35 protein-coding genes (1 of these 35 running past the window's edge) are annotated in these 57,671 nt (G+C 39.4%); 26 read left to right on the forward strand and 9 right to left on the reverse strand.

What is annotated here, in order from left to right; translation table 11 throughout:
- The first annotated feature begins 308 nt into the window (after nucleotides 1–308).
- From F6K40_RS11590 to F6K40_RS11605, 4 genes are all read left to right on the forward strand, one after another.
- Complete coding sequence (locus F6K40_RS11590; protein ID WP_293135754.1) at nucleotides 309–1,286, forward strand: HupE/UreJ family protein; 978 nt, start codon at nucleotides 309–311, stop codon at nucleotides 1,284–1,286.
- Nucleotides 1,287–1,578: 292 nt separating this feature from the next.
- On the forward strand, nucleotides 1,579–1,836 hold the full coding sequence (locus F6K40_RS11595; protein ID WP_293135757.1) for a type II toxin-antitoxin system Phd/YefM family antitoxin: 258 nt from the start codon (nucleotides 1,579–1,581) through the stop codon (nucleotides 1,834–1,836).
- Nucleotides 1,833–2,174: a type II toxin-antitoxin system VapC family toxin gene (locus F6K40_RS11600; protein ID WP_293135760.1), complete on the forward strand. Its 342-nt coding sequence runs from the start codon at nucleotides 1,833–1,835 to the stop codon at nucleotides 2,172–2,174. The genes F6K40_RS11595 and F6K40_RS11600 overlap by 4 nt, the downstream gene beginning before the upstream one ends.
- A 571-nt stretch (nucleotides 2,175–2,745) precedes the next feature.
- A complete protein-coding gene (locus F6K40_RS11605; protein ID WP_293135763.1) occupies nucleotides 2,746–4,929 on the forward strand; it encodes a DUF3604 domain-containing protein in 2,184 nt (727 codons plus the stop codon).
- Between the two features lie 11 nt (nucleotides 4,930–4,940).
- On the opposite strand, the gene F6K40_RS11610 is transcribed toward F6K40_RS11605, so the two are convergent.
- Entirely contained in the window at nucleotides 4,941–5,063 is a 123-nt protein-coding gene (locus F6K40_RS11610; protein ID WP_293135766.1) for a hypothetical protein, read from the reverse strand.
- Between the two features lie 93 nt (nucleotides 5,064–5,156).
- Here F6K40_RS11610 and F6K40_RS11615 point away from each other — a divergent pair, with 93 nt between their 5' ends.
- Complete coding sequence (locus F6K40_RS11615; protein WP_293135769.1) at nucleotides 5,157–12,632, forward strand: translocation/assembly module TamB domain-containing protein; 7,476 nt, start codon at nucleotides 5,157–5,159, stop codon at nucleotides 12,630–12,632.
- 297 nt (nucleotides 12,633–12,929) lie between these two features.
- Here the strand turns inward: F6K40_RS11615 and F6K40_RS11620 are convergent, their stop codons facing one another.
- Nucleotides 12,930–13,841, reverse strand: a complete 912-nt coding sequence (locus F6K40_RS11620) for a Uma2 family endonuclease (RefSeq protein WP_293135772.1) — start codon at nucleotides 13,839–13,841, stop codon at nucleotides 12,930–12,932.
- 61 nt (nucleotides 13,842–13,902) lie between these two features.
- Here F6K40_RS11620 and F6K40_RS11625 point away from each other — a divergent pair, with 61 nt between their 5' ends.
- The 21 genes from F6K40_RS11625 (at nucleotide 13,903) to F6K40_RS11725 (ending at nucleotide 44,591) form a co-directional block, all read left to right on the forward strand.
- The gene (locus tag F6K40_RS11625) at nucleotides 13,903–14,046 is read left to right on the forward strand and encodes a hypothetical protein (RefSeq protein WP_293135775.1); all 144 of its coding nucleotides are present in this window, start codon (nucleotides 13,903–13,905) and stop codon (nucleotides 14,044–14,046) included.
- 53 nt (nucleotides 14,047–14,099) lie between these two features.
- Nucleotides 14,100–14,996: a class I SAM-dependent methyltransferase gene (locus F6K40_RS11630; RefSeq protein WP_293135778.1), complete on the forward strand. Its 897-nt coding sequence runs from the start codon at nucleotides 14,100–14,102 to the stop codon at nucleotides 14,994–14,996.
- 503 nt (nucleotides 14,997–15,499) lie between these two features.
- On the forward strand, nucleotides 15,500–15,769 hold the full coding sequence (locus F6K40_RS11635) for a hypothetical protein (RefSeq protein ID WP_293135781.1): 270 nt from the start codon (nucleotides 15,500–15,502) through the stop codon (nucleotides 15,767–15,769).
- Between the two features lie 13 nt (nucleotides 15,770–15,782).
- Complete coding sequence (locus F6K40_RS11640; protein WP_293135784.1) at nucleotides 15,783–16,973, forward strand: FAD-dependent oxidoreductase; 1,191 nt, start codon at nucleotides 15,783–15,785, stop codon at nucleotides 16,971–16,973.
- 32 nt (nucleotides 16,974–17,005) lie between these two features.
- Nucleotides 17,006–18,205: an FAD-dependent oxidoreductase gene (locus F6K40_RS11645; RefSeq protein WP_293135787.1), complete on the forward strand. Its 1,200-nt coding sequence runs from the start codon at nucleotides 17,006–17,008 to the stop codon at nucleotides 18,203–18,205.
- A 33-nt stretch (nucleotides 18,206–18,238) separates the two neighbouring features.
- Nucleotides 18,239–19,432, forward strand: a complete 1,194-nt coding sequence (locus F6K40_RS11650; RefSeq protein WP_293135790.1) for an FAD-dependent oxidoreductase — start codon at nucleotides 18,239–18,241, stop codon at nucleotides 19,430–19,432.
- Between the two features lie 354 nt (nucleotides 19,433–19,786).
- Nucleotides 19,787–21,721, forward strand: a complete 1,935-nt coding sequence (locus F6K40_RS11655; protein WP_293135793.1) for a mechanosensitive ion channel domain-containing protein — start codon at nucleotides 19,787–19,789, stop codon at nucleotides 21,719–21,721.
- A gap of 508 nt (nucleotides 21,722–22,229) precedes the next feature.
- Nucleotides 22,230–23,408 carry an FAD-dependent oxidoreductase gene (locus F6K40_RS11660; RefSeq protein WP_293135796.1) on the forward strand — a complete coding sequence of 393 codons (1,179 nt, stop codon included), beginning with the start codon at nucleotides 22,230–22,232 and terminating at the stop codon, nucleotides 23,406–23,408.
- A 449-nt stretch (nucleotides 23,409–23,857) separates the two neighbouring features.
- Nucleotides 23,858–24,838 (forward strand): alpha/beta hydrolase family protein, encoded by a 981-nt coding sequence (locus F6K40_RS11665; protein ID WP_293135799.1) that lies wholly within the window; start codon nucleotides 23,858–23,860, stop codon nucleotides 24,836–24,838.
- A gap of 8 nt (nucleotides 24,839–24,846) precedes the next feature.
- The gene (locus F6K40_RS11670; protein ID WP_293135802.1) at nucleotides 24,847–25,896 is read left to right on the forward strand and encodes a glycoside hydrolase family protein; all 1,050 of its coding nucleotides are present in this window, start codon (nucleotides 24,847–24,849) and stop codon (nucleotides 25,894–25,896) included.
- 48 nt (nucleotides 25,897–25,944) lie between these two features.
- A complete protein-coding gene (locus tag F6K40_RS11675) occupies nucleotides 25,945–26,733 on the forward strand; it encodes a DUF3598 family protein (protein WP_293135805.1) in 789 nt (262 codons plus the stop codon).
- A 498-nt stretch (nucleotides 26,734–27,231) separates the two neighbouring features.
- On the forward strand, nucleotides 27,232–27,828 hold the full coding sequence (locus tag F6K40_RS11680; protein WP_293135808.1) for a serine/threonine protein kinase: 597 nt from the start codon (nucleotides 27,232–27,234) through the stop codon (nucleotides 27,826–27,828).
- A gap of 101 nt (nucleotides 27,829–27,929) precedes the next feature.
- Entirely contained in the window at nucleotides 27,930–28,802 is an 873-nt protein-coding gene (locus F6K40_RS11685) for an ARC6/PARC6 family protein (protein ID WP_293135811.1), read from the forward strand.
- A 581-nt stretch (nucleotides 28,803–29,383) separates the two neighbouring features.
- Nucleotides 29,384–30,679 (forward strand): glutathione S-transferase family protein, encoded by a 1,296-nt coding sequence (locus F6K40_RS11690; protein WP_293135814.1) that lies wholly within the window; start codon nucleotides 29,384–29,386, stop codon nucleotides 30,677–30,679.
- Between the two features lie 391 nt (nucleotides 30,680–31,070).
- Nucleotides 31,071–31,748 (forward strand): response regulator transcription factor, encoded by a 678-nt coding sequence (locus tag F6K40_RS11695; RefSeq protein ID WP_293135817.1) that lies wholly within the window; start codon nucleotides 31,071–31,073, stop codon nucleotides 31,746–31,748.
- Entirely contained in the window at nucleotides 31,741–33,237 is a 1,497-nt protein-coding gene (locus F6K40_RS11700; protein WP_293135820.1) for a sensor histidine kinase, read from the forward strand. Before F6K40_RS11695 ends, F6K40_RS11700 begins: the two co-directional genes overlap by 8 nt.
- 514 nt (nucleotides 33,238–33,751) lie before the next feature.
- Entirely contained in the window at nucleotides 33,752–34,366 is a 615-nt protein-coding gene (locus tag F6K40_RS11705; protein ID WP_293135823.1) for a hypothetical protein, read from the forward strand.
- 104 nt (nucleotides 34,367–34,470) lie between these two features.
- Complete coding sequence (locus F6K40_RS11710; RefSeq protein ID WP_293135825.1) at nucleotides 34,471–34,941, forward strand: hypothetical protein; 471 nt, start codon at nucleotides 34,471–34,473, stop codon at nucleotides 34,939–34,941.
- 481 nt (nucleotides 34,942–35,422) lie between these two features.
- Nucleotides 35,423–35,659 carry a hypothetical protein gene (locus F6K40_RS11715; RefSeq protein WP_293135828.1) on the forward strand — a complete coding sequence of 79 codons (237 nt, stop codon included), beginning with the start codon at nucleotides 35,423–35,425 and terminating at the stop codon, nucleotides 35,657–35,659.
- A 759-nt stretch (nucleotides 35,660–36,418) separates the two neighbouring features.
- Nucleotides 36,419–42,385 carry a trifunctional serine/threonine-protein kinase/ATP-binding protein/sensor histidine kinase gene (locus tag F6K40_RS11720; protein ID WP_293135854.1) on the forward strand — a complete coding sequence of 1,989 codons (5,967 nt, stop codon included), beginning with the start codon at nucleotides 36,419–36,421 and terminating at the stop codon, nucleotides 42,383–42,385.
- A gap of 421 nt (nucleotides 42,386–42,806) precedes the next feature.
- On the forward strand, nucleotides 42,807–44,591 hold the full coding sequence (locus F6K40_RS11725; protein ID WP_293135831.1) for a putative bifunctional diguanylate cyclase/phosphodiesterase: 1,785 nt from the start codon (nucleotides 42,807–42,809) through the stop codon (nucleotides 44,589–44,591).
- 501 nt (nucleotides 44,592–45,092) lie between these two features.
- Here F6K40_RS11725 and F6K40_RS11730 read toward each other — a convergent pair.
- From F6K40_RS11730 to F6K40_RS11760, 7 genes are all read right to left on the reverse strand, one after another.
- A complete protein-coding gene (locus tag F6K40_RS11730) occupies nucleotides 45,093–46,367 on the reverse strand; it encodes a flotillin family protein (RefSeq protein ID WP_293135833.1) in 1,275 nt (424 codons plus the stop codon).
- Nucleotides 46,368–46,871: 504 nt separating this feature from the next.
- A complete protein-coding gene (locus F6K40_RS11735; protein ID WP_293135836.1) occupies nucleotides 46,872–48,263 on the reverse strand; it encodes a flotillin family protein in 1,392 nt (463 codons plus the stop codon).
- Nucleotides 48,264–48,434: 171 nt separating this feature from the next.
- Nucleotides 48,435–48,776 carry an NfeD-like protein gene (locus F6K40_RS11740; protein WP_293135839.1) on the reverse strand — a complete coding sequence of 114 codons (342 nt, stop codon included), beginning with the start codon at nucleotides 48,774–48,776 and terminating at the stop codon, nucleotides 48,435–48,437.
- 27 nt (nucleotides 48,777–48,803) lie between these two features.
- Entirely contained in the window at nucleotides 48,804–49,415 is a 612-nt protein-coding gene (locus F6K40_RS11745) for an NfeD family protein (protein WP_293135842.1), read from the reverse strand.
- Between the two features lie 892 nt (nucleotides 49,416–50,307).
- Complete coding sequence (locus F6K40_RS11750; protein WP_293135845.1) at nucleotides 50,308–50,838, reverse strand: phytanoyl-CoA dioxygenase family protein; 531 nt, start codon at nucleotides 50,836–50,838, stop codon at nucleotides 50,308–50,310.
- Between the two features lie 272 nt (nucleotides 50,839–51,110).
- Nucleotides 51,111–52,151 carry an SDR family NAD(P)-dependent oxidoreductase gene (locus tag F6K40_RS11755; RefSeq protein WP_293135848.1) on the reverse strand — a complete coding sequence of 347 codons (1,041 nt, stop codon included), beginning with the start codon at nucleotides 52,149–52,151 and terminating at the stop codon, nucleotides 51,111–51,113.
- Between the two features lie 368 nt (nucleotides 52,152–52,519).
- Nucleotides 52,520–57,671, reverse strand: partial view of an AAA family ATPase gene (locus F6K40_RS11760; RefSeq protein ID WP_293135851.1) — the 3' portion only. 152 nt of this gene lie beyond the right edge of the window; only the last 5,152 of its 5,304 coding nucleotides appear in the window; its start codon lies beyond the right edge, outside the window; the stop codon is at nucleotides 52,520–52,522.

Here is a 57,671-nt window from a genome sequence, read left to right on the forward strand (position 1 = left end):
AAGGGGGAGAAATAGCCCCCTCTCCTTGCAGGAGAGGGGCAGGGGGAGAGGTCTTCGATAGTTTCCCGAGCCACAATTTGAGTATTGAAGGGGGAGAAATAGCCCCCTCTCCTTGCAGGAGAGGGGCAGGGGGAGAGGTCTTCGATAGTTTCCCGAGCCACAATTTGAGTATTGAAGGGGGAGAAAGACCCCCCTCTCCTTGCAGGAGAAGGGCAGGGGGAGAGGTCTTCAATAGTTTCCCGAGCCACGATTTTAGTCTGGACGTGCTACTACGTTGTCTTTGTCTAATTCTCCTAGTTGTTATAACTTTGGGATTTTCTCCTACTCCGGCTTTTGCTCACGGCTTTCAAACCGCCTACCTGGAATTACGAGAACAACCCTCTGGTCAAATTGACGCACTTTGGAAAACACCTCCAGCTTTTGGTTCTGGGGATGATGGATATGGACCTCCGATCGCCATTCGCCCTGTTTTTCCGAAACACTGTTCTGTAGCTATTACTCCAGGAGCGATCGCTACTTCTGTTTCCCAATGGACATTAGATTGTGGCGACAAAGGATTGGCTGAATCAACTATTACGTTTCCTGGATTGATTAATAATTTTGTGGAAGTGCTGTTGCGAGTGGAATGGGCGGATGGGCATTCCCAAACTACTATGTTGCCGACGGGGCAAGAAACTTTTGTGATTCCAGAAAAAACGACGGTGTTTGCTGTTGGGCAGACTTACCTGAAACTGGGTGTAGAGCATATTTTCAGCGGTATTGACCATTTGTTGTTTGTTTTGGGGCTGGTGTTAATCGTCGGCCCTTCTTGGCGTTTGGTGAAGACGATTACTGCTTTTACTTTGGCTCACAGTGTTACTCTGGGGGCGGCGACGTTGGGGTTTGTGAATGTCCCTCAAGCTCCTGTGGAAGCGGTGATTGCTCTGAGTATTTTGTTTTTGGCTTCAGAATTGGCTCATAGTCGGATGGGAAAAACGGGACTAACTGAGCAATATCCCTGGTTGGTGGCTCTGACGTTTGGGTTACTGCATGGCTTTGGCTTTGCAGGAGCTTTGACTGAGGTAGGTTTGCCGCCCCAGGATATTCCTCCGGCTTTGTTGTTTTTCAATGTTGGGGTGGAGTTGGGGCAACTGGCTTTTGTGTTGGCGGTGGTTGCGGTGATGGAGAGTCTGAAACGTTTGGGTTCCGAGAACTATCCGCGCTGGTTGGGATGGCTGCCTACTTATGGTATTGGGACGATGGCATCTTTCTGGTGTATTCAGCGAGTTATGGCGTTTTGGAGCTAACTGATAGAAACTCTATCTCAACATCTATAGTTGATTGAAGCGGAGCTTAAATCCTCGTTACAAAAAACTTCTGAATTCTGACTTCCTTAAGCTCCTGGCATCTTAACAATGGCTTGGTAGTTTCCACCTCCATTGACTGAGTGTAAGTCCAGTATTTCCCAACACACAACCAAAAGCTAACCAGTGGACTTCTTGTCCGGAGTTAAACAGATAGTGGAAATCATTAACGCCCTTAACGAAGTTATCGCTACCGAGGTTATAATTAGAAGATATCACTTTTAGATACAAAGCTATGTCAAACAAAACTTTTGACCTAAAACAATTACCAATGAGTCTTACTGAATTACTGTATTCGATTCAAGATGAGCAAGAAATAGTCATTACTAATGATAATATTCCGGTTGCTAGATTAACTCTACTTAATCCAGTTGTTGAAACTAGATTGTCATTAGAAAAAACACCTCAACCTGGATTAAATTTAGGTGCTATAGTAATGAATGATGATTTTGATCAATCTTTACCAGATGAATTTTGGTTGCAAAAACCATGAAATTACTGTTAGATACACATACTTTTATTTGGTGGGATAGTGAGCCATCAAAACTTTCTCAACGTGCATTAGAGTTATTAACAAATAAGAATAATTTGAGGTTATTGAGTGTGGTTAGTCTTTGGGAAATTTCAATTAAACACCAGTTAGGTAAACTAACATTAAATAAAACTTTTGGAGAAATTGTTGCTATTCAACAAAATAATTTGACCGAAATATTACCAATTACTGTTGCTCATGTTTTAGCTTTAGATAGTTTGTCTGTTTATAGCAAAAGGCAGAAGGCAGAGGGCAGAAGGCAGAAGGAAAAACCATGCGTTGTCTGGGTTTTAGGTTAATGATACGTGTCCTAACCTTTGCTTCGACTGCTATATCACAAAGATCCTTTTGATCGTTTACTGATTGCTCAAGCTAATGTAGAAAATGCAGTGCTGATTAGTCGTGATTCTGTTTTTGCTAATTATTCAGTTAAGGTAGAGTGGTAGTAGATTGGATTTTACCAAGAAAGCGATCGCTCTTTGAGAAAATTATAGAACGTACTAGACTGTTTCGTCGAAGATTTTTGGGACACAATCATTCAGCAAGTTGACAAACATTACTCAACCAAGTAGATGAAATAAATTTATCAAAATAATTGGGTCTAAAGCCCCTCTTTTTAAGGCGAAACGTTTTTGGAGCGGAGCTTGAATCCTCGTTACAAAAAACTTCTGAATTCTGACTTCCTTAAGCTCCTGGCATCTCACAAGAGTTTGGTAGTTTTCCAACTCATTGACTGAGTATAAGTCCAGCAATAGAGCTATCGCCTCTAGTTAGGAAGCGAGCGCAAAAACAAACTAAACCGATAGACATCTTGTCCGAGGTTCAAAAAATCCAAAAAAAGACAATTCCGATTGAGTTTATCTAACCACAATGAAACGAACGTTTTCGCAAGTCCAACGGCTTTTGGCCGGACTTTGCACTCTCCTCTTCGTTGGTAGCATTTTCCTCGCTCCCAACACCGCCCTGGCGACTCCCTCGATCCCAGGAGAATACGACTTTATATTTCGGAAAAAAACCTCACCCCCTGTGCCTGAAATAGATTGTCGCTTTGATCCGAATACGGAGTGTTACTCTCCCAATGTGGAACATCCTCAACAGGTGTTATGGGGCGATACCCACCTGCATACTATTTATTCCTTTGATGCAGGTTCTGCTGGAACTCGTTTGACACCCGCAGATTCCTATGAATTTGCTAAAGGGAATGAAGTCACGATTGATGCAGGACAACCCGTGAAGCTTTCTCGTCCCTTAGATTTTTTGGTCGTTACCGATCACTCAGATGGACTAGGGGCTTTTGGGCAGTTTTTGTATAATCCTCCTACAGATTGTGGTGCCGATCAAGAGATGGTCAATAGATGGCATGAAATGACGATCGCGGGTGGAGATGAGGCAGCTCAAGTTCAATCAGAAATTACTGCAGTCTTTGGCCGGGGGGAAGCACCCTTATGTATGTTTCCCTCTGCTGAAGAGTTCCAAACCGCTTGGCAAGAGATCGTTGATGCAGCAGAAACTTATAACGATCCAGGTAACTTCACGGCAGTGATTGGCTATGAGTGGACCTCGGTGTTGGGTGGCAACAACTTACACCGCAACATCATCTACCGCGATAATGGGGACAAAGCCAAGCAACTGGTCCCCTACACCACAGACCAAAGCACCAATCCAGAAGACCTTTGGAATTGGATGCAAGCTTATGAAGACAAAACCGGTGGTGATGTGCTCGCGATTCCTCACAATGGCAATCTCAGTAACGGTCTGATGTTTGCGGAATTCGACCATAATGGTAATCCCTTAACCAAAGACTACGCTCAACGGCGACAGCTTTGGGAACCGCTCTATGAAGTCACGCAGATTAAAGGTACCAGCGAGACTCATCCAGAAATATCTCCTGATGATGAATTCGCTGACTTTGAGGTTGCAGGTTGGGAAGACGGCAACATGGATATGAGCTTCAAAAAACCCAGTGACCCGGAAGCCCGCAAAGCCATGCGTGAGCATGAGTATGCTCGTCCGGCTCTGAAAAATGGACTGAAATTGGAAGCAAGTTTGGGTGTGAACCCCTTCAAATTTGGTCTGGAGGGTGCATCAGATTCTCATATGGCCCTGTCGGCAGTAGAAGAGAATAGTTACATGGGTAAGTACCCCAATGAGGCTCCCAGTGCTGAACGGGCAATAGAGGATCATGGTATCGGTCGTCTTGGATGGAACTATGGCTCCTCTGGCTTTATTGGGGTTTGGGCTACTGAAAATACCCGCAAGGCTCTCTTCGATGCCATGGAGCGGCGTGAAGTGTATGGCACCACCGGACCGCGCATGACGGTGCGCTTCTTTGGCGGTTGGAACTTCACCGACTCGGATCTAGACCCGGCTCCGGAGCTTATGGCTCAAGCGGGTTACGACAAGGGGGTTCCTATGGGCAGCGATTTGCCCCCAGCACCTCCGGTTCCTCTGATATATCCAGCGCCGGAGCCTCCCTCCCCGACGTTTATGGTGGCAGCACAGAAGGATTCAAATTCCTATGGGGCAAATCTGGACCGGATTCAAATCGTTAAAGGCTGGCTGAATGATGACGGCACCACTGAGGAGAAGATATTCGACGTGGCTTGGTCTGGCGAACGCACCCCTGGTGCCGACGGCAAGGTTCCCGCGATCGAAAACACGGTGGACACTGAAACAGCAACCTGGGACACCAGCAGCGGTACGGACTACCTAGCAGAGGTTTGGACTGACCCAGATTTCGATTCCACACAACGTGCGTTTTACTACGCGCGGGTGCTGGAAATTCCTACTCCACGTTGGACTGACTACGACAAGGCGTTCTACGGTGATGAGTGGTGTACTGGAACTAACCCGGAAGAAGGAGATTTAACCAACTGTGACGGCATTCCGCTGACTTTGCAGGAACGGGCGTATACATCCCCGATTTGGTATTCTCCAGCTACAGTGGCGATGGAACCAACATCCCAGTCTGGGCAAACTGTTGAAAATGTGAGTCACGAAGATTTTTGGGACACAATTATTCAGCAGGTTGAGAAACGTTATTCAACTAAGTAGATGAAGTAAATCTACGATCCTGGCATCTCACAATAGTTTGGTAATATCAAGACTATTGATTGAGTGTAAGTCCAGCAAATGAGCGATCGCTTCCCAACTAGAGGCGATCGCTCATTCAAAAATTCAAAATTCAAAATTCAAAATTCAAAGTAATGCAAAAATATAGGATCTAACAGCTATAGTTAAAAGAAATTTCAAACTTTTAACTTTTAGCTTTTGAGTTACTTATGGCCAATACCCCAGAAAATCCCAATGACCAAACCCACCTTTCGACCCCCAGAAAATGGAAACGAATCATAATTATCAGTGGTCTAGGATTAGGCACAGTCCTCGTAGCAGGGGGAATAGCAGTAAGTTGGTGGGTTAAAGAAGGATTGGCCCCAATGGTCAGTGATAGTCTAACTCAATTAATGCAAAGACCAGTCCAAGTGGGAGAGTTGAGAAAGTTTGGCCTGGGTTACATAGAGTTTGGCCCTTCATCCCTACCTCCGACTTCGACTGACTCTATTACTGCCTCTACAGATGTAGTCAAAGTCACTTTTCCTCTTGGACCAATTTTATTCGGAACTGTAAGACTAGATATTACATTCGGAGAATCTCAAGCAGTTGTAAAGCAGGAAGCTAATGGTTCATTTGCTATACCACTATTGGCAGAGTTACCTCCTCCACCATTAGATATTGACATTGAAAGGCTCAGTTTTCCCAAATTAAATGTTACTATTGAGCCTGCGGTAAAGGAAAAATCTGCTACCCCAATTTTGTTAGATTTGGGTAAAAGTGAAGTTCTCGCTACAGATAATGAAGAACGTTGGATAGTTAATCTGAATGGCAAGGTTATAGATGGTGGTAATTTTAAGGTTAATGCTGAAGCTAATATCAATACTTTGGAGGTTAAAGGTAATGTTGTAGCAAAAAAACTGCAACTGCCAATTTTTGCTCCGTTAGCGTTAGCGATAGAAAATATTCCGGATATATATGTTGAAAGTGGGGAGTTAGATGCGAACCTCCGCGCTCGGGTAATAATAACTGACAATATTGCGGATATTTTGCAGGATGCTAGAGGAAAGGTTAGCTTACGGGAGTTGAAAGCGAATACGGATATTTTGAGTAACTCGGTTAAGGTGAATACGGTTGCTAATTTTGCTTGGCCAAAAGTTAATCTGGAAAATTTGGATGTCAACTACGGGGATATTGGGGTAAAACTGCGAGGTGCAGCGGAAACAGGAAGAGATTTAGATTTACAGAATATTAAACTTGATTTGCAGGCGCAAGTTTTGCCTGTTTCTTTTGAGACTCTGTTTGATACTGCGGTAAGAGAAATTGGTTTGTTCTCGAATAACACTTCATCACCGGAAACTAAACAACAGTTACAGCAGATCAGCAGTCAAATTGAAAATATTAGACCTTTTTTGGCAGGAACAGTAAAAACTGATGTTAAGGTTTCTGGAAGTTTGTTGGAACCGGTGGTGTCGGGAAAAGTTGAGACTACTGAAGTTACTAGGGTTGACAGGTTAAGGTTTAAAGATATCGCTACGAAGTTTACTGTTAGTCCTGAGTTAAACCAAGAGTTTCAATTTGTTAATGTGACTGCTGGTTTCTCTGACTTACAAATTAATCCGGTGGTGGGAGGTAAGATAACTGGTAAAGGCAGCATTTCTGAAGTCATTGGGAAGCTAGACACGGATTTGGGCACGGATACACGGATTAAAAGTTTGGTTGAGTTAACATCTGTGCAGAGTCAGCAGCAAGAAACTAAATTTAACCCATCGGAGCTAGACTCGGATTTGGGCACGGATACACGGATGAAAAATTTGGTTCAGTCGGAGCTAGACTCGGATTTGGGCACGGATACACGGATGAAAAATTTGGTTCAGTTAACACCTGTGCAGAATCAGCAGCAAGAAACTAAATTTAACCCCTCGGAGCTAGACACGGATTTGGGCACGGATACACGGATTAAAAGTTTGGTTGAGTTAACATCTGTGCAGAGTCAGGAGCAAGAAACAAAATTTAACCCCTCGGAGCTAGACACGGATTTGGGCACGGATACACGGATGAAAAATTTGGTTCAGTTAACACCTGTGCAGAATCAGCAGCAAGAAACTAAATTTAACCCAAAAGTTGATTTAGATTTGCGGGTGGAAAATTTACCTGTGGAGGCGATCGCTCAACAATACGGCATCACCTCACCTCTTCCCATCGGTGACTTTTCTTCGGAGGTGAAAATTTCTGGTTTGTTGGAAAGTCTCAAAGGGCAAATTCAATGGCAGTTACCAAAAGCGGTTTATCCTTTAAGTGGTGAGGTTGATATTGTTAATAGTCAGGCAAATATTAAAAATACTGTTGTCAAAGTTGGTGGAGGAACGGTTAATATTAATGGCAATGCTAATTTGGAAAATTGGCAACTGAACGCTACGGCAAATCAAATTAATTTAGAGAATTTAGAACCTTTACAACCGTTGGGTTTACCATCAGGATTGGAAGGTATTGTTAATGGTCAAGCAAATTTTTCTGGTCTGACAAATCAATTGTCTATTAATAGTATTAATGGAAATGCCACGGGAAGAGTGAATCTTGCTGGTGGTCAAATTAATCTGAATGGTGAAGTAAATAATGGTAATTGGCAAGGAAAGGGAATAGCTACTCAACTGAGTTTGAGTGCTTTGGAAAGAATTGCTAGAAATTCGGATATTTTGATAACTCCTAATCCGATATTATCTGGTCGAACCGATGGAAAAATTAATGGTGAAGCAACTGCATCTGGGAGTTTAAATAATTTAAGTTTGCCAGGAGTAACAGTTGATTTTGACGGCAATCTTAATCTTGCAAATGGCAGAATTAATGCTGGTGGCAAAGTTAATAATGGTAGATTTCAAACTTTAGTTAATACTCAAGATTTGCCAATTAATCCTTTATTAGATTTAGGTTTGTCTGCGGTAAATTCTGGAATTATTACTGACCAAGAACAATTAAATCTAATTAAGACAAATATTCCACGGGTAAAATCTCTCAATGGTCAAATAAATGGCAAGGTCAATTTATCTGGAAATTTAACTAATCTTGACCCAGAATTTATCACAGAAAATCTCACAGGAAATTTAACTGGAAATCTAAAAATTGAAGCGGGAACAATTAACGCCACAGGTAACTTAAATAGAGGAAATTTCCAAACGACAGTTCAAACAAATCAAATAGCTCTAACTGCTGTAGAAAAATTATTGAATCAAACAGGAATAGCTTCAGAATTTAGAAGTTCTGCTTCAGAGAGAACTAATATTTTGCCAAGAAATACTGATGGAAATGTTCAAGGTGGAGCGACGGTATCTGGAAATATTAATAATTTAACTCCTGAAGGAATTACTGTTAATGGGGATGGCAAAGTAATTATTGCCGGAGGAACAATTAACGCTGAAGGAAAATTAAATCGAGGAAATTTTCAAGCTTCAGTTAATAGTAGTAAATTAGCAGTAAATCCTCTTTTAGATTTAGGCGAGTCAATTTTAGTATCTGGCTTAATACCTGTAGAAGCTAATCAAATCAAAACTTTGCAAGCTCAAATTCCGATTGTTAAATCTTTAAATAGTCAAGTAAATGTCAATGCTAACTTGTCTGGAAGTTTGATAAACTTGGCTCCAGAAGCAATAGCAGGAATAGCTAAAAGTAAGCTTTTTATTGATGGTAATAAAATTGATATTGATGGAGAATTGGAGCGAGGTAATTTTTTTGCTGATGTAAAAGCCGACAAAATTGGTTTACGCAGTCTAGAACAAATAATCAGAAAAACTGATTTAGTTGCTCTTCCACCTAGCGCAACTTTACCTCCAGGAATAGAAGGAGAAATTTTTGGAAATTTAAGCGTATTTGCTAATGTTAATAATTTGACTCCTCAAGCTATTGCTGCTGATGGAAGTGGAAAATTAATAATTGGAAATAACACAATTAATGCCACGGGTAAATTAGAACGAGGAAATTTTGAAGCAGCAGTGAGGGCTGACCCTATTCCTCTAAGTTTTGTTAAAAAAATAGCAAGAGAGCTAGCGCTAGACACGGATTTGGGCACGGATACACGGATTAAACAAAATGGTTTTGGCATGGATAAAGACACGGATTTGAGCACGGATGAAGGGATTAAAAAAGAGGAAGGATTAGAGGAATTTATTAAGTTAGCTTTGCCTTATTTAGAAGCAATAGATGGAAATATTCTTGGTAATGCTAAATTAGCTGGAAATTTAGAAAATTTAAACTCAGATGCTATAGCTGCTGAAGCAGAAGGAAAGGTAATTTTTTCTGGTGGTGGAGCGGTAAATATTACTGGGAAATTAGTCGGTCAAAAATGGCAAGCTACCGTAGTGGGAGAGCAAATTCCTTTAGAGAAATTTTCAGAAGCAATAGAAAAACAAGAAGAGGCAAAACCTGCCGTTGCTGCTATTAGACAAACTCAAAAATTATTAGGGCAAGCTGAAAATTTACCTGTAATTGGTGGATTATTTAATAGCAAGATTGACTTATCTGGAAGTCTGGAAAATTTAACTCCAGAAGCTATTCAAGCAAAAGCAAAATTAACACTTTCTGAATTACCAATTATTCAGAAATCTTTCAATGGTTGGTTTAGCTGGAATGGCAGGGAAATAGAAATAGAAAAAGTTACTATTCCGCCAGAAGTTAATGCAAATGGAAAAGTAGGTGTAGATTTTCCAGCACAAAAACCTCCCGCTGTTTCTGGAATTAATATCAACGTCAATTTGTCAGATTTTAATTTAGCATCTCTGCCAATAGAGAAATTTACGGAAGACTTACCCATCGAAAAAAAAGGTGAATTATTAACAGGTAGAGTCAACTTTGATGGCAAAATTATCGGTCAATCTATTGCCGACTTAAACTTAGTTGGTGATGTAGCTTTGAGAAATTTAGCAGTAAATGGAGTAGATTTTGATTCGGAGTTATCAGGCAAATTAAATGCGGGAATTACTCAAGGAGCAAGCGTTAAAATTGCTGGTAAAAATGATCGTCTGGAATTGGTGTTAGATAAAACCTATTTTCCCACTGCTTTTTTAGTTAAACGCGACGAAGCAAAACTCGCAGGAGTTACCCAAGGAGAAAACTTTTTAGTAACATTAGAAAAATTTCCTCTGGAGTTGTTAGGTATAGCACCAGCAGAACAATTTGGTATCGGTGCAGTTACGGGAGAAGCATCCGCAAAAATAGCTTTATCCGATCTGAGAACATTCGACATTAACTCTATCAAAGCAAACGGAAATTTAGAGGTGGCAAAACCTGGTATTGGTTACATAGATGCTGAAAGTTTCACAGCAGATATAAATTATGCTCAAGGAAAAGCAAATCTTAATGACGGTACATTGTTATTAGGAAATAGTCGATATGTCTTACAAGCAATGGTTGATCTAAATTCATCCAGTTCTACTTTTAACCCCAAATTTGCAGGGAGTCTCAAAATAGAAAAAGGAGAAGTGCAAGATATTTTGACTGCCCTCCAATGGTTTAACTTAGAAGAGATTGCACGGGGTGTGGCAACTCCCAATTATGGCACGGCAGCAAATGTGCAAACATTATCAAGAAGTTTTCCTGAAAATACCCCTTTAATGAAGCAGTTGCGTCGGTTTGCTAAAATTCAAGCGTTGCTGCAACAACAAACAAGTCAACAACCAGATACTCCCATACCAATACCACCCCTTGCCGATCTTGATGTCACTTTTTCGGGCGACATAATAGCGCAAGGATCGTTGCAGTCCGGTGTTGATGGAAAATTTGATATCAAAGGTAATGGTTGGAACTGGGGAATTTACAAAATAGATAATTTTCTCGTACAGGGTAAGTATGAAAATGATATCTTGACAGTCAAACCCTTAGAAATGCAAGTAGGAGAAGCATCGTTAGCATTCAATGGAGACTTTAGTCTAGAAAATCAAAGTGGGAAATTGCAACTAAAAAATGTAGAGTTGGCAGAAATACAGAAATTTGCCCAGAGTTATGTACCGCCAAATATCAATATTGCAGGAATGTTGAATTTAGAAACAGAATTAGGCGGAAATTTTGAAGATCCCAAAGCTTTTGGTAACATTAAGATAGTGGATGGAACTCTCAACGAACAACCTATTGAAAAAGCAGAAACAAAATTTAATTACCAAACTGAGAGACTGGGTTGCCAAACTGGGAGACTGTGTTTTGAGGGAGAACTTTCTATAATTGGAGACCCCATTGAATATAGAGGTAATATACCCATTGACTTACCCTTCGCTAAAGATTCCGCAGATAGCAATGAAATTAGTGTCCGCTTAAATGTCAAAAATGATGCCTTCAAAATAGTAAATATTTTAACTGATCAGGTGACTTTAAACTCAGGTAAAGGAGAGATATTATTAGAAGTAAAAGGAACATTGCAACAACCACAAGCAAAAGGTTCTGCCGAATTTAACGATATTAGTATAACTGCAGCAGCATTTCCCGATCCTGTAACAGACTTGGAAGGCACCGTTTTATTTAATGGCGATCGCCTCGAAGTCGAAAAAATTCAAGGAAACATTAGTGATGGTGTAGTTCAAGTTGTTGGTGCTTTACCACTATTGAAACCTTTTAGTAGCGAAGATCCAGATATCAACAACCCTCTGACAATTACCCTAGACAACCTTAACGTAGACTTTAAAAGAGCATTTCAAGGCGGTATTGATGGTAAAGTCGTAATTACAGGAGCAGCTTTGGAACCCAAAGTTGGTGGTAACGTAGAAGTATCCAAAGGTAAGATATTTTTGAATCAAGCAGCAGGTTTAGCAGGTGAATTCGCCTCTACAGCAGAAACTCAAACAGATGGAGGCAGCTTTGGTATGGGAGAATTTAAGATTGGTATCAATGATTTTCAGGTAATATTGAGCGATCGCCTACAGATGGTTAGTCCAGGACTAGCTAATTTTCAAGTTGGAGGTGGTTTACGGATAAATGGCACCGTCACTGACATTCGTCCTAGCGGTACAATTAACTTAGAAGAAGGTATAATTAACTTATTTAGTACAGATTTGCGTTTAGATCCTAACTATAACAATACAGCGAAATTTATCCCCGATAATGGACTCGATCCCATAGTAGATGTACAGTTATTAGCATCAGCTTTTGAAAGCAGTGGTTCATTAACAACAAGACCGAGTACTGCATTTTCAGCAGAAACAATAGATGCTCCATCACCAGGAACTTTGAATAGTAGTCAGAGAATCCAAATTATGGCCAAAGCAACCGGACCGCTATCAAAATTAGAAGATGAAGATAACAAAGATAACGAAAATAACCTAGAGCTAACCAGTTCTCCGCAGCGAACCGAGACACAAATAGTCAGTTTATTAGGAGGTAATATTGTTAATACCCTTAGTGCAGACAGAAATTTAGCATTAGCAAATGTGGCAAGTACCGCTCTATTTAGTGGCATACAACAGGATATTATTGACTTCACGGGATTAAGTGAATTTCGGATATTTCCTGCAAGTATTCCTAAAAGTGGATCGCAACGTGCGAACAGTTTAGGTTGGGGTTTAGAGGTTGGTATTGATGTAACAAAGGAACTCGGAATATCCGCAACTATACTTGAAGCACCAGAGTTGTCTGTGAATTATCAAGTTAATGATAAAGTACGTCTCCGAGGAGGTAGTAATTTTTCTGATAATGCAGTGTTGTCAATTGAGTATGAAACGAGATTTTGATTACAGCGGTTTTCATTTGGCACATTAGGGACGTTCCATGGAACGTCCCTACAAGATTCTGGTTGTGACGATGTAGTTCATCAATATGAAAAGCGCTGTAATATCATGTCTCTTTAAATAACCAGAATAAAAAATTTAGAGAGTAGGGAGGGAGTAGGGAGCGAAAAATATTCTCCCTTGGAGATAAGAAGATTTTTATTACGGCTAATTAATGAGACTTGATATAAGAGGGAGTAGGGAGTAGGAAGTAGGAAGTAGGGAGTAGGGAGTAGGGAGCAGGATGCTCCCACTACTTACTTAACTACCAGAAATTTTCCGCACTTCCTCAATAGTCAAACTCAGAATTTGTGCTACTTGTTCCACACTCATTCCCGTTGCTAATAGTTGAGGAATAGCACTTCTTCGTGCTTGGCGTTCCTGTTCTAATTCGTTGGCAAGGCGATCGCCACGGGCTGTTTCTGCTTCTGCACGGGCTGTTTCTGCTTCTGCACGGGCTGTTTCTTTTTCTGCACGAGCTTTTTCTATTTCTTTTCCTTCTGCTCCTGTTAACAACAAGTTACCTTCAGAATCCCACCAGCGTAACCATGATAGAGCTTGATTTTGATAGAAACCTTCCCATTTTCCTAATTCTATTCCCAGGGGTTCTATCAAATAGTGACCCCGTTCATTAGGAGACATCTGGCGATAAGAGTTATTCTCTAAATGATACATTTGTAAGTTACCAGTTTTCACGATATATATTCCGTAGTAATCTATTTGGATAATCTGTTCGTATACCCAAAATTTTCCTGGTTTTGTTGTTTTACCATCCGGGGAAACTGACAAAGGTGTTTTGTCTAATTCTTCTGTTCCGTCACCGCTGGCAAATTCTAGAGCAATTAAAGGCGGTGTAGGTTCTTGCCACAGACAATAGGAACGACGAAATTCACCATCTAATAGTGGTGGTACATTGGGAACGTAAAACCAATCTGGTGCTTCTGCACCTTTTTCGGGGGGTTCTGTTTGTCGCCAATAGATCCCACTATCTTGTCCGATGGCATAATTTCCATCTGGGTGTCGCTGTTGTAAAATTGCTCCGATGGAGTCAGTTAAAAGAATGCTTTGGGGATGTTCCTGGAAATTTTTCACAAAAGTGCCGTCTTCATCTGGTAAATGAGTATGATCGAGAAAGGGTTGGGGTACGTCTATTTTGATTTTGGCGTGAGTCATTTCAGTTATCAGTTATCAGTTAATCTAGATTTTACCACAATTATACCAATTTGAAAAAAGAATGCACTCATATCAAATCCGGTTGAATACTTATTATATACAGGAGTTACGAAAAATATCTAATCGTACACCATCTGTAGGGGCGATTTCCTACTCATGCGAGCAAACGCGAATCGCCCCTACTAGATATGGTGCTTATGCGTAAGTCCTGAAGAAAATCAACGTTCCCCTAAAGATCGTCATGAAATTCGGCGGGGAATGCAGCAACAACCATCCTATAAGTGGTACAGTAGCTGCAAACGTACCATCCAAGAAATGATGTGGGAATCAGTTGCCACTACAGTCGAACGTCAACTACCAAAATTGGTCGAATGTGCCAAAGAGCGGAGAAAACCTCTGGGAACACTTACCCTAGATCCGGAATTAAAAATTCCTACCTACCAAACTGTTGTAGATACTCATTGTATGCCAGGAGGATATAACGGCGAATACACTCAAGATGATGTAGCAGCAGGTGCTATCTATGATTTGGGAGTTCATATTGCGATGAGAAACCCTGAGTCTCTTCGCGATGTCAGAGGTAAGACAGTTATTCATAAATTCTTGAAGCAGCAATATCCAAATTTTCAACCTAGGAAAATTCTAGATATGGGTTGTACCGTTGGTGCTAACACCTTGCCTTATGTAGATGCTTATCCAAATGCTGAAGTTTATGGTATCGATCTAGCTCCCGCCATATTACGCTATGCTCATGCACGAGCGGAGTCTTTAGGAAAACGGGTGCATTTTAGCCAACAGAATGCCGAGAATACTAACTTCCCAGATGAATCATTTGATTTAGTGGTAAGTCATATTTTCCTACATGAAATACCTGTGCCAGCAATTCGGAATGTTTTCCGCGAAAGTTATCGTTTATTAGCTCCAGGTGGAATAATGATACATCAAGATGCGCCTTTGTATCGTGATCTAGATTTATTTACCGCGTTCCTCTATGATGAAGAAACAACTAATAATAATGAACCTTTCTGGAGTGCGATGCGAGATTTAGATTTAGTAGCTGTAGCACAAGAAGCAGGTTTTTCCAGAGATAATCTTATTGAGACACTGCTCGAACAAAATAATGGCAGACAGTCATTCATTATTGTTGGTATTTAGAATTTAGAATTTAGAATTATTAAACTTTGTATTTCAATTGTAATTTAGAATGTAAAATTTAGAATTCAGGACTTACCCAAAGGTTCTATATATAGTGCTGTGGTGCGTTACGCTGGCGCCAACACACCCTACCAATAGCGTTCATCCGTAAGTCCTAGAATTATTAAATTTTGTATTTCAATTCTAAATTCTGACGAATGTAGAATGTAGAATTGAGAATTATTAAACTTCGTATTTTAATTCTCATTGAAAATTTAAAATTGAGAATTATTAAACTTAGTATTTTAATTCTAAATTCTGACGATATTTAGCTCAAAAAGACCAACAAAAAAAGATGATTCCTAGACAAGCAAAAGGTAAACGACCAGTTTATTTAGATAATACAGATTGAGAATGTAGAATTAAGAATTGAGAATTAAGAATTAAGAATTGAGAATTATTAAACTTTGTATTTCAATTCTAAATTCTGACAATATTTAGCTCAAAAAGACCAACAAAAAAAAATGATTCCTAAACAAGCAAAAGGTAAAAGACCAGTTTATTTAGATAATACAGATAATGATAAATTACTGGCAATAATAATGGCATTAGCAGGGGAAGTTTCCGTATTGCGGGAACGCCTAGATACAATTGAAAAATTAGTAGTAGCTAAAGGCATCATTTCCTCCGAAGACATTGAAAATTATCAGCCAGATGCACAAGTAAATGAGGAAAGGGAACAATGGCGTGCTGATTATATTGCTAGAATACTGAGAGTTATAGAAAATAGTTAATTAGTTTGAGACAATGAAAAAAACAGTTGAAAAAGTTGCCATTATTGGTGCAGGGCCTGGTGGTTTAGCAACAGCGATCGCTCTGAGAAAACAAAGCATTGATGCCCATGTCTATGAGAAGGCAAAAGAATTTCGTCCAGTGGGAGGTGGTCTCGGTTTAATGTCCAATGGTTTGAGGTGTCTGGATGCTATTGAACCAGAGATAGCTATTACACTAAAACTTGCAGGTTGTCAAGTAAAAAGAGTAACTGTGAACACAAGCGCTGGAGAAACCATTAGGACTACCGAAAGTACAATGATGGCTAAATACGGACAACCATTTTTAACTATTTGGTGGTGGCGGTTGCAACAGATTTTAGCATCTGCACTGCCACCAGAAGTTATTCACCTGAATCATAGTTACATAGGCTTTGAGCAAAATGAAAACACTGTCATTACTCACTTTGATAATGAAAAAACTGTCGATTCAGATTTGCTCATTGGAGCTGATGGGGTAAACTCTACAGTTAGACAAACATTAATTGATGATGGTCAACCAAGATATCTTGGTACGATGTCTTGGCGTACTGTCATTAATTATAACAAGAACAACAATCTACTACCACCAAATGAAGTCGTCGTTATGAGGGGAGAAAAAAGCATATTATTCCTGCTTAACTTAGGGGAGGGAAATATGTATTGGGGCGCTAGGAAGGTATTGTCAGATTCCTCTCTTTCCAACACTGCTACTGAGGTTAAGTCTCGTGTTCTCAAAGAATTCGCTGATTGGATCGAGCCAGTGCGGAAACTAATCGAAGCAACTGATGCTGAACGGATATTAGAAAGGCCAATATGCGACAAACCGCCATTAAAACAATGGAGTTATGGCAGGGTGACGTTATTGGGAGATGCAGCTCATCCCATGTCACCACTGGCAGGGCAAGGAGCAAATACCACTTTTGAAGATGCTTATGAACTTGCCGAATGTCTGTGCAACTTCTCAGACTTGCAAACAGCTCTCAGTGCCTACGACAACCGTCGCATCCAACGTACAGCAATTATTCAAACTCTTACAGGGGAGAGTGAGAAAGGCTTAGATAAACCTACTCAGCAAACTAACCAACAGTCACAGCAGGAACGTGAAGAATTTCAAAATTGGCTGTATGATTACAATCCAAAATCAGAGTCGCGTCTGAGACCTTGGAAAGAAAAAGTAGTAATATAACAACAAATACCAATTCAAAGGAAACAAGCAAAATGAGAGAAATGTCAAAACCTGTTGTGGAAAAAGTTGCCATTATTGGTGCAGGACCTGGTGGTTTAGCAACAGCGATCGCTCTGAGAAAACAAGGCATTGATGCTCATGTCTATGAGAAGGCCAGGGAATTTCGTCCAGTGGGAACAGGTTTAGGTTTAATGCCCAATGGTCTGAGATGCCTGGATGCCATTCAACCAGGTATATTGAATACACTAAAAATTTCAGGTTGTCAACTCCAGAGAACTACCTTGAAGACAACCAGTGGAGAAATCATTAGGAGTACGGAACATAGCATAGTAGCCCAAAAATACGGACAACAACTTTTAACTATTTGGTGGTGGCGTTTGCAACAGATTCTGGCATCATTTCTCCCACCAGATGTTATTCATCTAAATTATCGTTGCATCAACTTTGAACAAAATGAAAATACTGTCATTACCCACTTTGAAAATGGCAAAACTGTTGTAGCAGATTTGCTCATTGGAGCGGATGGTGGAAATTCTGTAGTCAGACAAAAATTGATTGGTGATGGGCAACCTCAATATCTTGATACTATGTCTTGGCGTGCTGTTCTTGACTATAACGAGGAGTTAGTGCCACCTGATGAAGCCATTATGATCAAGGGAGAACAAAGTCTATTTTTTATCTTCAATTTAGGGGAGGGAAATATGAACTGGATTGCTCAGAAAGCATTGTCAGAAGCATCTTTTTCCTCTACCCCTGCTGAAACTAAGTCTCATGTTGTCAAAGAATATGCTAATGGGAACAAATTAGTGGAGAAAGTGATAGAAGCAACCAATGCCGAACGCATCTTGGAAACTCCTATCTGCCACATACTACCATTAAACCAATGGAGTTATGGTAGGGTGACCCTATTGGGAGATGCTGCTCATCTGATGCCACCATCATCAGGGCAAGGAGCTAATACGACTTTTGAAGATGCTTATGAACTTGCTGAGTGTCTGGGTAATTTTCCAGACCTAGAAACTGCTCTAAGTACCTATGATCAACGTCGCATTCAGCGCACAGCGATTATTCAAACCCGTAGCACTAAAGGGCATAAACTCCAGTTCTCTCCACCGACTCAGCAAACAAACCAAAAGTCACCGCAGGATTTTCAAGAGTTTCAAAATTGGCTTTATGAGTATGATCCAAAATCAGAGTCGCGTCTGAAACCTTGGAAAGAAAAAGTAGTATAACAACAAATACCAGAAAAAAAGGAAACACGTCAAATGAGAGAAACGTCAAAACCTCTTGTGAACAAGGTTGCCATTATTGGTGCAGGTCCTGGTGGTCTAGCAACAGCGATCGCTCTCAGAAAACAAGGTATTGATGCTCATGTCTATGAGAAAGCCAGGGAATTTTCTCCAGTGGGAGCAGGTGTATCATTAAAACCTAATGGTATGAGATGTCTTGATGCAATTCAACCTGGTTTAGTAGATAAACTAAGACGTTTGGGTTTTCAAGTGCAGATAACAACTTTGAAAACAAGCACTGGAGAAACTATTTGGACGACCAAAACTCCGATGATGCCAAAAGATCAAGAGCTAACATTTGCTATTTGGTGGTGGCATTTGCAACATATTCTAGTATCAGAGCTACCATCAGAAGTTATTCACTTGAATCATTCTTGCATCAACTTTGAGCAAAATGAAAACAGTGTCACTACCCAATTTGAAAATGGAAAAACAGTCGAAGCAGACCTATTAATTGGAGCTGATGGCATAAATTCTAGAGTCAGAGAAATATTAATAGGTGATGGGCAACCCAGGTATTCTGGTAGTATGTGTTGGCGTGCTATTATTGACTATAGAGGCGAACTACTGTTACCCAATGAAGGTCTAATAATTAGAGGAGAACAAACTGCAATGATTTTGTACCCTCTGGGTGAAGGAAAGATGAACTGGTCTGCTGGTAAACCATTTCCAGAATCTTTTGTCTCTCCTAGTGCTGCTGAGGTAAAATATCGGGTTCTCAAAGAATTTTCTAATTGGATGAAACCAATACTAGAAATGATAGCTGAAACCGATGCTGAAACCATCTTAGAATCACCTATTTGCAGAAGACTGCCATTGAAGCAATGGAGTTATGGTAGGGTTACATTATTGGGAGATGCAGTTCATGGGATGTCACCGGGAGGAGGTCAAGGAGCTAATACTACTTTTGAAGACGCTTACGAACTTGCTGAATGTTTGTACAATTTCCCAGATTTACAAACTGCACTTAGTAACTATGATCAACGTCGTATTCAACGTACAGTAGTTATTCAAAACTATAGTGAGAAAATGGAGAAAATTTCTTATCAGAACATCGAGGAGCAAAACCAACAGTCGCAGGAAAATTTTGCAGAGTTTGAACGTTGGTTATATGATTACGATCCTAACTTAGAGTCCCGTCTGAGACCTTGGAAAGAAAAAGTAGTATAGCGCTACGCGCTAGGGAATAGGGAATAGGGAATAGGGAATAGTAGAGTTTCAAAGGGTTTTCCTAGGTCATGCTGCGCAAACAGGATTTATAAATGTCCTAACCTTAATGCGTAATACTATAGTATAACAACAAATATAGCAATATGAAATAATTCGGTAAAAAAAGCTGTAGGGGTTTGGTCTCCAAACCCAAACGCATAAGGGATTTGGAGACCAAATTCCTACGATAAAATGTGACAACATGGATCGCGGATTGCTATATATAGTCTTTGACATACTCCCGTAAGGGCAACGTCGGGAGTATGTCAATACTATTTCTTCCAAATATTAAGTTAATTCTGTACAGGTACTTATATGACAAGACTTCAAAAATATCTATTTAGATTTGCCCTTATAGTTTGCATCAGTTTACTATCAGTATTTCTATTTTCTCCTGTCCAAGCTCAAGATACAACAAGTGTCAAAGTTCCAGTGGTATTAGATGGTCGAAAATTGTTAGAAATTGACGCTTTGGGAAAACTGACAGCTCAGGAAAGAGCAGAATTTATCACATTAACTCTAGAGTCAGCCTTAGCTGATAGTATTGAAAGGGGAACACCTCCAGAGGTAAAAGTGGTTCGCTCCAATCAAAATGTGGTATTGAAAGTTGATAGTCGTCCCTTGCTAGAGTTGCCAGAGGATACCTTCAACTCTATTTACTCAGAGATGCAGCCGCAAATATGGCAGGAACAACTCCAGCAGGGTTTAGAGAAAAGTTGGCGGGAACGCACACCCGCTTATACCCGTTGGGCAGTCAAAATGCTGATAATTGCTTTTATGACTACTCTGTTGCTTCAGGGGGGACTCGTATTGCTGTTTCGTTTCATTCTACGCCGGAAAATCAAAGATCCTCAGAGACGCTGGCACTCTTTACAACTATTAGTTTTGGTATTGTTGCAAGTGGGAATATGGGCGACATTCATCAATTATGGAGTTCAATTATTTCCCATAACTAGAGGTTGGTTTTACGAGATTTTTCAACTTCTAGACAGTACATTTAATGCCAGAATGTTCCAATTGGGAGAAGAAACCATTTCTCTCAACCGAATATTAGCGATCGCTCTAACTATCATTGCACTTTGGATAGGGGTAAGTTGGTTTGTCAGTATTCTCAAATCTCGCTTGCTCCCTCTCACGGAAGCAGAACCCAGTCACCAAGATACAATTGCTTTTTTTGTTCAATACGGACTACTCGGTTTAGGGGGTATCCTAATTCTTAATGCTGGAGGAGTAGACTTTCAATCTCTAGCTTTCTTGTTAGGAGCGCTCGGAGTTGGTATTGGTTTTGGATTACAAAATATTGTTAAAGACTTTATTTGTGGGTTAATTTTAATTGTCGCTCGTCCGATCAAAGTTGGAGAATTAGTTCAAGTAGGAGATTTTCAAGGTTTAGTTCAACGCATTGGTACCAGAACTACTGAGATTTCCAATATCGAACGCTATATTATTACTATTCCCAATTCTCGCTTTATTGAAGGGGAAGTCCTCAACTGGAACCGTAGCGGTATAACTAGGGTAAAAGCTTATGTGAAAATTCCCTATGGAACAGATATTGATTTTGTCTACAAGGTTCTACTTGCTGCAGCGCAAGTGGAACATCCAGATATTCTCCGCCATCCTCCCCCCAAGGTAAAATTTCGGGAATATACAGAGGATGGGTTACAGTTTCGGGTAGTGGCATTTATCCGCGATCCTCTGAAGCAACCAAAGGTGAAAACCCACCTGTATAACCAGATAGAAAGATACTTGCGAAAGTATGGAGTCGAAGTTGCTCGTCCCCAACAAGATCTACATCTTAAAGACTTAGATCCAGAAATCTATGCTTGGATGCGATCGCAAACTCCTGTAGAATATCAAGTTCTACCTCAAGAAATTCCATCTATTGAACCACCTCCGAGCAAAGAAGAGTACGACTGGGAAGCAATATCTAGTGCGATGCGTGGAGAGAATGGAGTTTCTATCAAAGATCGACGATTTCAATTTAAGCTCTTCAAAAATGTCTTTTTAGGTTCCGAAGCAGTAGAGTGGTTAATGATTAATGAACGATCTACCAGGGAAGAAGCGATTTTAATGGGCGAGTTAATGTTACAAAAGGGAATAATTCATCACGTCCTAGACGAACATAATTTTAAAGATGAACCTCTTTTTTATCGGTTTTATTATGATGAAATTGAGAATAACCTTAGCACCAATTCTAATAGTTCAGAAAATGAAAGTGATTCAAAGCTACAAGATGATTCTAATGAATAAGGATTTGATATCATGTCCGGTTGAATAATTATAAATAAGGAGGGAGGAGTCAGGAGTCAGGAGTCAGGAGTCAGGAGGGTTTCTTCCAGTTGTGACTTAACTCTATACACAAACGATGCTACCGGACATGATATGATTCAATAATTAATAGACCTCTCCAGAAAAGAGGGAACACTTAACACTTAACAGGGAACAGGTGACCAACCCCTAACCCCTCCTGGGAGGGGAATAATTGATAATTTATCAATAAGAATTGATTTTATTTTTTATTTTCGGAGATGTCTAATAATTAACAATTAGAGTCCCATCTGATATCAAATCCGGTAATATTGGTAGAAAAAAGCAGAGAAACCGGGTTTGTATCATAAGCTCTACAATACTAACATTGACCTCCCACAAACCCGGTTTCTTATAACACTTCCGTTGCCAAACGGATTTGATATGAAACCTTGGAAACAAAAAGTAGTAGTATAACAACAAATACCAGAAAAAAAAGGAAACAAGCAAAATGAGAGAAACTTCTAAACCTGTTGTAGAAAAGGTTGCCATTATCGGAGGAGGTATTGGTGGTTTAGCAACAGCGATCGCTTTGAGAAAACAAGGTATTGATGCCCATGTCTATGAGAAAGCTAGAGAGTTGCGCCCAGTTGGTGCAGGTTTATCCCTCAACCCCAACGGTTTAAAAGCTCTAGAGGCGATAAAACCAAGTCTAGTTGAACAATTGAAACAAGCAGGCAGCATACTCAAATTCATAAACTTGCGGAACAATACTGGGGAGACAACTCAGCAAAAAAAAATCACCCTAATGGAAAAATACGGACAACCTATGTTGATTATCCGCTGGTCTAAATTACAGGAAATTCTAGCATCAGCACTTCCACCAGAGATAATTCACCTGAATCATCGCTGCGTTAGCTTTACTCAAAATCATAACAGTGTAACAGTAGAATTTGAGGGTCAAAAAACAGTAGAGGTAGACCTAGTAGTAGGAGCAGATGGAATTAAATCTGCTGTCAGACAAATACTAATTGGTGATGGCGAACCTCGCTATTTAGGTAGAATGTCTTGGCGTGGTCTGATCAGGTATAGTCACGAACTACTTGCTGCTAATGAAGCGACTGCAATGATAGCCGCACCCAAGAACGTCACACTGATGGATGTGGGTGACGGATATATATCTTGGGGAGCAAAAATGCTATGTGTAGATGATTCTAGTTTAGGGAGTGCTGCTGATATCAAATCTCGACTTCTCAAAGAATTTGGTGAGTGGGCATCTCCTGTACCAGAGATTATAGAAGCAACAGATGCAGAAATCATTGTAGAACGACCGATATCGGATAGACCACCATTATCTAGTTGGAGCAAGGGGAGGGTTACACTTTTGGGAGATGCTGCTCATCCCATGAGTCCATCTATTGGACAGGGAGCAAATACAGCTTTTGAAGATGGCTACGAGCTCTCCGAGTACCTGGCAAAAGCTCCTAACCTTGAGGCAGCTTTAGCCATCTATGATGAAAATCGCATAGAACGCACACAGATTATTCAAGCTCGTAGTGCTTTTTCGGGGAACCGAGCATACAAACCTGACGGCGAAAAATATCTTCAGGAGAGATTGAGAAGTAATGAGGAGTTTGAAGACTGGCTTTATAAATACGAGCCATTAGCGATCGCGTCCCGTATGGTATAGAATGAGAGGGAAGTGTGGGAAGGGTGGGAAGTGTGGGGAGTGTGGGGATATCTAGAAAGACTTGGCAATAGCGCTCGGTCACGAGAACATTTTTTATACCTACCCGAAAGTGCGATGTTATGATAAGATCAGGACTTACGCATTACCGCTATATCTAGTAGGGGCGGTTTCCTAGGTCATGCTCCTAATTACGCGGAAAGCGACAGCATTCGGAACGAAACCGCCCCTACATTTGGTGTAAAATTTGATATGCGTGCGTAATATCATGTCCGGTTGAATAGTTTAAAAATGGAGGAGTCAGTAGTTGTAGGGGCGAGCAAGCGAATCGCCCCTACAGGAGTCAGGAGGGAAGAGGGGGGAATCTAAAGCTATAAGGAGGAAAAAGTTTTTTTATCACGCTCTTATCCGGACATGATATAATTATCCATTATCCATTATCCATTAATGAAATGAACATTCGAGCCTTTTACCGAGCAACCAAAGTTGAGAACGCTCAACCACCATACGATACTATTCATCTGAAAGTGTTTTACCCAGGAAAAATATCAGAAGGTGAAATAGATATGAATCAAGAAATGATGCCAGTTGACTCTCAACACGCTCCGTTTCCCGTAGTGATTTTTTTGAGTGGGTTCAACTGCCATCCTCAAATGTATGAATGGTTGGCAGTCAAACTATCTGAACGCGGACTGGTAGTAGTGACATTTTCCTGGGTAGAAGAAAGTTTTCCAGGCAAAGTTAACATGACTCCAGGTATTAATTTCCAATTATGGAAACCTGATAACTATGGTACAGGTTCTACATCTTCTACCTTACCTACCATTATTCTAGAACTAGAGAGATTGAATTCAGAAGGAATTCTTGCTGGTATGCTTGACCTAGAAAAAATTATTTTGGGCGGGCATTCTGCTGGAGGTCGGATAGCTATGGAAAATGCTGACCCCAGATTTTATCCTCAAGTTGCAGCAGCTTTTGCCTATGGAACCACCTCTGTCGCTCCAGTGATTCTTGGGCATGAACTAGGAAAAATTTTGCCTCTAGCAGACTCACAACCACTACTTTTAATAGGTGGTACTTGTGATGGAGTGGTTGCAAAAATGAATGTTTATAATGGTTTCCCTGAAAATGCTACTATCGGTGTTGAGGAGACATTTGCTCAAGCAATTTCTGGGGGAAGAGATGATAGCTATTTATTGTTATTAGAAGGGGCAAATCATTTTACTATTTCCGATCCTTTTGACCCCACAACTGCTAGACCTTTTTTGGACTTTCCTGCAACTAAACCAGAAGATGAAATTCGTTCTCTCATGGCAGAAACAATAGGTTTATTTATTGATGCTCACGTTCGTCAACAGTCAATAGCATTTGATCAACTGAAGGAACTACTTAATAACAGTCATCCCCTAATTAAATCATTTGAACGCAAATAATGTCTGAAATGAAATCAACACAAATTAATCAACCCGGTCTCTTACTCACTCCTGGCGCTGAAGGTTGGTGGGACTCCGAACGCATCTCCTCACCGCGCGTAATTCATAGTCCAGATGGTACTTGGAAAATGTGGTATTATGGGCGCGATGCCAGTTTTGACCGTCAAATCAATTTACCAACTGGTCGTTGTGGTCTGGCTATTTCTGCTGATGGCATTGAATGGGAAAGAGTCAAAGGTCCTTTAACAATGGGAGCTATATTTGAACCTCACCCAGACGAAAATAGATTTGATTCTGCTCATGTTGGGGTGAGTGATGTCTACTTTAGTGACGGTCTTTACTGGATGTGGTATTTTGGTGGCGATCGCCAAGTTCTAGAAGTAGGAAAATTTCAAGCTAAAGGTATTCAAATGCTCCCTGGTTGTGCAGTTTCTCGCGATGGCATTAATTGGGTGAGATTGGAAGGTCCTCACCGAGGCGCATTCCTGAGTCCTGGTCAACCAGGAGAATTTGATGCTTTATTTTGTGCTTGGCCACAAGTGCTGAGAGATGGATCGTCCTGGAAAATGTATTACCACACCCTAAACCCAGAAAGACTATTTTTGGTAGGTTTAGCGGTTTCCCAAGATGGTTTTCAGTGGGAGAAAGTCGGTCAAATTTTAAGACCAGGAGAACCGGGAAGCTTTGATGAACGGGGTATTGGTACCCGTCACGTCCTGAAAATAGACGGTCAGTATTTGATGTTTTACGAAGGTGTTAACCAGAGTGGATATCATTCTATTGGTTTAGCTATTTCCTCTGATGGCATTAACTGGGAAAAACAACCAGGAGCAGAAGTTGGTGGGTCTATTTTTAGTCATGCTCCTAAAGGTTCTGGTCGTTGGGATGCACAGGCGATCGGTACTCCTTGTGTTGTACCGATGGCAGATGGTAGTTTTCGGATGTACTATATCGGTGCGAATGAAGGAGGCCACGATGAGTTATCAACTCAGCATCAAATAGGTTTAGCAGTTAGTGATGGTTCTAATTTTCGCAAGTGGTATAGATGGGGAGAATAATGAGGTACAATAGTACAAAATCAAGATAAATTGGAGAATCAAGTAACTATGAATTTACAAGAACAAAATTGGATTAACCTATTTGGAGATATTTCTCCAGAAGGAACAGCTTGGTATGGTATTTGGACTAGATATTCTCCAGAATTAGAAGTTATAAAATCTTTTCAAAGTATCAGGAAATTTTTGGCTAATGAAGATCAAACAGTTATTAATCAGCAAAATAATTATACTTATGCTGATGGTAGTACCGAAGAAAAAAAATGGCAAATGGAGAAAAAAATTGCTAATCAATCTGATGGGATTGTTCATCCAGCATCAGAATTAATGAGGGCATTATCTTTAAGTGAAGAAGCAAAAACTTGGATGTGTCCAGAATTAAAAATAGGGAATTATTTTAGTAGTGAATTTTTTTTCCAACATCAAAATTTTCGGACTAGCGTTAGTGTTATTTATGGAGAGAATGGTGAGCTAGTAAGATTGACACAAATTCGCGAACATCTCAATAGTTATCTTGAACAAAAACCAGGAGCAGAATTAAAGAATATATCGGGAAGTTGGGTGGGCAAAAAAGAGTCTATGACTCCCGATTTACAAATTTATCAAGAAGCAGAACTGACACAATTTGAGTTAGATCCAAGTGCAGGTCAAAATAAAACATTTTTTCTGCCTGATGGCATAGTTATTAATGTTCCTGAAAAGGTAAACATAGGAGAAGAATTTGAATTGATAGTAGGTAAGATGGTGATAGAAAATAGGTATAAACGGATGACTATTAAGTACGACAAAGATGGCAAATTTATTCAGTTAATTTCTGAAGTTTTTGACCGGAAAGATTAAGGAAGAATTGAGTATTTGTAGTGGCGTGTCTAGCTTGAAAATGTGGATTAAAAAACCTAACCCCCCAACCCCACAACTATCCCCCCTTGCCCCACGAGTGAAAGGGGGGAATTTCTCCCCTCTCAAGAGCAGGAGAGGGGAGGGGCAGGGGGGAGAGGTCTTCGTTTGTTGCTCGCTCCTAACACACCATCAGGACTTACGCATAACAACTATATGTAGTAGGGGCGTTACGAAGTATGCGCAGCAAACGGCCGTTCGCCCCTACAGGTGGTGTATGAATTGATATTTTGCGTAAGTCTTAACCATTTTAAGCTTGACGCGCTACTACTTTGAGCAACAAGACTTGCAAACCCCCAGGTTTATTGCTCTGATTTTTTGCTCTTAGGAAGTTTCGTTGATCAACCTGGTTTCTGTCTAAGTCTTAGTCGGGTTGAAGATTTCCCAAAAGCGATCGCTCTATAATTAATTAAATTATCTTTTAACTAACCCAAATGACCAATGGCCAGCAACCAACTTCTAGACAACCGATACCAAATTATTAACAAGCTGCATGAGACTGATTTGAGCATAACATTCCAGGGACAAGACACCAGAAGATTTAATCGTCTATGTCTCATCAAGCAACTTAAGACTTGCTACAAACTCCAATTACAACAAGAACTAGAAAAAAGATTTCAACAAGAAGCAAAAATTTTAGAAAGATTGGGAAACCACCCACAAATTCCAGATTTATACGGCTATTTTTCTGAAAATAATCAACTTTATTTAGTTCAAGAATGGATAGCAGGATGTAACCTCAAACAAAACTTTGACCAAGAAGGGAAACTGACAGAAACAGCACTCAAAGATATACTAATAAAATTATTACCAGTCATCGAGTTTCTGAAAGAAAATCAAATAGTTCACCGGGATATTAAGCCGAGTAATATTATGCTTAATGGAGAAAATTTACCTATATTAATAGACTTCGGTATAGTCAAAGAAATTTACACCATAGTTAATCAAAACATAGCTTATACTGTTGCGGGTATTGGAACTCCAGGGTTGACTTCTCCCGAACAAAAAAAGGTCAACCTACTGGACCGTTTCAGCTAAAACTGTGCATGATTATTTTAGGTTGTGGGAAGACAAGGAAGACAAGGAGGACAAGGAAGACAAGGTGGTAAGGGAGAAAAAAGCCTATTGCACCATTTAAGATGAAACAGTCCACTACCTATGCTAGCGATATATATAGTTTAGGATTAATAGCTATTTATCTTTTAAGAGGAAAAGTACCCGATGGTAAACTTTCCTGGCGTCAAGATGCACCGAATATTAGCTCAGAATTTGCCGATATTTTAGATAAGTCTATAGAAGAAAATTTGAGCGATCGCTATCAGACTGCTACAGAAATGTTAACTGCTATAAAAAACATCAAAACTTCTTATTCTATCCCTAATACTAAACAGCAAATTTCCCGAACCCAACCATCTCTAAAACCAACTCAAAAAATTTCCCCTGTAACTATAACGAACTCAGAAAATAGTCAGTGGTTAAAAACCGGAACAGTTGCTGCTATTTTCGGAATTATCAGCACAGGAACATTCACTTTTTACAACAACAAAATAGAACAACCTATGCTACAACTGGACGGACCGCCAATAGAAATTCCAGAACCTAATCGGATTAACCTCGCAGCATCAGAACCGATTACGGAAGAAGTAGCACGACTAACAATTCAAAGTTGGTTAGATGCCAAGACTTCTGCTCTTGGTCCTAATCATCAAATTGAACAATTACCAAATATTCTAGTGGTTCCAGCACTTTCTCGTTGGTTGCCTACAGCTAATGCCCTGAAGCGAGAAAAATCTTACCGGAAGTATGAGCATGATTTCGACATCAAAAGTGTAAAGATGAGCAATACAGATGCTAATGAAGCTCAAGTAGATGTTCAACTAAGAGAAAAGGTTGAGTTTTATGACGAGAATGGTAGATTGACTAATTCTGACAACGAAAACTTACTTGTTCGTTATAATTTAGTTCGCTGGAACCAAAAATGGTACATTAGTAATTGGAAAATACTGAGATAATTTTAACTGTAGGAATAGGCGTTGCTGATGCATGGGTATGATTTGTATTTTTTTGTAATTTATAAACCATTGAATAACAACTATTTCAAATTGTTCAATTTTTATTTTCATACCTTGATTCAGCAAGGCCTAGAAATAATTATGGTTAAACTAAGCAGACCTATTTCGGGGTAATTCCTTTATTGAACTCATTGGATGTGTTGGGTTTCACTTCGTTCAACCCAACCTACTTTGATCGAGAGGAATTGCGCACCTCTCCAAGAAACCGGGTTTATTACCCTGATTATTTTCAAATAATGATTTCAGGACTTACGCAAAATATCAAATCACACACCATTTGTAGGGGCGATTCGCGTTTGCGCAGCATTCCGCAGGAAATCGCCCCTACTAGATATGGTGGTTATGCGTAAGTCCTGGATTTGAGAAAAAAACTGTAGGGGTTTGATCTCCAAACCCAAGGGGAAATGGGATTTGGAAACCAAACCCCTACGGTTAAATGTTAAAACCTATTTAGGATTGCTATGTCTGCTTTTTTTTGCTATATGATATAATCAGTCAATTACCAAAAATTAAAATTAGCAATGGCAATAGACATCTCCCATAACAAACCTCTTCCTAACTGGGAAGAATTACTACAGGTTGCACAACAAAATACCACAGCAAAATGGATATTAAGAACAGCTCAAAGTCCAAGCACTACCACAATATCTAGTTACCTCGATCGCCTCAACCCTGGAGAAAAACCTTCTGTTTTGCTTTATCGAGATACTAATGCTTGGTGTCCTTTCTGCGAAAGAGTTTGGTTAGCTTTGGAAGAAAAACAAATCCCTTTTGAGGTTGAGTTGATTAATTTAAGAGACAAACCAGAATGGTACACGGATATGGTGCCAACTGGATTAGTTCCGGCGGTGAAAATTGAAGGGGAGTTAGTGTATGAATCTAAAGATATTTTACTTGCTTTAGAAAACAAATTTGATAGCTTTCCCCTATTGCCGAGGGAACCTCAAGAAATATCTGTAGCTTTAGAGATGATTGAAAATTTTGACAATAATGGTTTAATTCAAGCAGGATATCGGTTTCTCTCGAATTCTCAGTTTAATTCTCAGCAGAATACAGAAATGACACCGGAAGAAAAAGAGGCACAACTGCTAAATTTGCAAACAACTTTTGAGACTAAGTTAGAGCAGTTTGAGGAAAGATTAGGTCAGTATCCTGGTGTTTATTTGATGCACGAGTTTAGTTTGGTGGATATAATCTATACTCCTGGTCTGAGAAGATTAGCAGCAAATTTACCTATATTTCGGGGGTATTCTATCTATAATAATGATCGCTTTCCTAGGACCAATCAATGGCTCATTGCGATCGATCAACGTCACGCTTATCAGCGGGTTAAACCAAATGCTCGAACTAATAATTTGGTCATGCAAAAGATATTTCGTTTACAGTCTATTTACAACAGTAAACCAGAACCTCAAGTAGAATTTGCCAGTCTGGAAAAAGACTATCGGATGGAGGCAGCAGGGAGATTAAGTAGTAACTACCAAACTGTTGTTGCTGATATTCTCAAAAATTCGGGAATTAAAACATGGGTGAGTCAGAAGAGTTTGCCAAAAATTGAATCAGTTATTGATGTTTACTTAAGAGGTTTGGTTTATTATTTAATTGAGGGAAGTATTCCATCCTTTTCTGCACGAGCGGTTGATGCTCAAACTGAACAACAAAATGAAGTGAAGGAGAAAACCTCTGCTGATGCTGCCATTGGAGCGATCGCTCTAGCTTTTCTCAGAAATCGGGTTTGTGTTCCCCGTGACATGAGTGCAAATGCTGCGGTTGCTTTTCAAACAGCAATTGATACTATGTTATCTTGTATTTACTAAATTTCTCTTTGAGCATAGAGAAACTGGGTTGATCTAAAATGCCTAACCATAGTAACATCCCAGTAGTGGACTGTTTCATCTTAAATGTTGCAATAGATGTAGGTTGGGTTGAGGAACCGAAACCCAACAACAGTCTTTCTCTCCTACTCCCCTACTCCCCTACTCCCCTACTCCCTAATGCACAGTTTTAGCTGAAACAGTCCAGTAGGGTGCGTTAGCGGAACGGAGTGGAGAGTAACGCACCATTTTTGATGTTGTTAGGTACGTTACGCTGTCGCTTTTGATGTCGCATAGCAAAATAGCACCCTACTGAACTAATGAGGTACAACTGATGATCGGGAATATTTTTTGCTTCCATACCTGTTCCCTATTCCCTATTCCCTAATTGCCTATGAAAATTCTCTTAGTTGAAGATGATCAACAAGTTGCCGATGCTCTATCAGAAGCATTGGGCGATCGCAATTATGTTGTAGAAATTGCTAAAGATGGAGCTGAAGGTTTAGAACTGGCCAAAACTTTTACTTACGATTTAATTATCCTCGACCTAATTTTACCTAAAATAGATGGAATCACTGTTTGTCAGCAGTTACGAAGTTCGGGCAACCGGACGTTAATTTTAATGCTGACAGGTAAAGATACTAGCGATGACAGAGTTTTAGGATTAGACGTAGGAGCAGATGATTACCTCGTTAAACCCTTTGAAATGAAAGAATTATTAGCCAGAATTCGCGCTCTATTACGACGTCAAGAAACCACACTTTCTCCCATTTTAGAATGGGAACGACTCCGTTTCGATCCTAGTCATTATGAAGTTAAGTATAACGACAAATTATTACAACTGACTCCCAAAGAATATGCTTTGCTAGAATTATTACTCCGCAGTAATAGTCGCATTCTCAGTCGTCGTGCTATACTTGATAATCTTTGGGAATTTGAAGATTCCCCAGGGGAAGAAACCGTTAAAGTTCATGTCCGTGGGTTGCGCTCCAAGTTAAAAGCGGCAGGTGCACCTGCAAATTTTATTGAAAATATTTATGGAGTCGGTTACCGACTTAATCCAAATGTCTAATTTTAAACAGTTAAAATCAGTACAAACGCAACTTTTGCGTTCCTATTTGGGAGTAATGATAGCAACTTTAGGCGTATCATTTTTAGTCGTGGAACGTTGGGTAAGTTACGATCTCAATCAACAATTTAATGACTACTTATTCCAATTAGCAGAAGCAGCATCTCAAACTCTAGAAATTGTTAAGCACGAATCTAGGGAACATGAAGAGGGAGACTACAACAAAGACGAACTACCAGAAGAACATTACCGAAGTTATTATCCCAAAACTTATCCGAAAAATGAACGCCAACAGGGAGAAGATGACAAAGACGAATCACCAGAACAACATTATCAAAGTAATTCAAAAACTTCTGGCAAACTTGCCGATCTAATGGCAGGATATGATCGCCACGGAACTCTTGCCATTCCCAAACACCATCCGCTTTACTATGCTCAAGGAATAGAATGGTTTGACGAAGAGCAAGAACTGATAATTCGAGAAGGCGATCTGAATGTTAACTGGTCACTCTCAAAGCATTTAGAGCATTCTAGTAAAATTCTAGAAAAAAATAAAATTCGTAGTTTAGCTCTGCCAGTATTTTACACACCTCCTAGAAGCGAGACTGAAATACTATCAGGTTATATCCGCGTCAGTCATGTTACTGAAGTGTTGGATGTACAGTTAGAAAGACTGCGATGGGGATTGATCTTTGGTAGCATGGTTGCAGTTGGTTTAACTGCATGGGGTGGAATTTGGTTAACCAACAAATCTTTAGAACCCATTGGTGAAAGTTTTCAGAGACTGAAACAATTTACTGGTGATGCGTCTCACGAATTAAGAAGTCCGCTGACGGTAATTCAGAGTTCAATTTCTGTACTGCAAAGTCATCCCGAACGGATCGATCCAGTAGATAAAAATAAAGTAGATGCGATCGCTGATGCTAGTCATCGCATGACACAATTGGTAGAAGATTTATTATTGTTAGCTCGTTTAGACGGTTCAGTAGCGTTGATAGGTGTGGAAAAAATTCCCCTACCGTTGGATGAAATTCTGGAAGACACTATTGAATTTGCTCACACTGCAGCAGAACAAAAAGAGATTGAACTGAATTCAAGTCTTGATTCCAATATCTGGGTTTTGGGAGATGGGCAACAACTACAACGGGTATTTTCTAATTTAATTGAAAATGCCGTGCAATACACGCCAACAGACGGAAAAGTAACAGTTTCTTTATTTACTGATACTGATAATCAAACAGCAATTATTACCGTAGAAGATACAGGAATTGGCATTGCACCAGAGGACTTACCCCACATATTTGAACGTTTGTGGCGCAGTGAACGTGCCAAAATTGAACGCCGAGAAGGAACAGGGTTAGGCATGGCGATCGCTCAAACTTTAGTTCAGGTTCACGGAGGCAAAATTGATGTCACCAGTAAAGTAGGTTTGGGGAGTTGTTTTTGGGTAAAACTACCAATTTTAAAGAGTAGGGGATTTATTAATGGATAATGGATAATGGATAATTATATCAAATTCGGTTGAATAGTTATTAGAGTTGTTGGGAGTACGGTAGGGACGTTTTGCTGGCGCATAACTCCGTTAACGCTATGCGACATGGAAAGCGTAGCATTCCGTAAGGAAAACGCATTAATGCTCAAGCAAGGTCCGTACGGGAGTAGAGGAGATTGAATACTGAAAATTATAGAATTATCAACATATACTGTATAACCGGATTCTATATTACCTCTCCCTGTAAATAATTAAGCATAAATACTTGCTTGATTGATGACTCAATTACGGCAGCTATGATTTTCTTCTAAAATTCTGTCTCCTGTCTCCTGTCTCCTGACTCCTGATTCCTAATTACCACTTTAATTTTCGTTACATACTTAAGTTTTGTTACAGTTTTTTACTGAAAATCTCAAACCATAAAAAAATAATAATAACGCCATATCTTTCCTAGTTTTTTACTTTTGATCGCTAATCTAAGAATCAAGTCTAAATTAACGTCAAGAAAGATTCTATGATTACACAGTCTCAAGACACTCAAGAATCATCAATTCCTCGACCTATGGATATTGCCACCATCTGTGTTTATGGGTTGAGTTTCCTCTCAGCAGGATTATTTATGTTTCTACCTCTCGTGAACCTATTGAGTCCGAGTCCCTGGCAACGTTATATGGGAGCAATACATGGTTTTGCCGCCCTATTAGCAACAGTTGTTATCTCTTATGCAGGACATCTAGCATTTCCCCTATTACGAGGAGTTCGGAAAATTCTGCCTCAAATGCGTACCCTTACTTTTTGGTCAACCTGTTTGTCATTTTGCGCCATTGCTTCGGGAAATTGGGTATATATGCGCTATCGCGCTCCTGCCAACGGTGCAAGAGCATGGTTGCGGGAAAATACTCCTCTAGTGCATTACCTGTTTATGGAATATCACGAATTCACCGTTCTATTTACCCTTCCTTTAGGTGCTGCCTGTACCTGGGTTTTGTGGAAATATGGCGACTCAATTTTAGAACAACAAAACCGTCCTGTTCTTACCGGAACTTGTTTAGCATTGATGGCAATGATGTTCTTCGGTATTGGCGGATTAGTCAGTGGTTTAAATGTTGCCAGAATGCACTCTCTTTAGTCAGTTATCAGTTACCAGTTACCAGTTACCAGTTATCAGTTAATCTTTTTACTGTTAACTGTTTCAAAAATAAATCTAGACACCCTCAAATTAGGATAACAATCATGCAAATTTACGATCGCGACATTCATCATTTACCATTTTACGTCAAATTTTGGAATCAACTCAAACAATTTCCTCAAGGTCTGGCAACCGGAGCAAAATCCCACCCTACCGTATCTGGTCCGGCAGCAGCAGCACTTGTGAGTGCAGCTTTCAGTTGTTTTGCATTAATGGTTAACCAGCATTTTTGCAGTCTATTTAAAGTTTGGGAAACAAAAGTTTGGAGTTTAGGTGATTGGATACCAGGCAGTCACAACCCCGATCCCTTATACGGTGAAATTGGTAGTTACTCAGGTAAAGAAACAATAATGTTAATCGCTTGGTTATTTAGCTGGTTCCTGCTTAGTCAACTTTGGCAAAATAAACAGGTTCCGTTTTCAACTATCTTTTTCTGCCTGTTTACATTTCTCGTTGCTGCAACAGTAATGAATTGGCATCCTCTGTTTCCATATCTACCGTTAATGCCTAAATAGAGCTTGCTGAAAAAAGCAAAGTGTGGGAGGTGTGGGAAGTGTGGGAAGTGTGGGAGGTGTGGGAAGTGTGGGAAGTGTGGGAAGTGTGGGAAGTGTGGGAAGTGTGGGAAGGGTGGGAGAAATAATTTTTCCTTGATTTTTCTGCTATAGTTACCCCAAAGTCCTGACTTTATGCAGCTCTTTTCACCGAAAAACAGGTACTTTTTCACGACTTCAAATGGCTAAAACCTCTATATGTAAGTGCTTTGATATTTAATCAGCAAACCCTAAATAGGGAGCAGGGAATAGGGAATAGGGAATTATCGCGGAGCATTTCCGCAGCGAAAACTTAGTTAGAGGTTACTTTTGACTTTAGACATCTCTAATAATCAAAAATTAAATCAATTCTTATTGATAAATTATCAATTACTCTCCCCTGTTCCCTCTTTTATGGAAATGTCTTTTGAACTTTAAATCTCATATTGTTTGGAGGTACAAAACTATGTTACAAGCTAGTGAATACAAGCAAAGTGAATACAAACAAAAAGTTGTGACAGCACGAGGCAAGCAAAAGTTGCACAAATATGTCTCAATTTGTGTCGGGTTATTACTTTTGATGTTAGCAACATTTCCCATCGCATACTTACGAGTTAGTAGCAGTGGTAAATATAATGGTGGTGCGTTTAATTCTTTAACTCTTGAAGAAAACGAAAGACCTGAACTAAAAGGCGATCGCTAATACTGGCACATATTCATATCAAATCCGGTTGAATACTTATTATATAGTTGGGGGTGGGGAGTGTCGTCTGTACAGGACTCAAAAAATGTAGGGTTGTCAATATTCTAGCTCAGACAATGAATGAGCAATGCCTGCTCCCCCGCTCCCCTACTCCCTCTTTTCTAGAGATACGCTTAGGGGTTCTATAGTGCTACGCATTACAGCGGTTTTCATGATTAGTAAACCACAGTAGGGACGTTCCATGGAACGTCCCTACAATGTTTTGCTTGTGAAGATGTGGTTCATCAAGAAAGAAAAGCGCTGTAAGGTTAGGACATTTATAAATCCTCAAATCCTTTGACAGTTTACTATTCCCTATTCCCTAGCGCTATAAGTGAATTTTTTTTGACATACTCCCGACGTTGCCCTTCTATTCCCCCCTTTGAAAGGGGGGTTAGGGGGGATGGACAACGCGGGATTCTGAGCGTCTGGGAAACCCTGACCGCGGAGCATGACAGAGGTGATGTCCTCCCCCTGTGTTGACATTGATAATAACAAAATGCTCCTAGCTTGTGTCTTGGGCATATAAACGTTTAGCTTATGAAGGTATCCGAATCCGGGCCCTGGCTTTCATCCCGACGCTCCCCCTCCCCCCTATGCACGGGGGGTTAGGGGGGATGGAGAGCGCGGGACTTCCCGCCAGGAAAGTTAAGTTAAGGTAAAAATCAGGTAAAAATGAAGTAAAGTGAAAAAACTAATTTTTTATGAATTTTTTAGGTGATGATGCTCAACTTACCTGGTTATCAACAAACAAACCAAATATATGCTGGCCAACGAACCTTAGTCTATCGGGCAATCCAGGAGAGCGATCGCTATCGAGTAGTGATCAAAGTTATGCGGAATCCCTTTCCCCGCTTCAATGACTTAGTGCGCTTCCGGAACCAATATGTTATTACCCGCCACTTGGAACATCCTACCATTCTTCGGCCTCTTGCCTTGGAACGCTACGGCAACGGTTATGCCCTCGTAATGCGAGATGAAGGAGCGATCGCCCTCTCTAAGTATTGGCCTAACTCCGAACAAAACCTCATCGACTTTTTCACCATGGCTATTCAACTGGCTGAGGCACTTCATTATCTGACTCAACAGCGCATTATCCACAAAGACATTAAGCCTAGTAATATCCTCATTCATCCCCAAACCCTTCAAGTTCAACTGCTCGACTTCAGTATCTCCAGCTTGCTGCCCAAAGAACAACAACAACTCATCAACCCCAATGTTCTCGAAGGAACCCTCGCCTATATGTCCCCAGAACAAACGGGACGGATGAACCGGGGTATTGACTACCGCACTGATTTCTATTCCCTGGGTGTCACCTTTTTTCAACTCCTGACGGGAAAATTACCCTTTGACACAAGAGATCCGATGGAGTTGCTGCATTGTCATCTAGTCCAGAAGGTAAAGTTTCCAGTGGATAGCTGGCAGAAGCAAGTGCCGAAAGCTTTGCAGGGGATTGTTATCAAGCTGATGGCTAAGAATGGGGAAAATCGCTATCAGAGTGCCTTGGGGCTGAAACATGACTTAGAGCAATGTAGAGACGAGTGGGAAGCCACAGAAACAATTATCCCCTTTGATCTTGGGGAACGGGATGTATGCGATCGCTTCTTGATTCCTGAAAAACTCTACGGACGGGAAAGGGAAGTCCAAAGATTACTGGATGCTTTTAAACAAGTAGCTGGAAAGGGTAGCAAGGAAGTTTTCCGAAGCCAACTTATTTTAGTTACTGGTTTCTCAGGTATCGGCAAAACCGCCGTTGTCAATGAGGTGCATAAACCCATTGTCGAAAAACGGGGCTACTTTATCAAAGGAAAATTCGACCAACTCAATCGCAACATTCCTTTTTATGCCTTTGTGCAAGCCTTTCGAGACTTAATGAAACAACTGCTGAGTGAAAGCGATGCTGAACTCGAAAGTTGGAAGTCTAAAATTCTGAGCGCTGTGAGAGAAAGTGGGCAGGTAATCATTGATGTCATTCCCGAACTACAGCAGATTATTGGACCGCAACCTCCTGCTGTTGAGTTATCTGGTACTGCTGCCCAAAATCGGTTTAATTTACTCTTTCAGAGATTCACTCAAGTCTTTTCAACGCCAGAGCATCCGTTAGTGATATTTTTAGATGACTTACAGTGGGTAGATTTGGCGTCTCTGAACTTGATGAATTTGTTGATGACAGATCTAGAAACAGGCTATCTGTTATTAATTGGAGCTTACCGAGACAACGAAGTTTCACCCACCCATCCCTTGATGTTAGCTTTAGATGGGCTAACCCAAGCTGGGGCGATCCTAAATACCATTACCCTACAACCCTTAAGTCAAAATAGCCTCAATCATCTGGTAGCTGATACACTCCATTGTGGGGAGGAATTCGCCCAACCTATTACGGAGTTAGTGTATCAGAAGACTCAGGGAAATCCATTTTTTGCCATCCAGTTTCTCAAGGCTTTACATGAAGATGACCTGATTGAGTTTGATAGGCAAGCTGGCTATTGGCAGTGCGATATCGTGCGAGTCCAGGATGCAGCTCTGACGAATGATGTAGTGGAATTTATGGCCTTGCAGTTAAAAAAATTACCCATATCTGCCCAAGAGATTCTCAAACTGGCAGCTTGTATTGGCAACCAATTTGATTTGGAAACGTTGGCTATTGTTTCTGAGCGATCGGACATTGAAACGGCAACAGCTTTGTGGTCAGCATTGCAACAAGGTTTAGTTTTGCCTCAGAGTCAGATATATAAGTTTTATGTGGGTGGGGAAGAGCAGAAGTTAGAACCAGAGTCCCAGATCCTCCATTACCGATTTCTCCATGACCGAGTGCAGCAAGCGGCCTATTCTCTGATTCCTAATGACGAGCAGAAACAAACTACCCATCTGAAAATTGGACGGTTGTTACTGAAAAACACTCCAGAGGGGGCGCAGGACGAAAATATTTTTGCCATTGTGAATCAATTGAATTATGGAGTAGACTTGCTAACTACTCATAGCGAACGCGATCGTTTAGCTCAGTTAAATCTGAAGGCAGGACGTAAAGCTTTAGCATCAACAGCTTATCGGGCAGCAGTTGAATATTTCAGCATTGGTAGAATGCTCTTACCTCAAGATTCCTGGAACTCTTCTTACTCTCTTACTTTGGCATTATACGAGTCAGAAATTGAGGGAACTTATCTGAATGGTGACTTCGAGGAAATGGAGCAACTGGCGAAAGTATTAGATAGTCATACTGCTAACCTTCTAGATCGCATCAAAGTCTATGAAGTGAAGATCAGAGCTTACTCAGCCCAAAATAAACTCAAAGAAGCGACTAATCTTGGGTTTGTCGTTTTAGAGCAGTTAGGGGTGAGTTTCCCGACTCCAGTGACTCCAACTCATATTCAGGAAGGTTTCCAGGAAATTGCTCCCAAGTTGAACGATATAGAGATTGATCGATTAATTGATTTACCGGCGATGACTACACCAGAAAAATTGGCCGCGATGCAAATTCTCTCGAATATATTTATCCCTGTTTATATTGTCGAGCCAAATCTACTTCCTCTGGTGGTATGTAAACAAGTTCTTATTTCTCTTGAATATGGTAATTCTCCCGAATCAGCAGTTGCTTATACAAATTACGGGTTAATTTTGTGTGGAATTGTGGGAGATATTGAGACAGGTTACCAATTTGGAAAACTAGGTTTGTCCGTTTTATCAAAACTAAATATCAACCAACTTAAATCTAAAATATTTAATGTAGCTTATGTTTGCGTTATTCATTGGAAAGAACCATTGAGAGCAATTTTAAAGCCTGTTGCAGAATCTTATGCCAATGGAATAGAAACGGGAGATTTAGAATTTGCTAGTTATGCAGCTTTTGCCTATTGCTATGTTTCCTTTTTGGTGGGAAAGAATCTTGGCGAAGTGAGAGCAAATATGGAGAAATACTATCATGCACTCCAGAAAATCAAGCAAGAAACAACTTTAAATTATATCGCTATTTTTTGGCAATCTGTGCTAAATTTACAAAACCAATCTAAAAATCCGTGCCATTTAAAGGGTGAGGTTTATAATGAGGAGCAAAAGCTATTGCACCATCAAGAATCCAACGATATTACAGCGTTCGGTAACTTGTATTTTAATAAATTGCTCCTATGCTATTTATTTGGAGAATTTGCTCAAGCTCTCAAAAATGCAGCAGAATTTGAAAAATATTTAGAAGGACAGACAGGTCTAGCTATCATACCGATTTTTTATTTTTATGATTCTCTAACACGCCTTGCTTTATGTAACGAGACTAAGGTTGATGCTGAGGAAAGGGAAAGTATTTGGCAGCGGGTTGCTGCCAATCAGGAAAAGATGAAAAAATGGGCACATTATGCACCGATGAATCATCAACATAAAGTCGCTCTAGTAGAAGCGGAAAAATGTCGCATCTTAGGACAGCATTATGAAGCTGGAGATTTTTACGATCGAGCTATTTCCGGTGCTAAAGAAAATAAATACCTTCAAGAAGAAGCTCTTGCTAACGAACTTGCAGCCAAGTTTTATTTGGATTGGGGTAAAGAAAAAGTCGCTGCTGGTTACCTGCAAGAAGCTTATTATGGCTATGCAAAGTGGGGCGCTAAAGCTAAAAATGATGACTTAGAACAGCGCTACCCCCATTTGTTGCAGCCAATTCTAGAACAGGTAAGCTTAAGCAATTATCTCGAAACCTTAGCCGAACTTGCTACCGTTCCAACTCTCTCGCTTCCTAACTCCATTGCAGATAAATCCTCTTCAAGCAACAACCTTAATACAACCCTAGATTTAGCTACTATTATCAAAGCGTCTCATAGCATTTCCAGCATAATTCAACTCGACGAACTTCTGCACCAACTAACTAAAATTATTCTGCAAAACTCAGGGGGCGATCGCTGTGCCTTAATCCTCCCTGACACTAAAGGAAACTGGCAGGTTGAAGCCATCGCTACACTGAAAAGCACTGAAGTTGGGACACAGACTCTAGAAGGTAATCCTAACCTGCCCATCAAGCTGATTCACTATGTCAAAAATACCCAAGAGATGGTAATGATTGATGCTATGAAAACCGATTTACCAGTCATGGATGGTTATCTGAGTCAGCAATTACCCCAGAGTGTTCTCTGTTTGCCACTGCTGAATCAACAAAAATTGATTGGAGTTCTGTATTTGCAAAATCAATTAACGAGAGGTGTCTTTACGAGCGCTCGCCTTCTAGTTCTCAAATTTCTCTGTACCCAAGCTGCCATTTTTCTTGAAAAAGCAAATCTGTATAAGCAATCCCAATCCTATGCCCAGCAGTTAGAAGTTTCCTTGAGCAAATTACAGGCCAGTGAAACTCGCTTTCGCCATCTAGCTACAAACATTCCTGGTATGATTTATCAACTCTTAATTGCAACCGATGGCTCAACAAGGGTTTCCTATGCAAGCTCTGGTTGTTTTGATATATATGAGGTGTCTGCCGAAGAAATGATGGCTGGCAAATATAGTCTTCGAGACTTTGAACATCCTGAAGATCGCCTGCTAATCGATCGGATTATTGCTGAGACTCACGAGACATTGCAAAAGTTCAACCTAGAATTTCGTATTGTTACACTGTCGGGAATAGTAAAATGGATTCATGCAGTATCCCATCCTGTTAAACAAGCAGATGGCTCAATTATCTGGGATGGTGTAGTGATGGATATTAGCGATCGCCAACAAATCGAAGCAGAGCGCCAAAAATTATTCTTTGAATTAGCCCAAGTTAATCGGGAATTAGAGCAAGCAAACCAGGAATTAGGTAATTATTCTCAGACATTGGAGCAAAAAGTTGAGGAGCGCACTGCCGAACTTAAAGCAGCCCAACAACGCATTATTGCCCAGGAAAAATTGGCCTCTCTAGGGACTCTCACCGCAGGTGTGGCCCATGAACTACGGAACCCTCTCAACTTTGTCAAAAACTATGCTGAAGGTTCCATCGAACTTTCTCAAGAACTATTGGATACCCTCGAACCTGTAATTTCTAGCCTGGACTCAGAAACTTTAGAATTGAGTAAATCTATAATTGATGATTTGCAGGAAAACGCTACAACTATTTGCCACCATAGCGTTCGGGCTACACAAATCATTGAAACCATGATGCAACATACTCGTGTAGAATACAAGCAATCTATCCCCCAGGACACCCATCTCCATGACTTGCTAGATCAAACTGTAAAGCTAGTTTCCCACAGCAAAAAAGAGCAGGATAAGCCTTTTAATCCCTCCATTCGCACTAACTATGCTGCCAATTTGGACTTGATTAAAGTGATTCCCAGCAGTTTCATCCGTGCCTTGATTAACTTGATGGATAATGCCTTTGATGCTATGCGCTCTAAGCAAAATCAACTCAGAGCTAATTCTCCTCTAGGAACAATTGACTATACTCCTACCCTGTTGGTATCTACCCATCTCCTATCAGAGCAAGTGGAAATACGAATTCGTGATAATGGTTGTGGCATTGAACCAGCGATAGAGTCAAAAATATTAGACCCATTTTTTACAACCAAACCACCCGGAGAAGGGACTGGATTGGGCCTATCACTGACCCACGATATCATTGTCAAACAGCATCAAGGTAGTATAAATATTGACAGTAAACTGAGTGAGTTTACGGAAGTGATTTTGAGACTACCTAATTATATTATGTCCGGTAGCATCGGTATTGTAAAAGGGTAAGAATTCAGAATTTAGAATTGAGAATTCAGAAATTTCCTTTGGGAGGATGGTGAGGTACAGTGTAATATCATGTCCGGTTGAATAGTTATAAATAAAAATGGAGGAGTAATGAGTAATGAGTAATGAGTAATGAGTCAGGATGGAAGAAGAGGGAGGGAAGAAGAGGGAATTTTAAGCTATAAAGAAGAGAAAGTTTTTTTATCACGCTCTTATCCGGACATGATATAACACAGCCTTCAAGGCTGTAACAACCTGAAAGGTTGAACTGCCACTGATTACTAACAGGTTTCCACCTTTTAACAACAGGATTGTGTATTAAGTAAGCGATCGCTTAATTTTTTTTACTAATGTAACTGTGAAAATACTTTCGGCAATTTTATAGTTATATTATATAATAATATTATTATATTCTAAATGTTAGATGAATACTATTTTTTCTCAATCAACAACTCCTGAAGAACAAAAAACACAAATAGCAAAAATCCTGGTCGTCGATGATGAAATTGAGCTTCAACGCTTAATTAAACAGCGCTTCCGGAAAAATATTCGAGCCAAAGAATTTGATTTTATTTTTGTGCAAAATGGGATAGAAGCTTTGAATAAGCTCAAGCAGGAAGGGCATATTGATGTTGTAATCACTGATATTAATATGCCAGAAATGGATGGTTTAACTCTATTAAGTGAGCTATCCGATATTGATGAGAACATTAAAGCAGTTGTGCTTTCTGCATACGGGGATCTGACTAATATTAGAACTGCAATGAATTTGGGAGCATTTGATTTCCTAACCAAACCCATTGATTTTCAAGACTTAGAAATCACGATCAGAAAAACTGTACAGTTTGTGCAAAAGATGCGAAAGAAGCAAAAGCAAATTGAAAAAATGTATGCTCAACTCGAATACGATGCAGTTCACGATGCTCTCACAGGATTACCGAATCGAATATTGTTAGATAATTTATTACAGCATAATATTTCCCGTTCTCAACGCTACCCTGACTATTTATATGCTGTTTTGTTTATCGACTTAGACCGCTTCAAAATTGTTAATGACAGCTTGGGACACTCTGTGGGAGACAGTCTTCTGGCAGCAGTTGCAGAACGATTAAAAGTTTCTGTTCGAGCTTCAGACACAGTTGCTCGTTTTGGTGGAGATGAATTTGTGATTATACTTGAAGCACTCAAGGATATCCATGAAGTAACCTATATCACCCAAAGGATTCAGGAACATTTCAACCAATCCTTCTTACTCAATGAACATGAAATTCATCTCGGAGCTAGTATTGGGATTACTCTTAGCACTAGACAATATCATCAACCAGACGAGTTGCTCCGAGATGCTGATGCTGCCATGTATTGTGCTAAAAAAGCCAAAGGCCAAAATCAGTATGTCATTTTTGATCCGACTATTCAAGCAACTGCGATGGAACGATTACATCTGGAAAATAAACTTCGACAAGCAATTGAGCGGGAAGATTTTTCTCTGTATTATCAACCAATTATTGAAGTGACTACAGGTTATTTGAGTAGTTTTGAAGCATTGATTCGCTGGTTTACTCCTGATGGAAGCATTTCTCCAATGAAGTTTATTCCGATTGCAGAGGAAACTGGATTGATTTCTCCTTTAGGATGGTGGGTGTTTCAAGAAGCTTGTCGTCAGCTACAATATTGGCAAAATAAATTTCTTCAACAGCAATCCCTGGTGCTAAATATTAATTTCTCAAGCATCCAGCTCAAGCAAAGCGATCTAGTGGAGAATATTCAAGCTACTCTAGATGCTACTGAGTTACTCGGAAGTAGTCTGAAACTAGAAATTACTGAAAGTTGTCTTTTAGAAAATTCCGAAGCTCAGATTCAGGTGCTACAACAATTGAAAGACTTAGGAATTAATATCTGTGTTGATGACTTTGGTACAGGTTACTCCTCACTCAGTCGCCTCCATGAATTTCCCATTGACACTTTAAAAATTGACCGAGCATTTGTGAGACGGATGGAGGATAATTCCGGTGGTTTAGAAATGGTTAAGATGATTATTGCACTCGCTCATAGTCTGAACATGAATGTTGTAGCAGAAGGAGTGGAAACAGAAACTCAACTACAACAATTGAAAGCTTTAGGATGTGAATTTGTCCAAGGATATTTCCTAGCAAAACCTTTAGATAAAGTTGCAGCGGAGGAGTTTCTACAGTCAGGGAATAGGGAATAGGGAATAGGGAATAGGGAATAGGGAATAGGGAATGAAATTGTTGATTTCATAACAAGGAGTCAGATCATGTCCGGTAGCATCGGTATTGTATAGAACTCATTTGGGATATATTATTGGGAGGTGTGGGAGGTGTGGGAGGTGTGGGGAGGTGTGCTCCGTACAGGACTCAAAAAATGTAGGGTTGTAAATATTCTCTGACGACAATGAATGAGCAATGTCTACTTCCCCGCTCCCCTGCTCCCCTACTCTCCTACTCCCTCTTTTCTAGAGATATCAAATGGGTTGTATAGAGAAGGTAAGGAAAAAGGAAAAAAGATATTTCCCCAACTTTTACACCCTCCGATACTAACGGACATGATATAAATTATAATATCATGTCCGGATCAGAGCGTGATCAAAACACTTCTTTCTCCTGGTACATTCTTTTCTCCTGTCTCCTGTCTCCTGTCTCCTGACTCCTCCCTAATTATTTATAACTATTCAACCGGTCATGATATAACTTCAGACTTCAGTTGACTTCTTACTTTTGACTTCAACTGTATCCGTTCCTGCGGTCAAACTTTCCAGAGTAGCAGCTACATCAATACCAGCAGTTTGCTTTAACTCCTCAAAGAAAGCAGCCATTTTTGTGGCATTGCTCCCACCTTGAGAATTAATCACAGTCACATTATCCATATCTACCTCTGGCACAGTAGAAACCATAATCTTCAACAACTCCTCCAATTTCTGATACAGAAAAACCTCCCGTGCATTTGCACCAGCACCTTTCCAAGATTCCGCTAACTTACGAATACCCTCAGCTTGTGCCTTCCCTGGTTCCACAATAGCAGCAGCATCACCCTTCGCCCGAGCGATCGCTCGCTTACATTCGGCCTCCGCAGGGGCAACCACATCTGCCTGTAACTGTTGTTCAACCTGTTTGATTCGCTCCTTCTGTACTGCTACCTCAGCTTGAGTCCGCGCTACTTCTGAGCCGATATCTGCCTCAGCTTCAGCAACCACAGCTTGCCGTTTTGTCATCGCATCTTTAATCCGCCTTTCTGCCTCTGCACGAGCCATCTCGATCTCAGTTTCAATCTGTTTGAGAGAAGTATTTTTATGGTTTTGTGCCTCCCGGATAATTGATTCTGCCTGAGTTTGAGCTTCAGCAATGCGAGAATCTCGTACAAGTTCCGCCTGTTGTTTACGCCCGATAGAATCAAGATATGCTACTTCATCGGAAATATTCTGAATTTGCAGAGTATCTAATACCAAACCTAATTTTTCTAGATCATCTTCTGCTTCTTCTAGTAAGTTTTTGGCAAAAGCAATTTTATCCTCGTTCACCTGTTCTGGTGTTAGAGAAGCTAACACACCGCGCAAATTTCCTTCTAGAGTTTCTTGCGCTAATTTTTCAATTTCCTGGCGAGATTTTCCAAGCAACCGCTCGATCGCATTATGAATAGTAGGTTCCTCACCAGCAACTTTGATATTTGCTACACTTTCCACCGTCAGAGGAATACCACCTTTAGAATAAGCATTATTAACCTTGAGTTCAATAATCATATTACTCAAGTCCATGCGAAAAGCTTGTTCTAAGAGCGGGACGCGGATACTACTACCACCTTTAACCAGACGATACCCAACTTTTTTCTTAGTATCTCCAACACGGTGACGACTACCAGCAAAAATTAGGACTTCACTTGGTTGACAGATGTAATAAAGGTTCCGAATTACAAATACACCTGCACCAGTTCCTAGTCCGAAAACTCCTAGTAATGCTATTACTATTTCCATGATTTTTTGACTCCGTAATTTTAGTTGTTGATAGGGAATAGGGAATAGGGAAGACAAGAAAGAAAGAGGACAAGGTGAACAAGGTAACAAGCAAGAAAAAAGCAATTGTCATTACTAGATTAAATGCTTGCGTGATAGATAACTAAATTGTTATAAGTTTGAATTTGGAGGCGTTTGTGCTTCCTTGTCTACTTTTCCCCCAAGTCTACCAACTTTAACTCTATTTATAGTTTGCTTCCTTGTCTACTTTTCCTTACCGAAATAATTAATAATTAAACAATTAAATAATTAGATAATTCAGGTTTAAATCCTCCCCAATAAAGGGGAAAAAGCGGTTGTTAGCGGAGCTTCCCGTAGGGAGGGATGGATAGGTTACCGGCGCCATATCCAATCAACCAAGAGAAATAAATCTTTTCCTTCTTGGTCAATTCTCTCCCTTTTAGGGAGAGGTAATTATCCATTATCCATTATCCATTATCCATTATCCATTATCCATTAATGAACCTATTTCTCAGTCTGCAGAGATTCAACTTTTTTGCGATTCTGACTTCTGAGTTCTGTCATCCCTGTGACATCAACGCCAAGGGTTTGATTAACATTGTTAAGGAACTGACGGAAGATTTCAGGATAGGCATTTACCAAACTGGCGATCGACTTACCATCCCCACTATCAATAACTTTAACATTTTCTAGCTTAACTTGTCCTGGAACTTTAGCAGACTCCCGCAAAATCATGCTAATCTGCTGTAAGTAGAATAACTCGGCAGCATCCTTACCAGTTTCCTGCCAAACCAACGAAAGCATATCGTTAACTAAAGCTTCAGCTTGAGCATTTTCTGAGAGTGAAGCAGCATTTCCTTTAGCTAACAATTCTCTAGCTTGCCGTTGCGCGTCTGCAGGCAATACTTCATCTGCTTCCAGACGTAACCTTTCTAATTCGGCGCGGACTGTTTGCAATAATTGTTCTGCTCTCGCCCTAGCTTCTTTCCCTGCTGCTATAGTTCGTTCTTCTTCTGAACGTGCTTGCTGTTCCAATTCAGCTTTGATTTTGCGAAGTTCGTTTTCTTTCTGAACTATTAATGTAGCTGCCTGAGTTTTGGCAATTTCTGACTCTCGTTTGGACTCTGCTTCTATTTGCTCTGCTTCTGCTTTGGCGTTAGATTCGGCAATTTCTGCATCTCGGCGAATCATGGCAATTTGTTTGCGCCCAATGGAGTTTAGGTAGTCTACATCATCGGAAACACTTTGAATTTTCAGAATGTCGAGTTGCAGACCCAATTTAGCTAAGTCACGACTCACGTCTTCGGCAATACGTTCGGCAAATTGAAGACGGTCTTCGTTTAATTGTTCTGGGGTGAGGGTGGCCACAACTCCCCGGAGATTTCCCTCTAGGGTTTCTCTGGCAACACGGGTAATTTCTGAGCGATCGCGATCGAGAAATCTTTCTATGGCATTGCCTACCACTTTAGGATCATTAGAAACTTTAATATTAGCGATCGCTTGAATATTCAGCGGAGTACCGCCTTTGGAGTAGGCATTTCGTACTTCTACAGGAACCGGCATTGTTCGCAAGTCCATTGTTTTAGTTGTTTCCAGAATTGGAATCGGAATTGCTCTACCACCGAAAATTACGCGATAACCAACTGTTTGACCCTCTTTTGTGCGCCGTTTACGACCAGATAAAATTAGAATTTCATTAGGTTTACAAATTCGGATGAATGTATTGATAAACCAGATGAGTACTATCACTCCAAATATGGATAAAGCAACGGGTAAACCTGTATAAACTTCTTTTGTTAAACTATTAGTTTGGTTTGTTTCTAAAACTCTAGGAGTTTGTGCAATTTCTACTGTAGTTATTTCGGTTTTCCCAGGCTCAACAAATTGACTTTTCATTAGCTAAATTTCCTCATTACAAAGTTTGAAATCAATAGAGATATCCAAAAATAAAAAATGAAATCAATTCAAGATCTGAAATCAACAATTTCATTCCCTATTCCCTATTCCCTATTCCCTATTCCCTGACTTCTGCAAGAAGTCTAATTAATAGTTTGACAGAATACAATCTTATTCCTCGTTATGAAAAAATGATGGAGAAACTACCCACACCTGATTATTTTCCGTGCCTACAACAAATACTTTTTCTCCCTTAGTAAATTCTTTAGATTCTTCTGTGCGGGCAATTAGTTCAAGATTCAATCCCTTAATATATAGGCGTACTTTTCCCCTACTATAAACATCAAAAGGAATTTCTACAGTGCAAGGTAGACCCAAAAAATCTTGAGGACTAACCAAACTATTTATAACTTGTCGTTTGCGAAAAATCGACAACAACAATACTATTAACATCCCACTAAATATTCCCACTGCCACTGAGATATAAGCTAGTATTAAAATTTGATTTTTCATTGCTATCTATAATATAGGTAAAAAATCTTAAGATTTCTCCTCAGACGATTTAGCCATCCAATCTTCTGATACTACCCATACTCTATTATTTTCCACTCCTACTATAAACACTTTTTCTCCCTTAGTAAACTCCCTATTTTCTTCACTAAAAGCAATAAATTCTACCATAGATTCCTTAACATTTACTCGAATTTTGCCTTTACTATTTTTATTAAAAGGAATTTCGACTGTTCCCGAAAGACCTAGCAAATCATCACTACGTACCAAGCTATTAGCGGGACGATTTTTTAAGGTATGTAATACATAAGCCATGATTGTGCCACATAAAAGACCAACTATTATAGAAATAATAGCAATTATTGTTGGTGAAAGACTGGGAGAAAGATTGGATAATAAAACTCCAGTTAAGCCAAAAAAGCAACTGCCAAAAGTCCAAAATTTCAAGCTCAAAAATGGTAACCATAATCGCCGACGAGACTGATTATATATTGAGGTATTACCTTGTTTATTTCCTTGGTCAATTATTTCTAGGTCTGGCTCAAAGTCTTGGTCAAAGTCTACACCATCTAGGCCTGAAAATGCCGAAAGTGCCACAAATGCTCCACCAATAATTAAACAGAAAAGATAAGTTGATTCCATAAGTTGTCCTTCATAAATTTTTAGTACCTTCTTGTCTATTTATATTCTGACAAATTAGTCTTCCGATCGATACTATTTGTAAAAAAAATTTGTATTTTTTTAGGAAAGTGCCTGCTATATCATCAGCAATAATCTTAATTATTTTTAAAACTTTCTTTCGCCATTACTATTTAGAGACTGTTTGTAAAATAAATATTAAGGAACTTGTCTCATAACTAAATCTTAAAGTTTGAATAAGGTCAGGGATTGAAACCCGTCTACAGGTGCAGGGGTAAAAGTATTAATATTCCTAAAATTATAGTGAATTTATTTGTGAGAAATAATTGTTTTTTCACCTATTCCCTATTCCGAATTATATCAAATCTGGATAATTACTATACCCAAGTCATTGCGACTTACACTCCGTGGAAGGAAGCAATCTCCGTGCGCGTCTGAGATTGCTTCCTATCGTCGCAATGACCACTGTTCAACCGGATTTTATATTACAGCGGTTTAATGATGAATAAACCACAATGATACTGACTCTTCACTCCTAACTCTTGACTCCTGACTCCTAACTCCTAACTCCTGACTCCTGACTCCTGACTCCTGACTCCAAGATCATGAATTTAGTGGTCTACTCAACTGAAAAGCGCTGTAAGTGTTCCCTATTCCCTATCTTCATTTTTTATATTTCCTGATACATTCAATCTCTTATACCATTTCTCCATAAAGTTGCGCTTAATAAAAGATATAAAACTATCAGTAAAATTCAAGTTTGGGTAATAATTATTAAGGGCATTGTTACAGATAAATGATATTAGGACATTATTGAGTTTCTCAAATTTAGTCCGTGGTGCGAATTTAACTTCTGAATTCTGACTTCAGCTATACTTCACCAGTATAAGAATTACTATAGCAATACAAGATGCTGAAAATTAGGATTATAATCAGGCAAAATATCTATACTAGGTTGAGTTACTCGTAAAGTTAATGATAGTCGAACTTGACTACTGGTATTACATATAGACCGAGGAATAAGTTCATCTGTAAACATTACAAATTCACCAGGTTTGAGAACAACTGGTATGGCTTTTTCTGCTAATGTATTTGTAATTTTAAAGAAATTATTTCCACTAAAATGATCTTTCATTTTCACAGATAAATTATTGTCAATCTGACTATTAGGTATCAACTCAAAGCCATTAAATTCATTGACTTCAGTTAGGGCAATATAAACATGAATTGTTTGACCGACTCCAGAAATTAATTTGGGATAAGAGTCTCTATGCCACAACGGGATTAACTGTTTTGCTGGATAATTTACCCATAATTCAGAACGCCATAATACTAATTTTTTTCCTAAATATTCTTGCAATTTTTGCAGTAAATTCTCATCCTGACATAATTTCCATACTTCAGGGGAATCAAGATGTCTTTCCATGTGAAATTCTTGCTTCCAAATTTGAATTAATAATATAGCAATTCCCAAGAAGCGTGAGGTACAAAATTCCTTGGTTTTAGGGAACAGGGAACAGGGAACAGGGAATAGGGAATAGGGAATAGGAAACAGGGAATAGGAAATAGGAACAAATAAAGATAGGTGTACCTCACGATTGCTGAGAAACGCTATATAAAAGCAGAACCAATTTTGAGTTTAAACATCAAACTCAAAAACTTCAATAGTAGTAATTTACTGGGAGGTTTAGGTAAGACTTATTCAAAAATTGTTTGGCTAATATGACTGAGTTCGGTACGATCTAATTTGAGAGAGTAAAGACCATAAATTCCCCAAAAATTATCATAATTTGTAATAGGATTAATTATTTTTTTCTCGCATCCAGTCCAGAGCAAACTTTTTTCCCATAGTGTTTTAGCAAAGTCAATATCTGTTGCTATTTTTGGCAAAGGAATTTCCTGGCTTTGAGAGTCTAAAAATTTTCCAGTCACATCTTTTAGTTCATCGGATTGGGCACAAAATAATGTACTATTAGCACCTTTTTCTGGTGAAATACCTAAACCTAAATATTTACTCAAACCATAGAAAATAGTAATATTAGATTGTACAAATCCTGGATGAACTGCATTAACAGTCACATTTGTATTCTCTAGCTGCCTTGGGAGTTCATTTGTCAGAAGTAATAGACATAATTTAGAGACAGAGTAAAGTTCTAAAAAATTAATAGGTGTTTTTTTTACTAATAAATTCCAGGGAATAGCTTTTGGTTTTAATGCCAGATCGGAAGCCACCATAATAATTCTACTAGAGCCAGAAATCTTCAGTTTTTCAAGCAAAAGATAGGTTAATAGAAAATGACCTAAATAATTAGTTCCCCAAATTAATTCAAAACCTTCTTTAGTAATACCTTTGTGATTAAAAATGCCAGCATTATTAACTAAAATATGTAATGGAAGTTTTCTGGCTAAAAATAGATCGACAAATTGGCGCACTGAATTTAAAGAAGCTAGATTAAGGGGCAAAAATTCAACATTTGGATTTGCACTATTCTGACGAATATAATCTACAGCTTTCTCAGCTTTAATAAGAGAACGACAGGCAATAAATACATGACACCTTGCTTTTGCCAAACCAACAGCAGTCATTAAACCAACACCAGAATTACCACCTGTAACAATACATACTTTATCTTCTAATATCATGTCCGGATAATTAGTTATAAAAAAACTTTCTTCTTCTTCTCCTATTCTTCCTCTTCCTTCTTTACTTCCCTCCTGACTCCTGTACGGACGTTGCATAACAAAAATGCGTTTTCTTATAGGGAATGCTGCGCAAACATGTCGCGCAGCGTTAACGGAGTTGTGCTTTAGCTAAACGTCCCTACCTCCTGACTCCTCCGTAGTTATTTATTTATCACTGTTCAACCGGACATGATATAAATGTTGATTCATAGTTTTGATCCTACAAAATCTTACTTTTAACTTTTGACTTCCGTGAAACAGTATACCAAATAGACACGGGGACGCGGAGATGGAGGCTTTTAATTTCTGATTAAAAGTTGACTTTTCACCATTTTACCATTTTAGTCAAAGCAAAAGGGACGCTTATTGACTAAAAAAAAAGCTTACTATTCCCTATTCTCTATTCCCTGACGAATGCAAGAAGTCTAATATTGATGACAGCGTTCCAGATAAATCTGGGCAACCCGATCGCCTTGATAATACTCTAAGCATTCTTGAAATAAACCCCCTGCTTCTTCAAATAACTGTTGATGAAATAACAAGACTGCCCTTTCAAACTTTTCTTTGGTCGTTATTTTCGCATCCCGTAATTCTGTCGAGTCCGCCGAAAATACTTCAAATAAAGCAACTGATTTCGTTTTTCCTTTAGCTTTGACTTGAGCAATAAATCGCAAATCGTATTTTAAGGGATCATTTAAGTGTGCCAAGGTTTTATCAGTAATTAAAAGGGAAACTCCATAGGTTTTGGTTAACCCTTCCACTCTAGACGAGAGGTTCACCGCATCTCCGATCGCCGTTCCATCCATACGCCCAAACCCGCCGACAGTACCTAACATTAATACTCCTGTATGTAAACCCACACCAATACGCAAAGGTTTAAGATGATTTTCTTGCCGAGATAAATTATATTTCTTCAATTCTTGCAACATAGCGATCGCGCCTTGCACTGCGTCATCAGCAGAATTAGCAAACAAAGCCATAATAGCATCACCAATATATTTATCAATAAACCCCCCATGAGCTTGAATTTGGGGTTCCATATAACCAAGATATTCATTAATAAAAGCAAAGTTTTCCGCAGGAGTCATCTTTTCGGAGATAGTAGTAAAATCGCGAATATCGGAGAATAAAACCGTCATTTTTCGTTCCACTTGATCTCCTAGTTGCACATCCACAATGCTGTTTTTGTCTAAAAAACTGAGAAACTGAGCCGGAACAAAACGCTCATAAGCTTGATTTAATTTAGTTATATTATTATACAGTCGGGCATTTTCTAATGAAATAGCTGCTTGAGAAGCAAGAGTTCGTAACAGTGCCATCCGTTCTCTGGTAAAAGCTCCAGTAGTCAAGTTATTTTCTAGATAAATAATACCCTGAAGTTTACCTTGATTGATTAAAGGAGTGCAAGCAATAGACTGACATTGATATTGTTGAATGTAGGGATCGTCAGTAAAATTACCTTCACAAGTAGCATTGTTCAAAACAATAGTTTTACGAGTACGGGCAACATAATAGACAATTTTTGACGCTACCATTTGAAATTCAGACACAGGAATAGACTGCAATACTGAAATTTGATCTGAGTTTTCCTCCTTCGTTGCTTCAATAAACAAACCTTCCCCATGAACCAAAATTAATATTCCTCGTTGCGCTCCTGCATTTTCAATGAGAATATCCATTAAAGTTGCCAGCAATTTTTCCAAAACAATCTCACTAGAAATGGCAGTCGTAGATTTAATCACTGTAGCTAAATCTAAAAATTCAGTATCATTAGAAGTGCTTGTACCCTGAAACGATGTTGTCCTATCTGTTTTGCTCTTGGAAGTTTTCAACAATTGAGGATAGTTTTTTTCCAGGTGTTTGACTTTTGCTATTGCTCCCCATTGACTATAGCAGTAATGTGCTTCCATCATGTAAACGGAAGCAATTTTTTCCTGCTGCCAGTCAAGATAAAATTTCGCTGCTAGTTCATTTGCTAAAGCTTCTTCTTGAATATACTCATTACTCCTAGACCCTGATATCGCCTTGTTATATAGCTCAATTGCTTCGGCTTTTTTGCCTAAGATGCGACATTTTTCAGCTTCTACTAAATCAACTTTATGTTGATAATTCATCGGAGCATACTTTGCCCATTGCTGTTGCAGTTCCCTTTGATTTTCTGCCACTCGTTCCATCACCTCTGAAATTTCGTTTTTGTCATCACTCAAACTTGCTAAAGCTATCAAAGAATCATAAAAATAAAACAATGGTTGATTTATAAATCCTTGACAAGTAAGCATATACCCCTTAATTTCTTCTAGATAGTTTTGAATAGATTCAATTTCCTCAAACAGATAACACAGCATCATCTTATATAAGTAAAAAAATGATAACCCAAGGAAGTCATTAACAGAGAACATTTGAGAGATAAATTCGGCTTCTTGCTCTGCATTTCCAGATAAAATAGTTGGATATTTAGCAATTCCTAGTAAATTTAATGTTGACTGCCAACAACTGCGACACCAATTGGATGCTGCCAATTGATTCAATTGTATTAACCCATTAAAGTAATTATGAGCTGTCTGTTCCAAGGTAGCCAGAGGTTGACTGCACCAAAAAGAGTGCAAACAAAAAGCATGAGCATTGTAGCCTGCCAATTCTAAGTTTCCCACTTCTAAACTTATTCCATATCCTTCTTGCAAGGAAGAGAGGGCTTCTCTCATGTGGGACTTACGATGCAGGAGAAAGAACATCAGTGTATTTATTACAAATGGCTTCACCACTTTCAAATCCAGTTTGGACGCTACCTGTAGTGCTAGTTGACCAAACTTGAGCGCAACATCAATATCTTGCAAGACATTACAAGCAACGATACTATAGCAAGAATAAGTAACAGCAGAACCCTCAGTATTTCCATATTGAATAGACAGCTTGAGTGATAAAGCAACCAATAATGGAAATAACAAAGCCCCAGACTGGTAAGCAGATGACATAATGCTACTGGCAATTTTCACAATAGCAATTTTTTCTCTATCCTTCATTATTGGCAGATTAACGAAATTTTCTATTTCTCGATTGCCGATCAATATTTCTATCTCCGACAGTGCCTGTTGAACATCATTCTGTGTAGGTGTTTCCGGAAAACTTACACCTAATTGTCCTAAAAATTGTTTAGCAGTAGCAATAGCTTCCGTCAATAAATTTCTAGCACTATATGATTGTAGTTGAATTCGATAAACATTCATCTGTTCTAGTAAAGAGCGAGTATTGGCAATCACTATCTCAATTAACTCTTCCATCACCTCAAATTTACCACCCAGAAAAGCCAATTCCGCCCCTAATTCATAGAATTCTAAAGTCAGATCATATTGTTGCAACCAAGCATTTTCTCCCAACAAATCCAACCCTATGCTGGCATATTCACGAGCTGTTTGATAAGCATTAGCATCTTTAGCTTTGCGACAGGCAACCAAGTTAAGTTTAGCTAATTCATTTCGCTCGGTTTGCCCTTTTATTAAAGTTGTTCCATAGTTGAGTTGGTTGACAAGTTCAAAAATCCGTTCTTCTTTGGTTTCTGGGGGTATCTTTTGTAAAAGTAGTTGTCCTATCTGATAATGAGTATTGTTTTTTTCTTCATCAGGAATTAGAGCATAAGCAGCTTGCTGAATGCGATCGTGACTAAATTTAAAAGATTGAATCAGAAGATTTTCATCTAATTCTGACTGGGATAAAATTAAATTGCGCTCTAGAGCAATTTTTAACAAATGAAAAGTTTCTGGGGCAGAATTTTTGACTACCAAAGTGAGAGTTTTTAAGTCAAATTCTGCTCCTAAACAAGCAGCAAGAGATAAAACTTCTTGGCTTGGTAATGGTAATTTTTGTAGCTTACTCACCATCAATTCCACAACATTATCTGTTAACCCCCTAGCCTTTATAACTTCTATGTTCCATTCCCAAACCCTTAATTTATGATTAAAATTTAGTAATTTTTCGCTATATAATCCCTGTAAAAATTCATTAACAAAGAAAGGATTTCCTCCCGTTTTTTCTCTCACCAACCAAGCTAAGTCGCAAACTTTTTCTGGATTATGCTTCAAGGTATCGCCGCTCAGACAAGCAATTTGATATACAGGTAATTTTTTCAACTTAATTTTGTTAATTCCTGCCTTGTTTTGCTTGAGCTTTTTGAGAGAAATAGTCAAAGGATGACTTGCTGAAACTTCATTATCACGGTAAGCTCCTAAGAGTAAAAGATATTTGGTTTTTCCTACTAATAATAGCCGTTCAATCAATGTCAAAGTTGCTAAATCTGCCCATTGTAAGTCATCAATAAATAGAGTCAATGGATGCTCGTAATCGCAGAAACAACTAATAAAATCACCAAAAACCAGATTAAAACGATTTTGCGCTTCAGTTGCTCCTAATGCAACAACAGGAGGTTGTTTGCCAATAATTAATTCGACTTCGGGAATCACATCAATAATTACTTGTCCGTTATTTCCTAATGCTGCCAATAATTTTTTTCGCCATACCTTTAATGTAGCTTTACTTTCTCCCAATAAATACTCAATCAACCCCCGAAAAGCGGAGACTATTGCTGAATAAGGAATATTCCTTTGAAATTGGTCAAATTTCCCGGAGATAAAATAACCCCGACGTTCGGCGATCGGTTTGAAAAGTTCTTGCACCAGGGATGATTTACCAATACCAGAATAACCTTTGACTAATATCATTTCCACTTTTCCTGTTTCCACCACTCTCTTAAATGCTTCCACTAAAGTTCCGATTTCTTTTTCCCTACCATAGAGTTTTTGGGGAATTTGGAAGCGATCGGAAAGATCCTGTTCACCTAATGGGAAGAAATTAATGTTTCCTGTTTCTTCTAGTTGTCGGCGACATTCCTCTAAATCTGCTTTTAATCCATAAGCACTTTGATAGCGATCCTCAGCATTTTTGGCCATCAATTTCATCACAATATCTCCCAGCACTGAGGGAATTTGTTTCTGCGCTTCTTGTGCTTTACTAATAATTGCAGGAGGTGGTTTAGCAATGTGGGAATGAACTAACTCCAAAGGGTCTGAACTTTCAAAGGGCAATTTTCCTGTTAACATTTCATAGAAAGTTACTCCCAAAGAATAAAAATCTGAGCGATAATCCAAACCTCGATTCATTCTTCCTGTTTGTTCTGGGGAAATGTAAAGTAGAGTACCTTCTAATACATTAGGATTTTTTAGGGTTGGGTTTTCTCGACTAAGTTGAGTAGCAATACCAAAATCAATAATTTTAAGTTCTTTAGTTTTAGGATTAAAAACAATATTGTCGGGATTAATATCTTTATGAATAACATTTTGAGTATGGATTTGTCCTATAATTTTGGTAATTGGGATCGCCAGGACTAAAAATTCTAAGGGGGATAAAATTTGACGCTCCTTTAACCATTGTTTTAAGGATATTCCCCCAAAGTCTTCAAAAGCGATCGCATAGCTTCTTTGCCATTCTTCTAAACTATAAGCTTTGATAATACCAGAAGATTCTAATTGGCAAGTCAGATAATATTCCTGTTTGTAGCGTCGAATTTGCTCCGGGGTTGGATACTCT

This window comes from Okeania sp. SIO3I5 (assembly GCF_010672085.1).
Lineage (GTDB): Bacteria > Cyanobacteriota > Cyanobacteriia > Cyanobacteriales > Microcoleaceae > Trichodesmium.

What these genes read in the sequence shown, in the direction of transcription:
- F6K40_RS11720 (WP_293135854.1), top strand. Translation starts at nt 36,419, where the DNA reads ATGATGCTCAACTTACCTGGTTATCAACAAACAAACCAAATATATGCT.
- F6K40_RS11600 (WP_293135760.1), top strand. Translation starts at nt 1,833, where the DNA reads ATGAAATTACTGTTAGATACACATACTTTTATTTGGTGGGATAGTGAG.
- F6K40_RS11740 (WP_293135839.1), bottom strand. Translation starts at nt 48,776, where the DNA reads ATGAAAAATCAAATTTTAATACTAGCTTATATCTCAGTGGCAGTGGGA.
- F6K40_RS11620 (WP_293135772.1), bottom strand. Translation starts at nt 13,841, where the DNA reads ATGACTCACGCCAAAATCAAAATAGACGTACCCCAACCCTTTCTCGAT.
- F6K40_RS11605 (WP_293135763.1), top strand. Translation starts at nt 2,746, where the DNA reads ATGAAACGAACGTTTTCGCAAGTCCAACGGCTTTTGGCCGGACTTTGC.
- F6K40_RS11675 (WP_293135805.1), top strand. Translation starts at nt 25,945, where the DNA reads ATGAATTTACAAGAACAAAATTGGATTAACCTATTTGGAGATATTTCT.
- F6K40_RS11745 (WP_293135842.1), bottom strand. Translation starts at nt 49,415, where the DNA reads ATGGAATCAACTTATCTTTTCTGTTTAATTATTGGTGGAGCATTTGTG.
- F6K40_RS11650 (WP_293135790.1), top strand. Translation starts at nt 18,239, where the DNA reads ATGAGAGAAACGTCAAAACCTCTTGTGAACAAGGTTGCCATTATTGGT.
- F6K40_RS11715 (WP_293135828.1), top strand. Translation starts at nt 35,423, where the DNA reads ATGTTACAAGCTAGTGAATACAAGCAAAGTGAATACAAACAAAAAGTT.
- F6K40_RS11670 (WP_293135802.1), top strand. Translation starts at nt 24,847, where the DNA reads ATGAAATCAACACAAATTAATCAACCCGGTCTCTTACTCACTCCTGGC.
- F6K40_RS11695 (WP_293135817.1), top strand. Translation starts at nt 31,071, where the DNA reads ATGAAAATTCTCTTAGTTGAAGATGATCAACAAGTTGCCGATGCTCTA.
- F6K40_RS11635 (WP_293135781.1), top strand. Translation starts at nt 15,500, where the DNA reads ATGATTCCTAAACAAGCAAAAGGTAAAAGACCAGTTTATTTAGATAAT.
- F6K40_RS11665 (WP_293135799.1), top strand. Translation starts at nt 23,858, where the DNA reads ATGAACATTCGAGCCTTTTACCGAGCAACCAAAGTTGAGAACGCTCAA.
- F6K40_RS11630 (WP_293135778.1), top strand. Translation starts at nt 14,100, where the DNA reads ATGCAGCAACAACCATCCTATAAGTGGTACAGTAGCTGCAAACGTACC.
- F6K40_RS11680 (WP_293135808.1), top strand. Translation starts at nt 27,232, where the DNA reads ATGGCCAGCAACCAACTTCTAGACAACCGATACCAAATTATTAACAAG.
- F6K40_RS11595 (WP_293135757.1), top strand. Translation starts at nt 1,579, where the DNA reads ATGTCAAACAAAACTTTTGACCTAAAACAATTACCAATGAGTCTTACT.
- F6K40_RS11655 (WP_293135793.1), top strand. Translation starts at nt 19,787, where the DNA reads ATGACAAGACTTCAAAAATATCTATTTAGATTTGCCCTTATAGTTTGC.
- F6K40_RS11685 (WP_293135811.1), top strand. Translation starts at nt 27,930, where the DNA reads ATGAAACAGTCCACTACCTATGCTAGCGATATATATAGTTTAGGATTA.
- F6K40_RS11710 (WP_293135825.1), top strand. Translation starts at nt 34,471, where the DNA reads ATGCAAATTTACGATCGCGACATTCATCATTTACCATTTTACGTCAAA.
- F6K40_RS11700 (WP_293135820.1), top strand. Translation starts at nt 31,741, where the DNA reads ATGTCTAATTTTAAACAGTTAAAATCAGTACAAACGCAACTTTTGCGT.
- F6K40_RS11730 (WP_293135833.1), bottom strand. Translation starts at nt 46,367, where the DNA reads ATGGAAATAGTAATAGCATTACTAGGAGTTTTCGGACTAGGAACTGGT.
- F6K40_RS11735 (WP_293135836.1), bottom strand. Translation starts at nt 48,263, where the DNA reads ATGAAAAGTCAATTTGTTGAGCCTGGGAAAACCGAAATAACTACAGTA.
- F6K40_RS11725 (WP_293135831.1), top strand. Translation starts at nt 42,807, where the DNA reads ATGAATACTATTTTTTCTCAATCAACAACTCCTGAAGAACAAAAAACA.
- F6K40_RS11750 (WP_293135845.1), bottom strand. Translation starts at nt 50,838, where the DNA reads ATGGAAAGACATCTTGATTCCCCTGAAGTATGGAAATTATGTCAGGAT.
- F6K40_RS11705 (WP_293135823.1), top strand. Translation starts at nt 33,752, where the DNA reads ATGATTACACAGTCTCAAGACACTCAAGAATCATCAATTCCTCGACCT.
- F6K40_RS11640 (WP_293135784.1), top strand. Translation starts at nt 15,783, where the DNA reads ATGAAAAAAACAGTTGAAAAAGTTGCCATTATTGGTGCAGGGCCTGGT.
- F6K40_RS11755 (WP_293135848.1), bottom strand. Translation starts at nt 52,151, where the DNA reads ATGCAACGTCCGTACAGGAGTCAGGAGGGAAGTAAAGAAGGAAGAGGA.
- F6K40_RS11625 (WP_293135775.1), top strand. Translation starts at nt 13,903, where the DNA reads ATGCACTCATATCAAATCCGGTTGAATACTTATTATATACAGGAGTTA.
- F6K40_RS11660 (WP_293135796.1), top strand. Translation starts at nt 22,230, where the DNA reads ATGAGAGAAACTTCTAAACCTGTTGTAGAAAAGGTTGCCATTATCGGA.
- F6K40_RS11690 (WP_293135814.1), top strand. Translation starts at nt 29,384, where the DNA reads ATGGCAATAGACATCTCCCATAACAAACCTCTTCCTAACTGGGAAGAA.
- F6K40_RS11615 (WP_293135769.1), top strand. Translation starts at nt 5,157, where the DNA reads ATGGCCAATACCCCAGAAAATCCCAATGACCAAACCCACCTTTCGACC.
- F6K40_RS11645 (WP_293135787.1), top strand. Translation starts at nt 17,006, where the DNA reads ATGAGAGAAATGTCAAAACCTGTTGTGGAAAAAGTTGCCATTATTGGT.